Origin of the sequence: Burkholderia sp. Bp9142, from assembly GCF_003853415.1 — a bacterium.
In the GTDB taxonomy this organism is placed as follows: Bacteria; Pseudomonadota; Gammaproteobacteria; order Burkholderiales; family Burkholderiaceae; genus Burkholderia.
Genome location: NZ_QTPP01000012.1, coordinates 55,472 through 111,548 on the forward strand (window position 1 = coordinate 55,472; position 56,077 = coordinate 111,548).

Sequence of the window (56,077 nt, forward strand, 5' to 3'; positions counted from 1 at the left end):
CACGCTGGTGCGGCGGCGCCGCACGTCTGCGTGGCGCATATATTCAGCGCTTGCACGGAGCTTGCTTGATGCTTGCGTATCGTCCGGCACCGGCCGGGCAACCGAGGATTCGACCATGACATTGCACGCGCCATCCCGAACACCCGCCGCGTTCGGCCGCATCACCAGGAGGGAGCCATGACGATCGTGCAACAGGAGCGTCCGGCTTCCGCGTCGCCGTATCGTTTCGAGCGGGAGATGAGCTCCGGCCTCGAACGCCTGGCGACGCAGCATCGCGACCTGACGCTCACGACCGTGTTCCAGCCGATCTTCAGCCTGTCGCACCAGCGTGCGGTGGGCTACGAGGCGCTGTTGCGCGCGCATGACGCGCTCGACCGCGCGGTGTCGCCGCTCGACGTATTCGGCGAGGCCGCGCGCCAGGGCGAGCTGCTGCAGCTCGACCGGCTCGCGCAGGCGCTGCATCTCGAGAATTTCGCGCTGCTCGGCGCCGAGCGCGAGTGGCTGTTCCTCAACGTGCATCCGGGCGTGCTCACCGATCCGTTCCAGGCCGCCGCGCTGCTCGCGAACCTGAAGCGGATCGGCATGCCGCCGCGTCGCGTCGTGCTCGAAGTGCTCGAACAGCGCGCCGAGGACGTCGAGCGGCTCGCCGACGCCGTGCGCGAGTTCCGCGCGCAGGGTTTCCTGATCGCGCTCGACGATTTCGGCGCCGGTCACTCGAACCTCGAGCGGATCTGGCAGCTGAATCCGGACATCGTGAAGCTCGACCGGATCATGCTGTCCCACGCGGCGCACCGCACGGGGCTCACCGCGATCCTGCACGGGCTCGTCACGCTGCTGCACGAGGCCGGCAAGCTCGTGCTCGTCGAAGGGATCGAGACCGAGCACGACGCGCAGATCGCACTGTCGTGCGAGGCCGATTTCGTGCAGGGCTATTACTTCGGCCGCCCGGCGCCCGGGCTGCCCGACAGCGCGACGGCGACCGGCTGCATCGGCGAGCTGACCGAGCGCTTTCGTCAGCAAACCGAAGCGCGCGAGCGGCGCGACGCGCAGCGGCTCGCGCCGTACCTGCGCGCGTTCGAGCGTGCGGCCGAGCGGGTGGCGGCCGGCGAGCCGCTCGACGAGGTGTGCTGGAACTTCCTCGCGCTCGACGCTGCCGCGCGCTGCTTCCTGCTCGACGCGCGGGGCCGCCAGGCGGGCCGCAACGTCGTGCTGCGCGCGGACCGCGCGCTCGCCGAGGCGCGCTTCTCGCCGCTCGCGGATGCGCAGGGCGCGAACTGGCTGCGCCGGCCGTATTTCCGCACGGCGATCGCCGAGCCGGGACGCGTGCAGGTGACGCGCCCGTACCTGTCGATCAACGAGGCGCAGCCGTGCGTGACGCTGTCGGTGGCCGTGCGCATCGGCGATGCGCAGCACGTGCTGTGCGGCGATATCGACTGGATCGACGAGGAGGCCGACAGCGCATAGCGCGGGCGTCGTGCTGGCGCCCTTCACGCCGCTCGGCTAGGATGCGCGAATTGTCCTGACGATTCGCGAGCCGCCGATGAACCGAACCGCCGCCTCCTCCGTCCTCCTCGAAGTGATCGCCACGACCGTCGGCGACGCGAAGGCCGCCGCCCGCGCGGGCGCCGACCGCCTCGAGCTCGTGACCGCGATCACCGAAGGCGGGCTCACGCCGAGCGTCGGCCTGATCGAGGCCGTCGTGGCCGCCGTGCCGATTCCGGTCAACGTGATCGTGCGGCCGCACAGCCGGTCGTTCGTCTATGACGCCGATGACCTGCGCGTGATCGAACGCGACGTGCGCGCGGCCGTCGCGGCCGGTGCGAACGGCGTCGTGTTCGGTGCGCTCGACGCGCGCGGCGACGTCGATCTCGGCGCGCTGGCCCGCATCGCGTCTGCCGCGGACGGGCGCGCGCTCACGTTCCACCGCGCGTTCGACGTCGCGCGCGATCTGAACGCCGCATTCGACGCGCTGCTGCGCGTGCCGGCCGTCACGTCGGTGCTGACGTCGGGCGGCCATCCGTCGGTGCTCGACGCCGCCGCGACGATCACGCGGCTGGTGCGGCAGGCGGCGGGCTCGACCTGCACGGTGCTGGCCGGCTCGGGGCTCACGATCGACGCGGTCGGCGATTTCGTCCGCGCCACCGGCGTGCGCGCGGTGCATTTCGGCTCGGGCGTGCGGCCGCGCGGCGAGGTGCTGGCGCCGGTCGACGAACAGCGCGTCGAGCGCGTGCGCGCGGCGCTCGACGGTGCCGCGGCGCACGTGTGACGCGCACGCTGCAGCCGCGCGCCGGCGATCGGGTGAAAAAAAGCCGGGGCATGCCCCGGCTCCGGCTGTTTCGTTGGCGGGCGCGGCCCGCCGGTTGATCCCGCTTACGCGTTCTCCGCCAGCGCGTCAGCCTGGCTCGCGCGGATGCCGAGGCGCTCGAACAGCGCGCGGTCGCGCTGCGTCTGCGGGTTGCTCGTCGTCAGCAGCTGGTCGCCGTAGAACATCGAGTTCGCGCCTGCGAGGAAGCACATCGCCTGCATCGCGTCGTCGAGCTGCTCGCGGCCGGCCGACAGGCGCACGACCGCCTTCGGCATCGTGATGCGCGCGACCGCGATCGTGCGCACGAACTCGAACGGGTCGAGCGGCGCGGTGCCTTCGAGCGGCGTGCCTTCGATCGCGACGAGGTTGTTGATCGGCACCGATTCCGGGTACGGGTTCAGGTTCGCGAGCTGCGAGATCAGGCCCGCGCGTTCGCGGCGCGATTCGCCCATCCCGATGATGCCGCCGCAGCACACGTTGATGCCCGCATCGCGCACGCGGTCGAGCGTGTCGAGACGATCCTGGTACGTGCGCGTCGAGATCACCTGGCCGTAGAACTCCGGCGACGTGTCGAGGTTGTGGTTGTAGTAGTCGAGGCCCGCGTCGGCGAGCTGCTGCGCCTGCTCGTCCTCGAGCATGCCGAGCGTCATGCAGGTCTCGAGGCCCAGTTCCTTCACGCCGCGCACCATCTCGGTCAGCGCCGGCATGTGGCGCTCCTTCGGGTTGCGCCATGCGGCGCCCATGCAGAAGCGGCTCGCGCCGTTCGCCTTCGCCGCGCGCGCGGCGTCGAGCACCGTGTCGACGTCCATCAGCTTCTCGGCCTTCAGTCCCGTTTCATGGTGCGACGACTGCGAGCAGTAGCCGCAATCTTCCTCGCAGCCGCCCGTCTTGATCGACAGCAGCGTCGACAACTGCACCGCGTTCGCGTCGAAGTGCTCGCGATGCACCTGCTGTGCGCGGAACATCAGGTCGTTGAACGGCAGCTCGAACAGCGCGACGACGTCGGCGACGCGCCAGCGCTGCGGCGCCGGGGCGGCCACGGGGATCGCGTCGGGTTGCACGGCGGCGGTCTGGGCTTGGGTCATGGTGGTTTTCCTGTCGTGAATGCGGGGATCGGGGCGTCAATGCCGCGCGTGGCGCAGCGTGTCGACGAGCGCGGCGATGTCGAGCATCGCCGCGGCGGATTCGGGGGCGGCCGGGCGCAGGTGCGCGATGCGGCCGAGGAGCGGTGCGCGATGCTCGCGCGCGAGCCAGTCGCGGATCGTCGCGACGTTCTCGTCGGCGTACGACATGGCCGGGTCGACGTGGTTCGCGACCCAGCCGGCGAGCGTGAGGCCGCGCTGGCGAATCGCATCGGCCGTCAGCAGCGCGTGGCTGATGCAGCCGAGCCGCACGCCGACGACGAGCACGACGGGCAGGCCGAGCGCGACCGCAAGGTCGGCCGTGTCCTGCGTGTCGGTGAGCGGCACGCGGAAGCCGCCGACGCCTTCGACGACGACGACGTCCGCGCGCGTCAGCGCTTCGCGGTGGCTCGCGACGATCGTGTCGAGGTCGAGCGTCACGCCTTCCCGCGCGGCGGCGATGTGCGGTGCGGCGGGTGCCTTCAGCAGGAACGGCGTGCGCAGCTCGGGCGGCAGCACGACATTCGCGGCCGCGTCGAGCTGGTCGGCGTCCTCGTTGCGCCAGACGCCGTCGCGTTCATACGCGCCGGCGGCGACGGGCTTCAGCGCGGCCGCGCGCAGGCCGTGCCGCGCGAAGCCGTGCAGCATCGCGGCCGACACGAAGGTCTTGCCGATCTCGGTGTCGGTGCCGGTGACGAAGAGGGACAGGGGCGCATTCATGCTGCCTCCCGCCGGGCCGCCCCAAGGGGCGTAGCGGGGAATTCGCGGAGCATCGCTCCGCGCCCGTGCAGCCGGCCGTGGACGGCCGCCGCCCCCTCGGGGGGCAGCGAACGTGTCGATCCGGAGTAGCGCTTTAGCGCGTACTCCGGTCCCATGCAAAGCAAGTGAGCGTGTGGGGCGTTCATCTCGCGGCCTCGCTGGCTTCGAGCAGGGCAGCTTCGAGTCGCGCGAGATCGTCGAACGAATGCGCGGCCGACAGCGAGATGCGCAGCCGCGACGTGCCGGCCGGCACCGTCGGCGGCCGGATCGCGGGCACCCACAGGCCGTGCGCGTCGAGCGAACGCATGGCGGCGAGCGTCGCGTCGTTGCCGCCGATCACGAGCGGCTGCACGGCCGTGTGCGAGTCGACCGGCTGCCAGCGCGTCAGGCGCAACAGCGCGCGCGTGCGCCCGATCAGCGCGGCGAGGTGCGCGCGCCGCACGTCGCCTTCGTCGCCGCCGATCACCTTCAGGCTTGCCGATACCGCATGCGCGACGGCCGGCGGCGCGGCCGTCGTGAAGATGTAGCTGCGCGCGCGCTGGATCATCCATTCGATCACGGTCTCGTGCGCGATGACGAATGCACCCGCGACGCCGGCAGCCTTGCCGAGCGTGCCGACGTACACGAGGTTCGGCGAGCGCAGCGCGGCGGCCGCGAGCGCGCCGCGGCCCTGCGGGCCGAGCACGCCGAAGCCGTGCGCGTCGTCGACCACGAGCCACGCGCCGTGGCGCTCGGCCAGCGCGACGAGTTCGGCGAGCGGCGCGATGTCGCCGTCCATGCTGAACACGGTATCGCTGACGATCAGTTTCGTGCCGGCGTCGGACGCATCGAGCAGCGCGGCGAGTGCGGCCATGTCCGCATGCGGGTAGACCTGCACGTTCGCGCGCGACAGCCGGATCCCGTCGATCAGCGACGCGTGGTTCAGCGCGTCGGAGAAGATCGTCGCGTGCTTGGCCGTCAGCGCCGTCATCGCGGCGAGGTTCGCCATGTAGCCGGTGCTGAAGTACAGCGCGCGCGGCGCGTCGGAGAAGCCGCCCGCGAAGCCGGCGAGTTCGTCCTCGAGCGTCGCGTGCGCACGCGAATGGCCGCCGAGCAGGTGCGAGCCGCCGCTGCCGGAGCCGTAGCGCCGCGCGCCTTCCGCGAACGCGGCGACGAGCGCAGGATGGGCGGCGAGGCCGAGGTAGTCGTTGCTCGCGAAGCCGACGATGTCGCGGCCGTCGACGCGCATGTGTGCATCGCACGCGGTGTCGGCGGTGCGGCGCACGCGGCGCAGGCCTTGCGCATCGAGCTCGGCGAGGCCGCGCTGCAGCGTGTCGAGCAGCGGCGTGGTGGTTTCCCGCGAAGGTTGCTTCATCACGCCGCCTCCGCAAGCGTCGCGTCGAGCGTGTCGCGCGTGCGTTGCGCGAGCCACGCGATGTCGTCGTCGCTCATCACGTATGGCGGCATCAGGTACACGGTCGTGCCGATCGGGCGCAGCAGCAGTTCGCGTTCGAGCGCGCGCTCGAAGAAGCGCCGCGAGAAGCCGCGCGCCGCGTCGCCGTCGAGCGCGACGTCGAATGCGAACAGCGTGCCGCGCTCGCGCAGGTGACGCACCTGCGGGTGCGCGTCGAGCGGTGCGAGCGCGGCGCGCATCGCGGCCGATTTGCGCGCGTTGCCGGCGAGCACGTCGTCGCGCGCGAACAGGTCGAGCGTCGCGACCGCCGCGCGGCATGCGAGCGGGTTGCCGGTGTACGAATGCGAATGCAGGAAGCCGCGCGTCGTGTCGTCGTCGTAGAACGCCGCGAATACGTCGTCGCGCGTGAGCACGAGCGACAGCGGCAGGTAGCCGCCGCTGATGCCCTTCGACAGGCACAGGAAATCGGGCCAGACGCCGGCCTGCTCGCATGCGAAGAAGGTGCCGGTGCGGCCGCAGCCGACCGCGATCTCGTCGGCGATCAGGTGCACGCCGAATTCGTCGCACAGCGCGCGCAGCCCGCGCACGTACGACGGATCGTGCATCGCCATGCCGGCCGCGCATTGCACGAGCGGCTCGACGATCAGCGCGGCGATCCGGTCCGCGCGTTCGGCGAACAGGCGCCGCACGCCGTCGAGCGCGCGGCCCGCGACGTCGGCGGCCGTCTCGCCCGGCAGCGCGCCGCGCGCATCGGGCGATGCGACCACGTGCGCGTTGCGGATCAGCGGGTCGTACGCGTCCTTGAACAGCGCGACGTCGGTCACGCCGAGCGCGCCGATGGTCTCGCCGTGATAGCTGTTCGCGACGCACACGAATTCGCGCTTGTCCGCGCGGCCGCGGTTGCGCCACGCGTGGAAGCTCATCTTCAGCGCGATCTCGACCGCCGACGCGCCATCCGACGCGAAGAACGCATGGCCGAGCGTGCGCGCGGTGAGCGCATGCAGCCGCTCGGCGAGCTCGATCGCCGGCGCGTGCGTGCAGCCGGCGAGCATCGCGTGCTCGAGCGTGTCGAGCTGGTCCTTCAGCGCCGCGTTGATGTCCGGGTTCGCATGGCCGAACAGGTTCACCCACCACGAGCTGATCGCGTCGAAGTAGCGGCGGCCGTCGCGGTCGTACAGCCACACGCCCGCGCCGCGCGCGACGGGAATGAGCGGCAGGCGCTCGTGGTGCTTCATCTGGGTGCAGGGATGCCAGACCGCGCGCAGGCTGCGCGCGACCCAGTCGTCGGTGGCTGGCGTACTCAAGGCGGCTCCGGGGGGTAAAACGGCGGCGGGCATCGAACGGGATGCCGCGCGGCGACAGACGTAAAACGCGCTGAGATTAGCGTGTTCCGCCGCCCGTTGCACTACCGGTTACAAACGCCGCAAAGCCTTGCCGGACGGGAGTTCGCCGCAGATCCGGGGGGGCTCGGGACGGTACGCGCCAGATGCCCAGAAATGACCGCAGATGACGACGTTCGAGTGACACCCCCCGACAGAAAAAAATCGTCGGCCGAGTGGGCGCGTGCAGGGCAAAAATCGGGGCGGGAAGGAAAAAGGGGCGCGAGACGCGACGCACTGCATGCGGCGGCCGGCGAATGGTGTGCGGAATCGGGGGTGGCCTGGAATCGGGAAAGGCGGGGAAAGGATGGGAAAGGGTCTCGGAGGCGCCGTGGGCGGGGCGCGCTTCGACAGCTCACATGACCCGGTGAACGGGCATGCGAACGCCGCTGCGGGCCGCGCCAGCATCTTGAAAGGGGAGGAGCGAAAGGGGCGCGGCGCGGGAAGCGCCCGCTCGGGCGTCGCGACTCGCGCGTCAGCGCGAAGCCAGCGCGCGTGTATCGGCGTCGCCGTTGTCGGCCGTCTGCGTCGCGTTCGCGTTCCACACGACGCGGTCGTTGACCGCATACAGCCGGCATGCGCCCGCACCCTGCTTCGAGCAGTTGTCGAGCGCGAGCGCCATCGGATCGTCGCCGCCTTCGGCCCACGACCACGCGCCGTCGGCGGACACCGCGAACGCACGGCTCGGATGCTGGCTCAGGAAGCGGCGATAGCCTTCGCGGCCGGCCTCGTCGAGGAACGGCACCGCATCGACCGCATCGATCGACGCGTAGCCGGTCGCATTCGGTTCGTGCGGGTTCGCGACCGCATAGCGCACCGAGGTCGGCAGGTTCAGTTCCGCGAGGAACGCATGCACGGCCGGCCACCACACGGGCACGCCGTCGCGGTCGACGATCAGCCGGTGCGCGTCGTCCTTGTAGCGGCCGAAATCGATGAATTGCGCCTGCGTGCCGTGCGACACGTACGCGTCATGCATCCGCGCGACGAGCGCGGGCGTCCACACCGAATCGTTGTCGCCGTACAGCCACAGCGAGCGCACGGCCGTATGCGCGCCGTACTGGTCGAACGCGTCGACGAGATTGCGCTGCCAGCCGTCGCAGAGGTCCTGGCGCAGCCCGCCGGAGAAGTTGATGATGCCGCGCACGCCGGGCGTCGCTTCGGTGCCGTACGCGACCGACACGAGGCCGCCGTGCGACGTGCCGGCGACGACGATGCGCGACGCATCGATGTACGGCTGGCGCGACATGTAGCGGACCGTCGCGGCGACGTCGGCGGCCTGCGCGAGGCCGTTCTTGCCGACGTTGCAGCCTTCCTGCTGGTACGTGCCGCCCGACCCGGCGAAGCCCTGGCGGTTCGGCGCGATCACCGCATAGCCGCGGCGCACGAATTCGCGCGCGAACGCGAGCGGCCGGCTGCGCGGCTGCTGATGGAGATCGCCGGTGTTCTTGCCGTGGTTGAAGACGACGAGCGGGAACGGGCCGGGGCCGTTCGGCTTGAACAGCGTGGCCTCGAGCATCACGGCGCCCGACGCATCGGCCGGAATGCCGATGATTTGTTCGTTGAGGTTCGCGGCGACCTGCGGGAGGCGCGAATCGCCGTAATCGAAGCGCTCGGCATGGGCGAGCGAGCCGCTGGCCGCGGCTACGCCGGTATTTGCGCCCGGCAGCGTACCGGCCTGAGCGGCCGACAGCGCACAGGCCGCCATCCATCCCACCAATACCTTGCTGAACGCCATTCGTAAGCCCTGCCATGCATCATGACCAATCTGACGGCCATCGTAGCCCGACAAATTCGGGTTGTGCAATGCGGGAATTACCCGGCGTCTGACACAGCAACTATTTGTCAGTGCTCACTTACATCGCCGTCGACATAGCGCCAGAATCCGTGCTCGTCGCGGGCGAAGCGACTCGTCTCGTGAAGGCGGTATGCGCGCCCGCCGACCTTGTAGCGGGCCACGAATTCGACCTCCGCGCGCCGTTCGTCGAGCGGCGCATGGCGTTTGATGACGAGGCCGAGCCAGCGCGGCGCGTCGGGCGCATTCGGGTCGGCATCGAGATCGGCCGGGCAGGTGCGGGCGTCCCAGGTCGCGCGCAGGTAGTCGGTCGCCCCGAGCACGTACGCGCTGTACCGCGAGCGCATCAAGTCGAGCGCGGTCGGCGCGGCTTCGCCGCCGTCGATGAAGCGGCCGCAGCAGGCCGCATAGCGCGGGGCCGGGGCTTTGCCGGCAGGCGCGGGGGACGCGCCGCCGCACGGGCACGCGTCAGGTCGGGTCAAAATCATGCGAATCGTGAATTAACGACGTCCGGTTGTGATGTCGGCTTACCAGCTCAGCTCGACGCCGTCGTACTGGAAGAAACGGCCGTTGGCCTGCGTCATGTCCGCGCCGGCTTCGGCGATCACGCGGCGCATCCCGGTCACGCTGGTTTCCGGATCGATCGCGGCCTGCGCGCCGCCCATGTCGGTGCGCACCCAGCCGGGATGCAGCGAGATGCACGCGGCGTGGCGCGTCTGCAGCGACGCGATGCGCAGCACGTCGTTCAGCGCCGCCTTGCTCGCGCGGTACAGCCAGCCGGTCGTGCCGGTCGCTTCCGCGATGCTGCCCATGCGGCTCGAGACGACCGCCAGCACGCCGCGTGCGTCCTCGACGAGCGGCAGCAGGATCGGCAGCAGCTGCATCGGCCCGCGCACGTTCGTATGCATTACCGCGTCGAAATCCTCGGCGCCGATCGTTTCGACCCCTTCGGTGCGCGGCCCGTACACGCCCGACACGAGCACGGCCGCGTCGAGCCGTTCGCCATCGAGCTTCCAGCCGAGCGCCGCGATCTGCTCGGGCCGCGCGATGTCGAGGGCGTGCGCGTGCGCGCCGAGTTCGCGCAGCGCGGCAAGCGATGCGTCGTCGCGCGCGGTCGCGATCACGTTCCAGCCGTCGCGCCGGTATTGCCGGACGAATTCGCGTCCGAGGCCGCGCGATGCGCCGACGATCAGTACGGTTTTCATGTTCGCCGCTCCTTTGCGTTGCACCGCCGTCACGGCAGTGTCGGTGTCAGATCAGTTCGATGCCCGTCGCGGCAAGGTCCATGATGCGTCGTCAGCCGGATGACGCGCGGCGCGCGTGCGCGCCGCGCCGGCGTGGCTGCCGGTTACTTCGCGTCGCCGCACGGCTTCAGCGTGTCGGCGACTGCCTGCGCGACGCCGTCGAGCTGCGCGGCATCCGCCGCGACCATGTCGTTGTCGGGCGCATGCTGGCCGCGCGCGGTGAGTGCCGCGACGCAGCGCTTGTGGGTTTCGTCGAGCGCGTCGAAGCGCGACACGGCCATCCCGAGGTTGCGCATCCGCCCGTCGTGCACACCGTACACGAGCCCGTGCACGGTGAGCGGCTGGCCGCGCGCCCACGCGTCGTTGACGATCGTCGTGCGGCACACGTTGACGACCTGCTCGATCGCGTTCAGCTCGATCAGGCGGCGATAGCGCGCTTCGCCGACCGGCCATTCGTCGAGCAGCGCCGCGTGGCGTTCGCGCACGTCCTGCACGTGATGCAGCCAGTTGTCCGCGAGGCCGACGCGGCGGTTGTGCAGCGCCGCGTTCACGCCCGAGCAGCCGTAATGGCCGACGACCATGATGTGCTTGACGCGCAGGATGTCGACCGCGAACTGGATCACCGACAGGCAGTTGAGGTCGCTGTGCACGACGACGTTCGCGATGTTACGGTGCACGAACACTTCGCCCGGCGGCAGGCCGATGATCTGGTTCGCGGGCACGCGCGAATCCGAGCAGCCGATCCACAGATATTCCGGCGCCTGCTGGTCGGCGAGACGCGCGAAGAAATCGGGATCGTCGGCGAGCTGGCGCTTGACCCAGGCGTCGTTGTTGTCGAACAGGTGTGAAAGCGGATTGTCTGGGGTATTCATCGGTATGGATTCCGTTGGCGGAAAGCGGGTCGATAACGGGTTCGAGTCGATTGGATCCGGTCGTGCGTCAGGCGGCGCGCTGCGCGTCGCCCGCGCCGTCGCCGGCGTCCGGCGTCGCGTCGAAGCGCGCGGGGTAGCGCACGCTGAAACGCAGCGACACGTCGTACGGGAAAAAATCGGGCAACTCGCCCTGCAGCAGCTTGTCCTTGCTGGCCTGCCACAGCGCGGGTTCGAAAAAGTCCGCGTGATGCTTCATGAAGACCGTCCGCACGCGCGGATCGCCGAGCAGGAACGGTCCGTAGGTTTCCGGAAAGATGTCGTGCGGGCCGACGGTATACCACGGTTCGCCCGACAGCTCGTCTTCCTCGTTGCGCGGCGGCGGCACGCGCCGCACGTTGCAGTCGGTCAGGTACTCGATCTCGTCGTAGTCGTAGAACACGACGCGGCCGTGGCGCGTGACGCCGAAGTTCTTGTACAGCATGTCGCCCGGGAAGATGTTCGCCTTCATCAGCTCCTTCACCGCGTTGCCGTACTCCTTCACGCCGTGCTCGACGTCCGCGTCGGTGCCGTTCTGCAGGTACAGGTTGAGCGGCGTCATCCGGCGCTCGATGTACAGGTGCTTGATCACGAGGTTGCCGTCCTCGTATTCGAGCAGCGACGGCACTTCCTTCTCCAGCTCGCGCACGAGCGCATGGTCGAGCCGCGACAGCGGCAGCGCGACGCTCGAATACTCGAGCGTGTCGGCCATCCGCCCGAGACGGTCGTGGCGCTTCACGAGCTGGTACTTCTCCATGATCTGCGCGCGCGTCGTTTCCTTCGGCGGCGGGAACTGATCCTTGATGATCTTGAACACGTACGGGAACGACGGCAGCGTGAACACGAGCATCACGAGGCCCTTGATCCCGGGCGCGATGATGAAGCGGTCGCTCGAATGCGACAGATGATGCAGCAGGTCGCGGTAGAACAGGTTCTTGCCCTGCTTCTGCAGGCCGACCGACGTGTAGATCTCGGCCTTCGGCTTGCCCGGCATGATCGTGCAGAGGAAATCCACGTATGCGGACGGCACGCCCATGTCGACGAGGAAGTACGAGTGCGAGAAGCTGAAGATGATCTGCAGCAGGTCGCGGCGCAGCAGCACGGTGTCGAGCGCGAGCAGGCCCGGGCGCACGTGGCGGATCGGCACCGCGAACGGCAGCAGGCGATCGGCGTTGATGATGCGGCCGACGATGTACGCGCTCTTGTTGCGGAAGAACAGCGAGGACAGCACGTGGATCTGGAAATTCGGCGCCGCGTCGAACTGGCCGAATTCGTCGGTGATCGCCTGCATCACGCAGCCGATGTCGCGCGTGAGGTCCTCGAACGGCGGCTCGAGCTGGAAGTTCGTGACGATGCGCTCGAGCGTGGCCGCGAGCCCGTCGGTGCCCGGGTAGTACGCGCGATAGGTCGGCTTCGCGGCCGGCTCGTCGTTCTCGAGGTATTCGGTCGAGATCGCGGGCCGCACGAAGATGAAATCGTTGCTGAAGTACGAGCGGTGCAGGATCTTGCAGCACACCGAATTGAAGAACGTTTCCGCGCACTCGGGCTGGCGGTGCGACGTGAGCAGGCCGATGTAGTGCAGCTTGATCTGCTGCCACACCTCGTCGTCGATGTTCTCCGCGTCGTATTCGTCTTCCAGCACCTCGACGCATTCCTGTACACGATCGTCGTACGACGTGATCCGCTCGCGCGCCAGCCGCTGCAGGCCGTGCCAGTCGGTGCGCTCGTATAGCGTCTTCGCGTCGACGGCGGCTTCCCGGAAGATCCGGTAGTGGCGGTCGAAGTATTCGAGCATCGTCTGCGCGACGTCGAAACCGATCTGCGACGACAGCAGTTTGGGGAAGTGATTCATCGCGTGCAGGCTCGTTCGAGAGGGACGGTAAGCACTCGCCATTTTAGCGCCCAAGTCGGCATTTCAATGACTTTCGGGGGCCGGCGCCGGGCGCGGTCAATGCGCGGGTTGTTCGCCGTTGCATGCCGTTCGGTGCATCTTCGCGTAAAGATGCGGGTACGGAACGGATTCTGACACGAACTTTTTTTGCCCGGCTGGCGCCCGCCGGGCACGCGTTTCGCGCGACGGCGATAGAATCGACGCGATGCCCGCCGCGGCCTGCCGCCCGCGCGCGCCTGCACCTGCATTCGCACCTGCATTTGTGCCCGCATTTGCACCGATAACGACGAGACACCCCACCGATGAACGCACTGGAACACCAACTCGACTATCCCTTCGCCGACACGCTGCCCGCCGCGGGCGACACGTTCGAGGTCGCGCCCGGCGTGCGCTGGCTGCGCATGCCGCTGCCGTTTTCGCTCGATCACATCAACCTCTGGCTGCTGCGCGACGAGATCGACGGGCAGGCCGGCTGGACGATCGTCGACTGCGGGATCTCGTCGGACGCGATCCGTACGCACTGGGAACAGATCTTCGACCGGCATCTCGACGGGCTGCCGGTGCTGCGCGTGCTCGTCACGCACTGCCATCCCGATCACTTCGGCCTCGCGAACTGGCTGTGCGAAGGTGGCGACCAAGGCCGCTGGAACGTGCGGCTGTGGATGACGCTCGGCGAATACATGTTCGGCTGCCTGATGGCGGCCGGCAACGGCTCGAACGCCGGCGGCGCGGCCGCGGCCGATCACTTCGCGCGCCACGGCCTGACCGATCCGGCCGCGCTCGACAAGCTGCGCGGCCGCCGCAGCTACTACTCGGATCTCGTGCCGGCCGTGCCGCCGCGCTACCGGCGCCTGCGCGAAGGCGACGCGGTGAAGATCGGCGCACGCACGTGGCGCGTCGTCACCGGCTACGGCCATTCGCCTGAACATTGCGCGCTCCACAGCGAAGCGGACGGCGTGCTGATTTCCGGCGACATGGTGCTGCCGCGCATCTCGACGAATGTATCCGTGTTCGATCTCGAACCGGAAGCCAACCCGCTCGCGCTGTACCTGGAATCGCTCGGCCGCTACGAGACGATGGCGCCCGACACGCTCGTGCTGCCGTCGCACGGCAAACCGTTCCGCGGCGTGCGCACGCGCATCGCGCAACTGCGCGCGCACCACGATGCGCGGCTCGACGAAGTGCGCGTCGCGTGCGCGGAAAAGCCGGCCAGCGCGGCCGACATCGTGCCGATCATGTTCCGCCGCCGCGAACTCGACATCCACCAGATGACGTTCGCGCTTGGCGAGGCGCTCGCCCACCTGAACCTGCTGTGGCTGGCGGGCGAGCTCGTGCGCGAGCAGGGCGACGACGGCGTGATTCGCTACGCGCGCGCGTGATCGTGCCCATCGCGGTAGGCGCGCCGCAACGTCGCCGTCGCTTTCGTTTCAATCGCCATACGCTCCACGATCCATGCCACGCAACGTCAGCTTCGCCGACCTCATCACGCTTGCGGCCGTCCGCACGCTGGCCGACCCGAAATCCTTCGAGCGCGGTCGCACGTACTATCGCGACGGCGCGGTTTCGCGGCTGACCGAGCGCGACCGCGAACTGTCGGCGACCGTGCGAGGCACGTATCGCTATCACGTCGAATTCGCAATCGGCGGCGACGATACGCTGCACTATGCATGCAATTGCCCGGTCGGCGACGATGGCGCGTTCTGCAAGCACGCGGTGGCGGTCGCGCTGTCGTGGCTGGAGAACAGCGGCGACGAGGTTTTTCACGACGAAGAAAGCGAGCCGGTGCGGTCGCGGCGCAAGCGCAAGACGCACGCGGAGCTGATTCGCGACCATCTGGAGACGCTCGACGAACACGCGTTGCGCCGCTGGCTGCTGGACGCAGCCGAGCGCGACCGATCGTTGCGCGACAGGCTGCTGTTCGATGCACGCGCGGCGCGGGCCGACGACATCACGAACCTGCGCGCCGCCGTCCGGCAAATGGCCCGCGTGTCGCGGCCGCTCGGCTGGGACGAGGCGCACGTGTTCGGAGAACAGCTGTTCGAGCTTGCCGACACGCTGCGGCGGCGGCTGGCCGGTCCCCACGCCGCGCAGGTCGCCGAACTGGCCGAACTCGCGATTGCCGACGCCGAAGCGAGTCTCGAGCAGATCGACGACTCGGACGGTAGCGTTGCACCCGGAATCGGCGAATTGGCCGCTCTGCATCTCGATGCATGCCTCCGGACACGGCCGGATCCGGTGAAGCTGGCGGACCGACTGTTTCGCCTGCAAGCCGCCGGCCAGTGGGACACGTTCCGCGATGTCCTGCCGGCCTACGCGGCGGTGCTGGGCGACGCGGGATTGGGCCGCTATCGGGAACGCGTCGAGGAAAGTTGGGCCGTGCTGCCCGCGCGACCACTGAACGAGCGCGACGGATACGCGCATGACGTGGTGCGTCACAATCTCGAGCATGCGATGGAATCGCTCGCGAAACACGACGGCGACGTCGACGCGCTGATTCGCATCTGGTCGACGGATCTGTCGGCGTCGTACCGGTACGCGCAGATCGCGGAACTGTGCGCGGAGCACGGGCGCTTCGACGAAGGTTTGGCGTGGGCCGAACGCGGGATGCGTGACATGAACGATCGGCACGACGACCGTCTGTTGGGCTTCTGTATCGACGAGCATGTGCGCCGGCGCGATTACGATCGGGCGGACGAACTTGCGTGGCGGCGCTTTGCGTACCATCCGACGGTGGAAGCATTCCGTGCGTTGATGAAGGTCGCGAAGGCGACGAAGCGATACGATGCCGTGAGAGAGCGGGCGATCGGGCATCTGCTGTCTCTCGCGCGAAAGCGGGAAGGGCCGGCGCAGCCTGGCGGGGCCGCGCGGCATTGGGAACCGTCGCCGCGCACGGAGCTCGTGAAGCTGCTGCTCGCGGAGAAGAACGACGCCGCGGCGTGGGATGCGTTTCTCGGCGGACCGATCGAGGCGGGCGTCTGGCCCACGCTGGCGGCGGCGCGCGCGAAGACGCATCCGGAGGACGCGATCGCGCTCTATCGCCGGTATCTGCCGTTCGCGCTCGACCATGGCGCGGGCAACGCGCGGTACGATGAGGCATTCAACGTCGTGCGTGATATTCGCGCGCTGCGAGCCGCGCATCGTCAGCACGCGGCATTCGACGTGGAACTCGAAGAGATTCGCAAGACATACCGCGCGAAGCGCAACTTCATCAAGCTGCTCGCGAAGCTGGACGCGTAGCCCGGCCGCTGCGACGGGAGGAGATGGAAATGGATATCGATCTACCGGCCGTCGACGACGCCGTGCTCGCGCTCCTTTATCTGACGTTGCACGACGGTAATCGGGCGTGGAAAAGTTTCGATTGGGATACGCTGAATCGACTGCATGAGCGCGGGTTGATCGGCAATCCGATCAACAAGGCGAAAGCCGTCATCCTGACCGATGACGGCTTGCGGGAATCGGAGCGGCTCTTCGCGCGGCTTTTCGTCGATTCGGGCGGCACGCGGACGAGCGAGCGACCGTGACCTTCACTCACGCGACGGGTTCGTAACGCCACCCGTCGCGCTGCCATTGCATCGTGTGGGTCGGTTCGAGCGCCGCGAGAAACGCGGTGTCGTGCGATGCGGCCACGATCGCGCCGGGGAAGCCGGCCAGCGCGGCTTCGATCGCGCGCACCGATTCGAGATCGAGGTGATTGGTCGGCTCGTCGAGCAACAGCAGTTGCGCGGGCGTGCCGCGCCACAGCGCGCACGCGAGCGCCGCCTTCAGCCGCTCGCCGCCGCTCAGGCGCTGCACCGGCTGCGTCGCGCGTGCGGCATCGAGCTGCAGCAGCGCGAGCCGGCTGCGCAGCTCGCCTTCGGCGAGCGGCGTATCGAGAAGGCCCAACTGCTCGACGATCGAGCGCTCGGGGTCGAGCAGCGCGAGCCGCTGGTCGAGATACGCGGCGCTCACATGCGTCGTGCACGCACCCGAGCGCGGCGCGAGTTCGCCGGCGAGCAGGCGCAGCAGCGTCGATTTTCCGCAGCCGTTCGGGCCCGTCAGCGCGATGCGCACGGGGCCGCTGGCCGACCACGTGATCGCGTCCGCGTGCCCCGCGGTGCGCCACGGCAACTGCGCGCGCTCGAGCGTGAACAGCTGGCGGCGGGCGCTGACCTCGGTGCCCGGCAGCGACACGAGCACGGGCGCGTCGGCTTCGACGCGCGCGGCCGCTTCCTGCACGTACGCGTCGAGCGTCGCCTTGAATTCGCCCTGATGACGGCGGACCGTTCCCATGATGCCGCGCGCCGCTCCCTTGCGGCTCTGGCGCGCCATCGACGACAGGTTGACCGTCTTCGCATCGCGCAGCGAGCCGGCCGCGTGGCGCTGGATCGTGTCGTGCTCCTGTTCGAGCCGGCGCCGCACGCGCCCGCGCTCGGTGCGCGCATGCTCGAGCGCGGCCTGCGCGGCGTCCTGTTCCGCGTCGCGCTGCGCGCGGTACAGCGCGTAGTTGCCGCCATACGCGCGCACGCCATGCGGCGTCAGTTCGACGATGCGCTGCACGTGCGCGAGCAACGCGCGGTCATGGCTGACGATGACGACGCCGCCGCGCCAGCCGTCGAGCGCCGCGCGCAGCCAAGCGCGGCCCGGCGCATCGAGATGGTTGGTCGGTTCGTCGAGCACCAGCAGGCCGGCCTCCGACAGCAACGCACCGATCAGCGCGACGCGCGCCAGCTGGCCGCCGCTCAAAGCATGCGCCGGCGTGTCGGCGCGCACGTCGTGCAGGCCGGCGGTGTCGAGCGCCGCGCGCAGCCGCTCGGCCAGGTCCCAGCGATCGCCGATCAAGTCGAAATCGTGCGCGTGCGCACGGCCGTCCGCCAGGCGCGCCAGGGCCGCGAGCGGCGCATCGAGCGCGGCGATGTCCGCGACGGTCCGCGTGCCGGACGGTGCGCCGTCGTGCTGCTGCGCGACATAGACGACGGGCGTGTGCCGGTCGATCGTGCCCGCGCCTGGCGTACGCCGGCCCGCGATCAGTTGCGCGAGCAGGCTCTTGCCGACGCCGTTGCGGCCGACGATGCCGGTCGGCGTGCGATCGATGGACAGGTCGAGCGAATCGAACAGCGTGACGCCGTCGTCGAAGCGGAAGGAAACGTGATGAAGCGCGACGAGCGCGCCGGTCGGCGTGGCAGCAGCCATAAGCACCTCCAAAAATGCGTGAATCACTTCGCGCGCGGCGTGCGTCGCACGGCGGCGAAAACATTTCGGGAAGGCTTAGTTGTTCACTTTGGCTGGCGTCCGGTATGAGGAATGAGCGCGCAGTGTAGCAAGCGTGGCGCGCGGGCCGCAAGCGACGGTCGGACGTACCGTCGCTTGCGCGCCACGCGCGCGAGTCGCGTTACTGCACGGACACCGCCGTGAAGCTCTGGCGGCCGAACGGGCTGACGCGATAGCCGCTCACGTTCGCGCGCGTGAGCGCGGCCGCGGTCGGGTAGCCGAGCGGAATCCACAGCGCCTGGTCGTGGATGATCTTCTGCGCCGATTCGTACAGCTTCGCGCGCTTGCCCTGGTCGGCGGTCGACTTGCCGTCGGCGATCAGCTTGTCGAGCTGCGCGTCGCAGAAGCGCGCGAAGTTGATGCCCGACTTCACCGCGTTGCAGCTGAACAGCGGCGACAGGTAGTTGTCCGGATCGCCGTTGTCGCCGGCCCAGCCCATGAACAGCATGTCATGCTGGCCGAGCTTCGCCTGCTTGATCAGCTCGCCCCATTCGATCACCTTCACCTCGGCCTTCACGCCGATCTTCGCGAGGTCGGCCTGCAGCAGTTCCGCGCCGGCCTTCGGGTTCGGGTTCAGCACGCTGCCGGTCGGGCGCGTCCAGATCGTCGTCGAGAAGCCGTTCGGGAAGCCGGCCTGCGCGAGCAGCTGCTTCGCCTTCGCAGGATCGTACGCATACGGCGCGACGTCCTTCGCGTAGCTCCACGTGTTCGGCGGATACGGGTTGTTCGCGGCCGTCGCGGTGTTGTCGAACACGACCTTCAGGTAGGTCGCGCGGTCGAACGCGAGGTTCAGCGCCTCGCGCACCTTGTCGTTGTCGAGCGGCTTCTTCTGCGTGTTCAGCGCGACGAACGCGGTCATGAACGCGGGCGTCTGCACGACCTTCAGCGCGCCTTCGCCCTTCGCGGCAAGCACGTCCTGCGGCTTCGGCGACAGCGCGATCTGGCATTCGCCGGCCTTCACCTTCTGCATGCGCACCGACGGGTCGGGCGTGATCGCGTAGATCAGCCGGTCGACCTTCGGCTTCGTGCCCCAGTAGGTCGGGTTCACGTCGTAGCGGATCAGCGCGTCCTTCGTGTAGCTCTTCAGCACGAACGGGCCGGTGCCGATCGGCTTCGCGTTCAGGTCGGCCTGCTTGCCGGCCTTCAGCAGCTGGTCCGCGTATTCGGCCGAATAGATCGATGCGAAGCCCATCGTCAGGATCGGCACGAACGTCGCGTTCGGCTCGTTCAGCACGAACTTCACCGTGTTGTCGTCGACCTTCGTGACCGATTTCACGAGCTTCACGAGGCCCATCGACTGCGCGTGCGGAAAGCCGCTCGCGCCGGCCACCTTGTGCCACGGGTTCGCATCGTCGAGCATCCGCGTGAACGTGAACACGACGTCGTCCGCGTTCAGCGGGCGGCCCGGCTTGAAGGTGTCGGTAGTCTGGAACGCGATGTTCGGGCGCAGGTGGAACGTGTACGTGAGGCCGTCGGCGCTTGCCTCCCATTTGTCGGCGAGCGCGGGCACGACCTTCTTCGCGGCTTCGTCGTACGACACCAGCGTGTTGAAGATCACGTCGGCCGATGCGTTGGTCGTGACGAGCGAGTTGTACTGCACGACGTCGAAGCCGTCCGGGCTCGATTCCGTGCAGACGGTGAGCGGCTTGGCGGCGACGAGGCCGGGAGCGGCGAGGGCAGCGGCGAGCGCAGCCGCGGCGAACAGCTTGACGTGCATAGGTTCTCCCACGTGACTTGTGATTTTTGCCGGGTGTCGGAATGCGGGCACGGCCCGGTAGCGGGCGGGCCGGCGCGGCTGGCGAACAGCATACCGTCAAAGCGTGCGGCGCGTGAAAAAAGGCGCCGGAACGCGGTGAATTGAGCGACAAACGGCTGCGTTTGCGACGGAATGCGTGTTGGGGCGGCGGTGCGCGGGGGCGGGGGGCGGGAGGCGACGGGGGGGCGGACGGTCGCGAAGGCGGCGGGCGGCGACGAAGATCGGCGGGCGCGGCGGACCCGGCAGGGCAGCCGCAGCAGCGGCGCGCGGCGAGCGGTGCGGCTTGAACGCGGAAAACCGCGCGGCTGCGACGCCGATGAAGCGCCGACCCGGCGCGCATGGCGCGCCGGATACGCGATGAGCTCAGTGCGCGCCGGCCTTCGGCTTGCGCGGCGCCTTCTCGAACAGGCGGTCGTAGAGCCAGCGCGGCAGCACGTGCAGCACCTTCGCGACGACGCCCATCTGCCACGGAATCACGCGGAACGCGTGCTGACGCGCGATCGCACGCGCGGCGTGGGCCGCGAAGCGATCGGCGTCCATCAGGAACGGCATCCGGTACGGGTTGTGCGCGGTCATCGGCGTGCGGATATAGCCGGGCGCGATCGTCACGACGCCGACGCCGGCCGGGCGCAGCTCGACGCGCAGTGCCTCGAGATACTTGATCGCGGCCGATTTCGACGCGCTGTACGCGCCGGAGCCGGGCAGCCCGCGCACGCCGGCGACGCTCGCGACGCCGACCAGCGTGCCGTGACGCGCGGCCGTCATCGGGCCGACGAACGGCTCGAACGTCGCGACCATCCCGTAGTAATTGATGTCCATCACGTTGCGGAACGTGGCGAGGTCGCCCTGGCCCGTGACGGCGCCCTGGCTGATGCCTGCGTTCGCGATCACGACGTCGGGGCAGCCGTGCGCGGCGATGAACGACGCGGCGGCCGTCGCGAGCGCATCGGCGTCGCGCACGTCGGCGCAATAGACGGAAACGGACAGCTTGGGAAAGCGCCGCGCGAACGCATCGAGGGCATCGGTGCGGCGCGCGACGAGGGCGAGCGTGGCGCCCTGGCGGGCGTATTCCTCGGCCATCGCGAGGCCGAGGCCGCTCGACGCGCCGGTGATGAAGACCTTCAACGGAGTAGTCATGCCGGCGCGCGGGCGGGGATCAGAGCTTCTTCTCCTGAACCTGCTTCACGAGATAGTCGAGCACCTGCGCAGTGCCCGGAATGCTGTTCGTGTAAGCCGGGCCCGTCTTGTACTTGCCCTGGACGACGACCGTCGGCACGCCGTCGATCGCGTAGTTCTTCAGCAACTCGGCCGACTGCTTGACCTGGCCCTGCACGCTGAACGAGTTGTACGCGTCCGTGAACTGCTTCTTGTCGACGCCTTGCGTCGCCAGGAAGTCGGCCTGCGCCTGCGGCGTCAGCAGGTAGTTTTTCTGCTTGTGGATCGCGTTGAAGATCGCCGGCGTGACCTTCTCCGAGATGCCGAGCGCCGACACCGCGTAGAACAGCCGCGAGTGCGGGATGAAATCGTCGCGGAACGCGACCGGCACGCGCTTGAAGTCGATGTTGTTGCCCTGCTTCTTCACCCAGGCCTCGACGGTCGGCTCGAATTCGTAGCAGTGCGGGCAGCCGTACCAGAAGAACTCGATGACCTCGACCTTGCCGGCCGGTGCGGACACCGGCTGCGGCGACTTCATCACCTCGAAGTCCTTGCCGGACACCGGTGCGGCAGGCGACGCCTGGGCGAAGCCGGCGGCGGCCAGGCCCAGGGACAGAAGGAGCGTGCTAAGCAGTTTTTTCATGTTGTAGACGTCGAATCAGTTGCTCGGGTTACGAAACGTAACGGGTTCTGCGTGGGCGCGGCCGGTTGCTTACTGCTTCGTGAAACGGATCACCGCCGTGTCGACACCTGCATCGGACAGGCGCTGACGGGCCGAGTTCATATCCTCGAATTTCGAGAACGGGCCGACGCGCACGCGGAAATAGGTCACGCCGCTGACATCGCGCTTCGACACCTTCGACTCGAAGCCCTGGAAGCCCAGCCGCGCGCGCTGCTGCTCGGCGTCGCCTTCCGTCTTGTACGCGCCGACCTGCAGGAAGTAGCCGGTGTTCGCGTCGTTCGCGGTCGGCGGCTTCGCAGCCGCGGCGGACGTCGCGGACGGTGTCGGCTTCGGCGTGTTCGCGGCCAGTTGCTGCTGCTGTTTCTGCGCGGCAGCCTGCTGCGCCTGCTTCTGCGCGGCGAAGCGCGCGAGGTCGTCCTCGCCGCCTTGTTGCCGCTGTTGCTGCGCCTGTTGCGTCTTCTTCGGCGGCGGCGTGTTGTCGGCCGGCTTCGGCGCGACGGCGACGCCGTTGCCCGAGGACGCATTGTTCGATGCGGTGGTGTTGCTCGAGCCGCTGGCGCTGCTGGAGCCGTTCGAATTGCCTGACGGCGGCACCTCGACGATCTGCGGTTCGGGCAGCAGGCCGCCCTGGGTCTGGTTCGCGGCCTGGCCGGGCGCGGTGTTGGGCGGCGCGGGCTGCGCGGCCTGCGGCACCGGCTGGCCGGGCGTCTTGCCCTGCAGCGCGCGGTTCGGGTCGAACTGCTGCGGCTGGCTCGCGCCGTTGTCGGCCGGCGGCGGCGTGACCTTCGACACGAACGGCGACGGCGAACGCGTGATGTAGAGCGCCACCACCACCGCGATCGCGAGGCCGACGATCAGGCCCAGCACGATTCCAAGAAATGTCCCTCCGGCTTGTTTCGATTGCTTCGAAGTTCGGCGTGGTTGTGCCATTGCTTGAGTCACCTGCAAAAAGAATCGTGAAAAGGCTGCGGCGGGCACCCGAAGGCAGGCGCTCCTGCCGTGGCCATTCGCTGCCCGGTTCGGGCCGCTTACATCTTGGCGGGCGCGGACACGCCGAGCACCGCCAGACCATTCTCGAGCACCTGCCGGGTCGCGGCGAGGAGCGCGGCGCGCGCGTTGCGCGGCGCTTCGTCGTCGACCAGCACGCGCTCCGCATTGTAGAACGAGTGGAATTCACCAGCGAGATCGCGCAGGTAGAACGCAACCGCGTGCGGCGCCAGTTCGTTCGCGGCGTGCGTGAGCATGTCCGGATACTCGGCGAGCTTCTGCATCAACGACACGGCCTGCGGGCTCGTGAGCTGCGACAGGTCGGCACCCGGCAGCTGCGCGGCCTCGACGTTGTAGCGCGACTTCAGTTCGTTGAGCACCGAGCAGATCCGCGCATGCGCGTACTGGACGTAATAGACCGGGTTCTCGTCGTTCTGTTTCAGCGCGAGGTCGATGTCGAACACGAATTCGGTGTCGGCCTTGCGGGAGATCAGGAAGAAGCGGACCGCGTCGCGGCCGCGCGTGATGGTCGCCTCGTCGATCAGGTCGGGGGCCGCTTCCTGGCCCGGCACCGCGCCGCCCGACCATTCGATCAGGTCGCGCACGGTCACGTAGCTGCCCGCGCGCTTCGACAGCTTCACTTCCTGGCCGTCGCGCATCACGGTGACCATCTTGTGCAGCACGTAGTCGGGATAGCCCTTCGGGATGCCGATGTGCAGGCCCTGCAGGCCCGCGCGCACGCGCGCGATCGTGCCGTGGTGGTCCGAGCCCTGGATGTTGATCACCTGCGTGAAGCCGCGCTCCCATTTCGTCACGTGGTACGCGACGTCCGGCACGAAGTACGTGTACGTGCCGTCCGACTTGCGCATCACGCGATCCTTGTCGTCGCCTTCGTCGGTCGTGCGCAGCCACAGCGCGCCGTCCTGCTCGTAGGTCATGCCGGCCTTGATCAGCGCGTCGACCGTCTTCTCGACCCGGCCTTCGCTGTACAGCGACGACTCGAGGTAGTACTGGTCGAACTTCACGCCGAACGCCTGCAGGTCCATGTCCTGCTCATGACGCAGGTACGCGACCGCGAACTTGCGGATCGCGTCGAGATCCTCGATGTCGCCCGCGCCGGTGACCGGCTCGCCGTCTTTTGCAGCGACCGTCTCGCGGTTCAGGTAGTCGCGTGCGATGTCGGCGATGTATTCGCCGTTGTAGGCGGCTTCCGGCCAGCCCGCGTCGCCCGGCTTCAGGCCGCGCGCGCGCGCCTGCGTCGAGATCGCGAGGTTGCCGATCTGCACGCCGGCGTCGTTGTAGTAGAACTCGCGGTGCACCGCGTAGCCCTGGCTCGCGATCACGTTCGCGAGCACGTCGCCGAGCGCCGCCTGGCGGCCGTGGCCGACGTGCAGCGGGCCGGTCGGGTTGGCCGACACGAATTCGAGCAGCACCTGCTTGCCCTTTTCGCGATCCGACGTGCCGAACGCGCGGCCCTGGTCGAACACGGCGGCGATCACCGCCTGCTTCGCGGCGGCCGTCAGGCGCAGGTTGATGAAGCCGGGGCCGGCGATTTCGGCCGCGTCGACGAGCCCTTGCGCGGCCGGCTGGGCCGTGAGCGCGGCGACGATCTTCTCGGCGAGCTGGCGCGGGTTCGTGCCGAGCGGCTTGGCGAGCTGCATCGCGACGTTGCACGCGACGTCGCCGTGCGCGGCGACCTTCGGGCGCTCCAGCGTGATGGCCGGGGCGACGAATGCCGCGTCGGCGCCTTTCAGCGCGTGTGCGACCTGCGTGACGCTATCCGCGAGCAGGGCTTCGAGGGTCTGTTTGTGTGCTGGCAGCATGCTGGTAGAAGGCTTCGTTGGTGGCGACCGGAAACGCCGGCCGGCCGGCGCGCTTTTTAAGCGCGCGTTTCAGGGATCGCAGAATTTTAACAGGTGCTAATATGCCGCTCAGGCGCCCCGCGTCCGCGAGGCCGGACGCCGGTCTGCCGGCGTCCCCCCAACCGCGCCGCGCAGGCACAACAAGATGAAAAGGGAATTGTCATGATTACGTTCAAGAGCAAGGCGGCACAGGATCTCGACGTGCTGAAGGATTTCGCCGTGTACGTGCTGGGCCTCGTCGGCAAGCAGCTGGGCGAGCGCGGCGTCATTACGCACGACGAACTGGACCACGCGATCGCGAAGCTGGAAGGCGCCGTCGCGCAGGCGAAGCAGGAGCGCGCCGAGCACGCCGGCCATTTCCACGAGGACGAAACCGACCACGCGCACCACGAAGTGCCGCCGAGCCTGGCGCAGCGCGTCGCACCGTTCCTCACGATGCTGCGCGAAGCGAAGGCCGGCGAGGCCGACGTGCACTGGGGCTTCTGAGCTTCGTTGCCCGGCTGACGCAGATCCTAAGGTTGCGACGGCAAATGAAAAAGCCCGCTCGATGCGGGCTTTTTCATTTTGTCTGACCAGAAAGGCGGCGAGCCGCCCCGGTCGTGCGCGGCTCAGAGCTGCGGCGCAAGCGCGCGGCGCGCGTCGTCGAGCGACAGCGCCATCCGTTGCGCGTAGTCCCCGAGCTGATCCTGACCGATTTTCCCGACCGAGAAGTACGTGCTGTCCGGGTGCGCGAGGTAGAAGCCCGACACGCTCGCGGCCGGCAGCATCGCCAGCGAATCGGTCACGCTCATCCCGATTTCCTCCGCATGCAGCGCGGCGAACATGTCGCGCTTCACGAGGTGGTCGGGGCAGGCCGGGTAGCCGGGCGCCGGGCGGATGCCCGCGTACTTTTCGGCGATCAGCGCATCGTTGTCGAGCGTCTCGCCGCTCGCGTAGCCCCACAGCTCGCGGCGCACGCGCGCGTGCATCGCCTCGGCGAACGCTTCCGCGAAGCGGTCGGCGAGCGCCTTCAGCATGATCGCGCTGTAATCGTCGTGGTCGGCTTCGAACTGCTTTTCCTTCACGTCGACGCCGAGGCCGGCCGTCACCGCGAACATCCCAATGTAGTCGGCCACGCCCGATTCCTTCGGCGCGATGAAGTCGGCGAGCGAGCGGTTCGGGCGCATCACGCCGTCGACCACCGGACGCACGCTCTGCTGGCGCAGGTTGCGCCACGTGAGCAGCACTTCCGAGCGCGAGTCGTCGGTGTAGATCTCGATGTCGTCGTCGTTGACCGTGTTCGCGGGCAGCAGCGAGATCACGCCGTTCGCGGTCAGCCAGCGGCCCTGGATCAGGCGCGCGAGCATCGACTTCGCGTCGGAGAACACGCGCCGCGCCGATTCGCCGACGATCTCGTCGTTCAGGATCGCCGGGTACGGGCCCGCGAGATCCCAGGTCTGGAAGAACGGACCCCAGTCGATGTAGTTCGCGAGCTCGTTCAGGTCGTAGTTCCTGAACACGCGCCGGCCGATGAACTTCGGCTTCACCGGCCGGTAACCCGCCCAGTCGACCTTCGTCTTGTTCGCGCGCGCCTCGGCGAGCGTGACCATCGGCTGCGCCTTGCGGTTCGCGTGCTGGTCGCGGATCCGTTCGTAGTCGGACTTCAGTTCGTCGAGGTACTTCGCCGCGCCTTCGTCCGACAGCAGGTTCGACGCGACCGACACCGAGCGCGAGGCGTCCGGCACGTAGACGACCGGGCCTTCGTAGTGCGGCGCGATCTTCACGGCCGTGTGCACGCGCGAGGTCGTCGCGCCGCCGATCAGGAGCGGGATCTTCTTCACGCGGAAGTAGTCGTCGCGCTGCATTTCGGACGCGACGTACGCCATTTCCTCGAGGCTCGGCGTGATGAGGCCCGACAGCCCGATGATGTCCGCGCCCTCGACCTTCGCCTTCGCGAGGATCTCGTTGCACGGGACCATCACGCCCATGTTGACCACTTCGAAGTTGTTGCACTGGAGCACGACCGACACGATGTTCTTGCCGATGTCGTGCACGTCGCCCTTCACGGTCGCGATGACGATCTTGCCCTTCGCGCGCACGTCGCCGCCCGCTTCCGCGAGCAGCCGCTTTTCTTCCTCGATGAACGGGATCAGGTGCGCGACGGCCTGCTTCATCACGCGCGCCGACTTCACGACCTGCGGCAGGAACATCTTGCCCTGGCCGAACAGGTCGCCGACGATGTTCATCCCGTCCATCAGCGGGCCTTCGATCACGTTGATCGGGCGGCCGCCGGCCGCGGCGATCTTCGCGCGCACCTCTTCCGTATCCTCGACGATGAAGTTCGTGATCCCGTGCACGAGCGCGTGCGAGAGCCGCTTCTCGACCGGTTGGTTGCGCCACTCGAGGTTCTCTTCCTTCTTCGCGCCACCTGCCTTGAACTTGTCGGCGATTTCGAGGAGCCGGTCGGTGGAATCGTCGCGGCGGTTCAGGATCACGTCCTCGACGCGCTCGCGCAGTTCCGCGTCGAGATCGGCGTACACGCCGAGCTGGCCCGCGTTCACGATGCCCATGTCCATCCCCGCCTGGATCGCGTGGTACAGGAACACGGTGTGGATCGCCTCGCGCACCGGGTCGTTGCCGCGGAACGAGAACGACACGTTCGACACGCCGCCGCTCACCTTCGCGTACGGCAGGTTCTGCTTGATCCAGCGGGTCGCCTCGATGAAGTCGACCGCGTAGTTGTTGTGCTCCTCGATGCCGGTCGCGACCGCGAAGATGTTCGGGTCGAAGATGATGTCTTCCGGCGGGAAGCCGACTTCGTTCACGAGAAAGTCGTACGAGCGCTTGCAGATCTCGGTCTTGCGCGCGTAGGTATCGGCCTGGCCCGTCTCGTCGAACGCCATCACGACCGCGGCCGCGCCGTAGCGGCGGATCAGGTTCGCGTGGTGGCGGAACGCTTCCTCGCCTTCCTTCAGCGAGATCGAGTTCACGATCGCCTTGCCCTGCACGCACTTGAGGCCGGCCTCGATCACGTCCCACTTCGACGAGTCGATCATGATCGGCACGCGCGCGATGTCCGGCTCGGATGCGATCAGGTTCAGGAAGCGCACCATCGCCGCCTTCGAATCGAGCATCGCCTCGTCCATGTTGATGTCGATCACCTGCGCGCCGTTCTCGACCTGCTGGCGCGCGACGGCGAGCGCCTCGTCGAACTGGCCGTTGAGGATCATTCGCGCGAACGCCTTCGAGCCGGTGACGTTGGTGCGTTCACCGACGTTGATGAAGAGCGTCCCGGACGTGACGTTGAACGGCTCGAGGCCGGCAAGGCGCATCATGTGATCGGTCATGGCGGTGCGAATTCGTGTGATGTGGGGCGGGCGTTGGGGCGGTCGGTCAGGCGGCGTCGCTGTACTGGCTCGGCCAGCGGCGCGGTTTCACGTCGGCGAGCGCCTTCGCGATCTCGGCGATGTGCTCGGGCGTCGTGCCGCAGCAGCCACCCGCGAGGTTCACGAGCCCGGCCTGTGCGAATTCCTTCAAGAGGCCCGACGTGACGTCCGGCGTCTCGTCGAAGCCGGTGTCGCTCATCGGGTTCGGCAGGCCCGCGTTCGGGTAGCACGACACGTAGGTGTCGCACAGCTTCGCGAGCTCGGCGATGTACGGGCGCATCAGCGCCGCGCCGAGCGCGCAGTTCAGGCCGAACGTGAGCGGCTTCGCGTGGCGCAGCGAATTCCAGAACGCCTCGACCGTCTGGCCCGACAGGATGCGGCCCGAGGCGTCGGTCACGGTGCCCGAGATCATGATCGGCAGGCGCTCGCCGGTGTCCTCGAACAATTCGTCGAGCGCGAACAGGGCGGCCTTCGCGTTCAGCGTGTCGAAGATCGTCTCGACGAGGAACAGGTCGACGCCGCCGTCGAGCAGCGCCTTCGCCTGCTGGTAATACGCGTCGCGCAGCTCGTCGAACGTGACATTGCGCGCGCCCGGGTCGTTGACGTCCGGCGAGATGCTCGCCGTCTTCGGCGTCGGCCCGATCGCGCCCGCGACGAAGCGTGGCTTGTCAGGCGTGGCGTAGCGGGCGGCCGATTCGCGCGCGAGCCGCGCCGATTCGACGTTCATCTCGACGACGAGGTCTTCCATCCCGTAGTCGGCCTGCGCGACCGTCGTCGCGCCGAACGTGTTGGTTTCGACGATGTCGGCGCCGGCCGCGAAGTACTGGTCGTGGATCTCGCTGATGATCTGCGGTTGCGTGAGCGACAGCAGCTCGTTATTGCCCTTGATGTCGCGCGGGAAGTCCTTGAAGCGCTCGCCGCGATAGGCCGCCTCGTCGAGCTTGTAGCGCTGGATCATCGTGCCCATCGCGCCGTCGAGGATCAGGATGCGCGATTTCAGCAGCGCGGGCAGTTCGGCGCCGCGCGTGTAGGGCGCGTCGGGCGGGGCGGAAGCAGCGAGAGGGGTCGCGGACATGGCGGAAGAGCGGCGAAGACGGGAAAACCGTCATTGTAGCCGGTGCGCCGGGGCGTCGCCCGGCCTCGCGCGGTGCGGGCAGCGGTGCCGGCGCGATGCGCGCGGCGAGCATGGTCCGCGCGACGCAGGCGCGCCTGCCGCGCAGGGCCTCCCAAAAGGAAAACCCCCGCCCGGCGAACCGGACGGGGGCTTGGATCGGAGTGCTCGCGGCGCCGCGCCAGCGCGCGGCGAATGACCCGGCGATGCGCCGGGCCGGGAGTGGTCAGTGCAGGACGACGGGCATCATCATCAGGCTGTCGAACTGTCCGAGGAATTCGTCCACTTCGTCGAGCGACGGTTCATCCTCGATCAGCTGTTTCACGTGCGCGCGGAATCGCTCGGCAAGCTCGCCGTCGATGAAGATCTCGCGCTGCGCGTTCTTGTCGACGATTTCGTATCCGCCGGCATTCATCAGATGGTGACCGGCCTGCGGCGCAAATTCGACGACGCAGTAGTTGGGGCTGTTGTAGATCATTTGCATGGCGGCACTCCTCTTCGCAGTGGCATCTGGCCTTGTTGTCCCGTAGGTGGGGCAGGCCTTGCCGGTTTCAAGGGGCTTGCGCTGCACACCCCGTTCTCCCGTTTGCGTGGGGTGTATCGGGTTAGAAGCCGATGTCTATCAAACGTTTCTTATTGTGATCCGGTGCACTGAAATAGTTGTTAAAGAGTGTCATCGGCCATTTCGGCGAGACCTTTAGTCGGTCGAAATTGCCGATTGGTCGATCGTCACGGCGCGGACGGCGTCGATGCTGGCGGTGCAGCCGCGGGCGCGGACGGTTGCACGTCGGCCGGCGGCGCAGGTTGTGCCGGTTGTGCCGGTTGTGCCGGCTCCGCGGCCGGTGCGGCGGCCGCCGGCGCGCTGGCGGGCGTGTTTGTTGCGCGTTCTGTCGCGCCGTCGGCCGGGGCGCCCGGCGGGGCGAGCCGGCCGTGCCACAGCAACTCGATCTGCGCGCCGTTCGGTTCCGTCTGCACGAGCCGCGCGGGCAGCCAGCCGAGCGACGGCGCGAGCCACATGTCGATGCGGCGCGTGTCGCCGTCGCGGCGCGGCAGCCGCATGAAGTGGCGTGCGCGGACGATGCCGGCCTGCGTCTGCACGTCCTCGTCGCCGATCACGGTGATCGGCCAGGTCTCGCCGCTGTTGTTGTCGATCACGAAGAACTGTTGCGTGACGCCCCGCTCGTACGCGGACGGATTGCCGCTCACCAGCCCCGACAGCTGCATCAGCATGCTGAAGCGATCCTGCACGCCGTCGGGCAGCGGCGCGTTGTTCGGCGTGCGCGTGAAGACGACCTGGCGGATCTCGCGGTTGAAGATCGCGATGTCCTCGGGCCGTTTGCCGCGCTTCTCGACATAACGGGCGGGCGCGACGCCGAATGCGTCGATGCGGCCTTCGCTGCGGTAGGCGAACGGACCGACGAACGGCACGGGCATCGACACCGACAGGTCGTAGGTGTGTCCGTCGGTGCGCCAGTGGATCGTGCCGATCATGTTCTGCATCCCGTTGTAGAACGTATCGTACTGCAGGTCGCCGGACGGCGGCGCCGTGAACTTCACGCCGCTCGTCGCAGGGCCCGGCGTCGCGGCACTGCCGGCGCCGCCGGCCGATGCCGCGTGCGCGCCCGATGCGCCTGCCGTGCCGCTCGCGGCGGCGGCCGCGGCCGGCGGCGGCTCACCGTGCTCGGCCGTCTGTGTCGACGTGAGGACGGGCTCGGGCGACGGCGCGGGCTTCGGTGCGGCGGGGGCCGGCTTTGCCGGCGCAGGCTCGGCCGGATGTTCGGCCGGATGTTCGGCCGGCTTTGGCGCGGGCTGGCGCTCGATCGGCCGTGGCTTCAGCAGCTCGATCTGCACCGGTATCTCGGCGGGCGCGGGCGGCGTGAACGATTCGCGGTTGCGCGTCAGCCACAACGCCGCGAGCGCGTGCAGCGCCAGCACGACGACGAGCGCGATGCCCGCGCGCAGCCAGTGGCGGGGCAGGGCATGACGAGGACGGGTGTCGGCAGGCGGCATCGGCGAAACGGAACAGGGTTGGGGCGGTCGTGGGGGCGTGCGCAGCGCACGTCACATCCGTCGGACCGCCGGCTGCGCCGCGCGTTCGCGGTGCAGGGTTTCGCACGGGTGGCGCGCGCCTCGCGTGTCAGGCGTCGCGCGCGTCCGGACTATAGCCGAGTTCGTAAGACAGTTTTTGCGCGCACGCACGCAGCGCGGTGTCGATCTCGCCGCCCCACGCGATGTCGAACGAGCCTTCCTGGCCGAGCGCGACGATCGCGAGCGCGAGTTCGCCGACCGCGTCGAACACCGGCATGCAGAACGCGTGAATGGTGGGCAGCAGCATCCCCTCGACACGCGCGGCCTGGTGCGCGCGCACCTCGGCGAGCACCGCGTCGACCTCGTCGAGCGTGCGCGGGCCGCCGTGATGCGGCGAGCGGCGCGTATCGGCGAGTTCGCGTTCGAGCATCGCCGCGGTCTTGCTGCGCGGCAGGTACGCGGCGAACAGCAGGCCCGTCGCGGAGCCGAGCAGCGGCATCACGTCGCCGAGCTTCAGCGACGCCTTCGCCGGATGGCTCGATTCCATCCAGTGCACGATCGTCGGCCCCTGGTTGCCCCACACGGCGATGCCGACCGTCTGGTCGAGCCGGTCGCGGAATTCGGTCAGCGCGATCCGCGCGAGCTTCACGCCGTCGACGCGCGCGAGCCGCGCGAGCCCCATCTGCAGCGCGAAGCCGCCGAGCTCGTAGCGGCCCGACACGGGATCCTGCGACACGACGCCGAGCCGCGAGAAGCTGACCAGGTAGCGGTGCGCCTTCGCCGGGCTCATGCCCGCGCGCTGCGCGAGGTCGCGCAGCATCATCGCGCGCGGCTCGCTCGTCAGCACGTCGAGCAGGCGGAAGCCGACCTCGATCGACTGGATGCCGGAGCGCAGCTTCTCGCCGCCTTCGCCGTGCTCGCCGGCGCCGGCGTCGTCGGTGTCGGAATCAGCGGGATCGTCGTCGGGAAGCGGGCTGGCAGGCATGGGTAACGGGGGCGCGACAAGGCGGCAAGGGTCGGACGAAAGCGGCACGCACGATCGTGGCACGCCGCACGGATTCACCATCGTAAAATAGATTCCCTCCATCGTCACTACAACGGCAGATACCCCATGAAACTTGCATCGCTGAAGGACGGCACGCGCGACGGCCAGCTGATCGTCGTGTCGCGCGACCTGCACACCGCGGCGATCGCCGATGCGATCGCGCCGACGCTGCAGCGCGTCCTCGACGACTGGGCGTTCTATGCGCCGCAACTGCGTGACCTGTACGACGCGCTGAATCACGGCCGCGCGCGCAACGCGTTCGCGTTCGATCCGGCGAACTGCATGGCGCCGCTGCCGCGCGCGTTCCAGTGGGCCGACGGCTCCGCGTACGTGAACCATGTCGAGCTCGTGCGCCGCGCGCGCGGCGCCGAGATGCCGCCGGAGTTCTGGACCGATCCGCTGATGTACCAGGGCGGCAGCGACGACTTCCTCGGCGCGCGCGACGACATCGTGTGCCCGTCGGAGGAATGGGGCATCGACTTCGAGGCCGAGGTCGCGGTGATCACCGGCGACGTGCCGATGAGCGCAACGCCCGACGACGCGCTGAAGGCCGTGCGGCTCGTCGCGCTCGTGAACGACGTGTCGCTGCGCAACCTGATTCCGGCCGAGCTCGCGAAGGGCTTCGGCTTCTTCCAGAGCAAGCCGGCCACCGCGTTTGCACCGGTCGCGGTGACGCTCGACGAGCTCGGCGACGAATGGCGCGAGGGCCGCGTGCACCGGCCGATGATCGTTCACTGGAACGGCAGGAAGGTCGGCCAGCCCGACGCGGGCACCGACATGGTGTTCCACTTCGGCCAGCTGATCGCGCATGCGGCGAAGACGCGCAACCTGCGTGCCGGCTCGATCGTCGGCTCGGGCACCGTGTCGAACAAGGACGCGAAGCGCGGCTACTGCTGCATCGCCGAGAAGCGCTGCCTCGAGACGATCGAGCACGGCGCGCCGCAGACCGAATTCATGCGCTACGGCGACACCGTGCGCATCGAGATGTTCGACGCGGCCGGCAAGTCGATCTTCGGCGCGATCGAGCAGGCGGTCGCGCCGCCCGACGGCGCGGCCTGACGCAGCCGCGAAGCCCGGCCCCGGCCCGCGCGCCGGGTTTCGCCTGATGTTTGCCCGCGCGGGCTTGGCTACACTCGATTCAAGCGTTTCAGGAACCCGGGAGCTGCGCATGGCCGATCTCGCCGCATACGGCGGTTACGAAGCACTGAAGGTGACGCGCCGCGAGCATGGCGTGCTCGACATCGTGATGAGCGGCGAGGGCGCGAACCGCAGCGGCCTCGCGACCGCGAACGAGCGCATGCATCGCGAGCTCGCCGACATCTGGCGCGACGTCGACCGCGATCCCGACACGCGCGTCGCGGTGATCCGCGGCGAGGGCAAGGGTTTTTCGGCGGGCGGCGATCTCGCGCTCGTCGAGGCGATGGCGAACGATTTCGACGTGCGCGCCCGCGTATGGCGCGAGGCGCGCGACCTCGTCTACAACGTGATCAACTGCAGCAAGCCGATCGTGTCCGCGATGCACGGGCCGGCCGTCGGCGCGGGGCTCGTCGCCGGGCTGCTCGCCGACATCTCGATCGCCGCGAAGGATGCGCGCATCATCGACGGCCATACGCGGCTCGGCGTCGCGGCCGGCGATCATGCGGCGATCGTGTGGCCGCTGCTGTGCGGGATGGCGAAGGCGAAGTACTACCTGCTGCTGTGCGAGCCGGTGAGCGGCGAGGAGGCCGAGCGGATCGGCCTCGTGTCGCTCGCGGTCGAGCCGGCCGACCTGCTGCCGAAGGCGTACGAAGTGGCCGAGCGGCTCGCGCACGGGTCGCAGTCGGCGATCCGCTGGACCAAGTACGCGCTGAACAACTGGCTGCGCAGCGCCGGGCCGACGTTCGATACGTCGCTCGCGCTCGAATTCATGGGCTTCTCGGGGCCCGACGTGCAGGAAGGCATCCGCTCGCTGCGCGAGCGGCGCCCGCCCGACTTCCCCGGCGACGCACCGTTCTGACGCGCGCTATGATCGAACCCAGGGCGGCCGCGCGACCCGTGCCGGCCGCTTCGCCCACCCAGTCAACCAGGATGCCCGTATGACGACCGATGCCCCCGGCTCCAATCCTTTCGCCGGCTTTGCCGGTTTCAAGCCTGCCGACATGCTCGACCGGATGTGGGACATGATGCGGATGTCGCCGTTCGGCGGGATGGCGTCGTTTCCCGGCGCCGCCTCGGGGCTGCCGCCGTCGCTGTCGAGCATGTCCGACATGATGGCGCCGCTCACGAGCGTCGAGGAGCTCGACAAGCGGATCACCGATCTGCGCGCGGTCGAGCAGTGGCTCAAGCTCAATCTCGGGATGCTGCAGTCCGCGATCCAGGCGCTCGAGGTGCAGCGCGCGACGCTCGCGACGCTGCGCGCGTTCGGCGCGTTCGCACAAAGCTCGATGTCGGCCGCCGAGGAAGCCGCGGTCGCGGCCGCGCAGGCGGCTTCCGCGCCGCGCGCCGACACGCGGCAAGCGCCGGACGCCGCCGCCGCAGCAGCAGCAGCCGCAGCCGCTGCCGCGGCGGACGCATCGCCGTCAGGCGACGCCGCGCCACAGGCGTTCGACCCGGCCGGCTGGTGGAACCTGCTGCAGGCGCAGTTCAACCAGCTCGCGAGCCTCGCGATGACGCAGCCGGGCGCGCAGTCCGCGGCGCCGGGCGAGGCGCCGCCCGGACAGGCCGCACCGACGGCGCGGGCGGAACCGCCCGCACCGGCCGCGGCGGCCGCCGCCGCGCCGCGCAAGCCGGCCGCGAAGCGTGCGAAGCCGGCCGGTTCGGCGGGTTCGGCCGCGGCGCGCGCGGCAGCCGCTTCGTCGCCCGAAACGCGTCCGCCGAAGCGCTCGACGTGACGCGAGCCGGATAGCAGGTCGATCATGCGGCTCGCGCTCGTTCTGATGGGCGGCGGCGCACGCGCCGCCTACCAGGTCGGCGTGCTGAAGGCGCTGGCCGAGATCTCGCGCGAGGCCGATCCGTACCGGCACACGGTGCCGTTCACGGTCGTATGTGGATCGTCGGCCGGCGCGATCAATGCGACGTCGATCGCGAGCCACGCGGACGACTTTTCGCACGGCGTGCGGCGTCTGCTCGAATTCTGGGAGCCGCTGCGCGCGGACTACGTGTATCGCACCGACTGGCTCGGCATCGCGGCCGCGGGCGCACGCTGGCTCGCGACGATGAGCTTCGGCTGGGCGGCGCGCCGTTCGCCGCGCGGACTGCTCGACAACGCGCCGCTCGCGCACCTGCTGCAGCGCGAGCTGAGTTTTCACCGGATCGAGCAGATGCTCGAGGCCCGCCTGCTGCACGCGCTCTCGATCACGGCGCTCAGCTATTCGAGCGGCCGGCACCTGACCTTCTACCAGGCCGCCGAACCGATCCAGGCATGGCGGCGCGCGCAGCGCACCGCGCGGCTCGTCGACCTGTCGGCGTCGCACCTGCTCGCGTCGTCGGCCATTCCGTTCGTGTTTCCTGCCGTGCCGCTCGTGCTCGACGGGCAGATCGAGTACTTCGGCGACGGGTCGATCCGGCAGGTCGCGCCGCTGTCGCCGGCGATCCACTTCGGCGCGGACCGGATCGTCGTGATCGGCGCGGCCGATCCGCGCCCCGAGATTCCCGCCGCGAACGGATCGGGACGGGCACGCGGTTATCCGACGCTCGCCCAGATCGGCCAGCAGGTGCTCGCGAGCGTGTTTCTCGACTCGATCGGTTCCGACATCGAGCGCATCGAGCACATCAACCGGATGATCGAGCACCTGCCGCACCAGGTCGAAGTGGACAGCGGCTGGCGGCACGTCGACGTGCTCGCGATCGCGCCGTCCGAGCGCATCGAGCTGATCGCCGCGAAACACCTGAAGCAGATGCCGGCGACGATGCGCGGGCTGCTCGGCGCCATCGGCGGCAGCCAGCCGGCCGGCGCGTCGTTCGCGAGCTACCTGCTGTTCGAGGAAGCGTTCACGCGCGAGCTGATCGAGCTCGGCTACCGCGACGGGCGCGCGCAGCGCGACACGCTGGCGGAATGGATCGCACGGGCCGACGGCGGCAGCGCGCCGGCGGCCGGCACGCCGCCGGAAGGCGGTATCGCGACGGGCGAAATACGGGTCTGACGCGCGTGCGGCTCGCCCGAAACGGGCTCGAGACAGGCCTGGAATGGATCCGGCTTACAATCCAGCTTACATATCGGTTGCGTTTTCGCCACGCCGGCCCGCGACCGATCGCCGCACCCGCCGTTGGCGGCGCGCGACCCGGTCCGCGTCTCGGAACCGTCATGGGCGCGTGCTATCATGGCCGCCGCCGTATACACCATATCGAGCAGCCCGCCGGTCCGGCGGCCGCACGGGGTCCATCCGGGAACCGCGTGGCGCCGGGGTGGGCTCGCCACCGAGCCGGCCTGCGCCGGCCCCCACATCAGGCACGCGCGGCCGGTTCCGTTCGAGCGGAGCGGGGCTGCGGCGTGCCTCGAGGCGGCGGCGCGGCCGCCCGGCTGCCGGACGCGGAAACTGCGTCCGGGGGCTGGATTCACGCGTAAAATTAGAGTCTTGGCTGCAAAAAGCGCGCTCGCGCGCCTACGCGGCAACAGTCACGTTTAGAGAAGTCGCATTGCGCAGAACAGGGGTGGGACCATCATGAACACCATGCTTTATCCGGAACTTTACAGGTCGCTCGAAGCTGTCCGCTGGGACATGGAGAAGGACATTCCGTGGGACAAGTTCGACGCTTCGCTGCTCACCGACGAGCAGGCGAAGACGATCAAGATGAACGCGATCACCGAATGGTCGGCGCTGCCCGCGACGGAGATGTTCCTGCGCGACAACCAGCACGACAGCGACTTTTCCGCGTTCATGAGCGTGTGGTTCTTCGAGGAGCAGAAGCATTCGCTCGTGCTGATGGAATACCTGCGCCGCTTCCGGCCGGAAATGGTGCCGACCGAGGAAGAACTGCACGCGGTGCGCTTCGAGTTCGATCCGGCGCCGCCGCTCGAGACGCTGATGCTGCACTTCTGCGGCGAGATCCGCCTGAACCACTGGTATCGCTGCGCGGCAGACTGGCACACCGAGCCGGTCATCAAGCACATCTACGAAACGATCTCGCGCGATGAAGCGCGCCATGGCGGCGCGTACCTGCGCTACATGAAGAAGGCGCTGAACAACTGCGGCGACGTCGCGCGCGCGGCGTTCGCGAAGATCGGCGTGCTGATGGCGTCGGCGCGCCGCACCGAGAAGCCGCTGCACCCGACCAACCTGCACGTGAACCAAGCGCTGTTTCCGCGCGACACCGTGCAGTCGCGCCTGCCCGATCCGGAATGGCTCGAGCGCTGGCTCGACGAGCAGATCCGCTTCGACGGCGAGTGGGAAAAGAAGGTCGTCGAACGGATCCTGCACAACCTGTCGATCCTGTTCGAGCGCACGTTCGCGACCGCGCAGGAGCTGAACCGCTACCGCAAGGAAGTCACCGGCCGCCTGCAGTCCGAAAGCGGCCCGTCGTCGGCCGCGCAACCGGCCTGAGGCCGCGCGGCCGCGCAACCGGCGTGACGCTCCGCCGGTTGCGATCGTCGCGGTGAATTCCTGCATGAAGCCCGCCCGGCCATCCGGCGGGCTTTTTATCTGGCGCCGCCGTGTTCCGTCGCGACGTGCACCGCGCGCCGCATACGCCATCCGATACCCATCATGTCCGCTACCTTCGAACGCAAGCTGATCACCCGCGACGCCCTGGTTGCCCTGCGCGCTTCGCTGCCCTCGCCCGTCGTGTTCACGAACGGCGTGTTCGACATCCTGCACCGTGGCCACGTCACCTATCTCGCCGATGCGAAGGCGCTCGGCGCATGCCTGATCGTCGGCGTGAACAGCGATGCGTCGGTGCGCATGCTCGGCAAGGGCGACGACCGTCCGATCAACCGCGAGGACGACCGGATGGCGCTGCTCGCGGCGCTGGAGAGCGTCGACTGGGTCGTGAAGTTCGAGGAAAAGACGCCGGTGTCGCTGATCGAGGCCGCCCGTCCGGACATTCTCGTGAAAGGCGGCGACTACGACATGGACGTGCTGCCGGAATCGGCCCTCGTGCGCGGCTGGGGCGGTCGCGCGCTCGCGATTCCGTTCGAGCACGACCGCTCGACCACCGCGCTGCTGAAGAAGGTGCGCGCGCAGCAGTCCTGAGGCGGGTGCCGCGCCGTCAGGGCGCGGATGCCGCGGACGCCGCGAGCGGCTCGGTCGTGACGGCCGGCGCGGCGATCGGACCGCCGATCACGGGCTGATCGGCCGCTTGCGCGAGCGGCATCGCATGCAGCGCATCGGGCCGCACCTGCCGGGACAGCACGCCCGGTTCGCGCGGGCCGGCCGCCGGCAGCGGCCCGAACACGCCGCGCACTGCCACGAACGCGAGCAGGTTCGCGAGAAAGAGAACAGCGATCAGCCAGCGCAGCATCGTCGACACTCCTCGTCGTGCTTCAGTCGTTCAACCGTTCAGTCGGGCCGGCCGCATGGCAGGTGTTGTCGTTGCAGCCGGCGATCGTTCGCGACGGCCGGGCCGCGTGAACGGCCGGCTGCCTGCACGGGCGCAAACACCGGCGCCCGATTTTCCATCCTCGACGTGACGAGGCCCGCGGCCGGGCATCCGTCGACGCGGCCGGCGCGATGCCGGCCGGTTTTTCGTCAATCCTGCGCCGCCGCTTCCGCGGCGATCAGCGCAAGTCCGGACAGGATCAGCGCGTCGTGCCTCGTATGCGGCAGCGTCAGCGCGCGCGCGACGTCGTCCGCCGCACCGCCTGCCAGCACGAGCCGCACGGGCGCCTGCCACGCATCGGCGAGATCGCGCCATGCGCGTTCGATCAGCCCTGCCTGCGCGTACAGGCAGCCCGCCGACAGCGAGCGCGGCGTATCGACCTGGAACGGCTCGGCCTGCGCGCCCGCGAGCAGCCCGCTCGCGATGTCGGTGGTCAGCGTCGGCAGCTGCGCGGTGTGCGTGCCGAGTGCGCGCATCATCAGCGCCCAGCCCGGCGCGATCAGCCCGCCGGTGAATCGACCGTCCGCGCGCAGCGCTTCGAGCGTCGTCGCCGTGCCGAACGTCGCGATCAGCAGATGCTCGCCCGGAAACGCCGCACGTGCGCCGATCAAGCCGGCCCAGCGATCGCTGCCAAGCTGTTCGGGCGTCGTGTAGCCGTTCGTCACGCCGCATTGCGCGGGCCGCGAGCGGATCGTCGTGCGCGGCAGGCCGGGCCAGCGGGCGTCGAGCAGCGCGTCGAGCCGTGCGGCCACGTCGGCGCCCGCGACGTTCGAGATCCATGCGCCATGTGGACGCGGCAGGGCCGACCAGTCGGGATCGGCGCCGCCGTCGCGCGCATGGCCGAACGCGCCGGTCTCGACGAGCGTGCGCTGCGCGTCGGCGAGCGCCCACTTGATCCGGCTGTTGCCGGCGTCGATCAGCAGATGCGGTTCGCTCATTGCGCTTCGCGCAGCGACACGTCGCCGGCCGCGATCGCCTGTACGCCATCGGGTGTATCGAGCAGCAGCTGGCCGGTCGCGTCGATGCCCGTCGCGATGCCGCGCACGCGTTCGACGCCCTGTTCGAGCAGCACGACTTCGCGTCCCGCGTACGCGTGCAGCGCATGCCAGCGCGGCAGGAACGGCGCGAGCCCGTCAGTGCCGAACTGCGTGAGTGCGGGCGTGAGCGCGTTCAGCGCCGCGGCGAGCGTATCGGTGAGGTTGGCCGATGCGCACGCGGCCGACAGCGCGGCCGGCGGCAGCCCGCTCGCGAGCGACGCTTCGCGCGCGCGCAGCGCGTCGACCTGCGCGGCGACCGCTTCCGCGCCGCGCACGTTGATGCCGAAGCCGATCACGACGGCGGTCGCGTCGGCGGTGGTCCAGACGGTTTCGATCAGGATCCCGGCGAGCTTGCCGACGATGCGCGACGTGCCGTCGTCGGTGGCCGTCAGCAGCAGGTCGTTCGGCCATTTGAGCGCGACGCGCGTGCGGGCGTCGAGCGGCAGCGCGGCGAGCCCTTCCGCGAGCGCGACGCCGATCGCGATGCTGAGGCCGCCGAGCGCGTCGACCGGGCGCGGCACGATGCAGCCGACCGAGCACAGCAGCGCGTTGCCGGGCTGCGCGAACCACGGACGGCCCTGCCGTCCGCGACCGGCCGTCTGCTCGAACGCGACGCGCACGAGCGGCGCGGGCAGCGCGTTCGCGGTGCGCGGCAGCGCCTTCAGGCGCGTCGCGACGTCGGCGTTGGTCGAGCCGGTGGCGGCGACGATGTCGAGCGGCCACGCGCGCGGCGCGGCGTCCAGGTGCGCCTCGAGCCGGTTGCGCGCGATGTGCGCGTCGCCGGAGTCGGGCGTGTCGGAGGAGGTGGGGGCGTTCATGGCGCCTATTGTAGCGACAGGGTGACGGGATCGTACCGGGAACGGAGCCGGGCAGCGGCGTCGCGGCGTGTCGCCAAACCGCGAGCCGGCGTCCTGCCAGACCACGGCCTCGTTGCTGTTTCGTCTGCTTGATTCGGCATCGTCGAGCGCCGGCGCGCCGGTGTCTTGATATTCCCGATCGGCGAGACTAGGTTCGATATATCCGCACCGGCGCCGTGTTTCGACGGGTTTGCCCGCAGCGACGCAGGTGAGCCGGAGGGCGTCAGGCCGTTCTCGTTGCTGTTGCATCGAGGGAAAAGACGATGACGCGCGCATGTCGGCGATTGTCGGAGTCGGTCGCGTCGGCGCGCTCGGCGGTTCGTTCCGGAACTTCGCATACGCAACCGGTATTGACGCGGCGGCAGACCGCTTTCAAGGAGGTCGCCATGCAACTTCACATGCATTCGCATCATTACGTGCACCGCATGCCGGATTGGCGCGCAGCCGTGATCGGCGGGGGCGTCGCGGGTGCCGCGATCCTCGTCGCCGAGATCGTCGAGGCGGTTATCGTCGGACAAGGCGCATGGGCGCCGCTGCGCATGATCGCGGCAATCTACTTCGGCGAGGACGCGCTTGCGCCGTCGGCCACGTTCGAAGTGGGGATCCTGCTCGCGGCGCTGGGCGTGCACGCCGCGTTGACGATCGTGTTCGGGCTGATCCTGGCGGTGATCGCCGCGCCGTTCAGCCTGGATTCGAGCATCGGGATGGCGACGCTGGCGGGCGCCTCGTTCGGCCTGCTGCTGTACGTCGTCAACTTCTACGCAATGACGCAATTTTTCCCGTGGTTCGCCGACGCACGAGGCTGGGTGAGTGCGCTCGATCACGTCGCGTTCGGGCTGATTGCATCCCACGTCTACCGGAGCGTGGAGCGACGCGCGCAGGATCTCGCCGCCTGAGGGGCGCGGGCGGCGGCGACTGGCCGGACGACGCGTCGTCCGGCCAGTCGACCGTCGTCACGGCGCCACGACCGGATGCTTCAGTGCATGCGCGGTCTCGATCCACTGTGCGTGGAATTCGTCCGCGTCGGGCCGCAGCCCCAGCTCGCCGTTGCGATACGCCATCGCGAGCGTCTGCACGGCTTCCGGCAGCTCATGCCCGGCGGCGCGCCGGTACAGCGCCAGCGCGCGCGCCTCGTCGCGCGGCACGCCGCTGCCGTCGCGGTACGCGTTCGCGAGCATGAAATCCGCGGCCGGGATGTCTGCGCGCGACGCGATCTCGAACCAGTGCGCGGCCTGCACGGGATCGGCGGCCGTGCCGTAGCCGCTGCGATAGATCAGCCCGAGGTAATACGCGGCCGCCGGATCGCCTTGGCCTGCCGCTGCGCCGAGCAGCGCGCGGGCGCGTACATAGTCCTTCGGGATGTCGCCGCTGCCGAGCAGCAGCGCCTTGCCGAGCGCGAGCCGCGCGCGCCGCGCGGCCGGCGCATCCGCTTGGCCGGCCGCCTGCGCGGCGGTTTCCAGCCAGCCGCGGCCCTCGTCGCGCAGCCCGGGCTCGTGCGCCTCGACGAGCGCGATGCCGAGCGCCGCCTGCGCGTCGCCCGAACCGCGGCGTGCGAGGGTGCGCAACTGCGCGAGCGCGTGCGGCTCGACAGCCTGCGCGACCATCGCCTGCCACTCGTCGAGCTGCGCGGCGCTCGGCGCGGGGCCGGCGGCGCGCCAGCCGGTCGCCGCGACGAGGGCCGCGACGGTCACGGCCGCCGCCGCGAGCAAGGCGGCCGGCGGGAGCTTCGTGCGCAGTAGGCGCCGCGCGGCGGCGGTGAGGCCGGCCTCGGCCGGCCGCATCGTCCTGATCGGTTGCATTGCGGGTCTCATGGTCATTGCGTGAGGTCGATCTCGTAGATGGCGAGGTTCTTGCCCGAGCCGTCGTCGGCCGCGACCTGCGTGAGGCCGCTCAGGCCGGCCGCCGCCGCGTCGCCGAGTCGATTCGGCGCGGACGTGAACTGCACGTGCGCGACCGAGCTCGCGAGCTTCGTGAAGCGCCAGCTGCGCTGCGCGCCGTCCGCCGCGCGCGTGATCGCGCCGCGCTTCTTGATGAACGCGATCAGCACGTCGCGGTTCGCATCGGGCGACGCGAAGATCGTCTTGCTGCCGTCGAGGCCCGGGAAGTTGCCGCCGCCGCTCGCACGGTAGTTGTTGGTCGCGACGATGAACTGCGCGTTCGGGTCGAGCGGCGCGCCCTTGTACGTCAGGTTCCTGATCCGGCTGCCGACCGGCTGCGTGACGTCGATCTCGTACGCAAGGTCGGCCGACGTGAACATGTCGAAGTTGTAGCCGGGGAAGCTGCTGACGAGCGGCTGCACGGTCGCCTTGGCCGGGTCGATCGTGTTGAAGCGCTTCGCGGCCGTCTCGAGCCAGTTCTTCACGTCGGCGCCGCTCACCTTCACCGCGTAGACGGTATTCGGATACAGGTACAGGTCGGCCGCGTTGTTGATCGCGAGCGCGCCCGGCGCGACGTCGGTGTAGTCGCTGCCGCCGCCGAAGCCGCTCTTGAACGGCGCGCTGACCGACAGCACCGGCAGCGACGCGTATTGCGGCAGGTTCGCCTGCACGTAGGTCTTCACGTAGTCGGCCTGCGCCTCGTTGACGATCTGGATCGCGCCCGGATCGCCGACGTCCGCGAAGTACGAGTTCATCCGGTAGTCGGTCGAGCCGATCGGCGTCTTCACGTAGTCGATCGTCGCCTGGTGCTCGGCCGCGATCGCGGCGGACACCGACGGGTCGGCGGCCACGTAGGTCTTGTCGGCGTTCTGGATCGGCCGCGCCTCGACGGTCGTCTGCGACTTGTCGACGCTCCATGCCTTGCCGTCGAACTTCAGGCCGAGCTTGATCACGCCGAGATGCTTGCCCCAGTAGTTGGCCATCACGGTCGGCACGCCGTTGACGGTGCCCTTGACCTTGTCGACGCCCGGCAGGTTGAACTGCGGCACGGTGCTCTTCGCGTCCGGGAACACCTGGTGCGAGTGGCCGATCAGCATCGCGTCGATGCCGGGCACGGTCGACAGCCACCAGCTGCCGTTTTCCATCGTCGGCGAGTACGCGGAATTGTCGAGGCCGCCGTGCGAGATCGCGACGACGAGATCGGCGCCCTTCGCGCGCATCTCCGGAATGTACTTCTCGGCCGCTTCCTTCAGGCCGGTCGTGTAGACCTTGCCGTCGAGCCAGCGCTTGTCCCAGTTCATGATCGCGGGCGGCGTGAAGCCGATGATGCCGACCTTCACCGGCGCGCTGACCGTCTTGCCGTCGGGGGTGACGGCCGTCACCGTGCGGGTCAGGATCGTGTACGGCGTGAACAGCGGCGCGTTGGTCTTCGCGCTGATCACGTTCGCGAGCACCTGCGGGAAGTTCGGGCCGGCGCACTTCTTCTGCTGCGCGGGGGCGGGCAGCCCGTCGACGTCGAACGTGTTGCCGGTCACCTGCGACAGGTACGGCAGCCCGTAGTTGAATTCGTGATTGCCGATCCCGCCGCCGTCGAACTTCGCGGCGTTCATCACCTTGTAGATCGCGAGCGTCTGGTCGCAGCCGAGCGGGTTCACGAGTGCCTGGTAGTCGGACAGCGCGGTGCCCTGGATCGTGTCGCCGTTGTCGAGCAGCAGCGTGTTCGGGTACTGCGCGCGCGCCTGCGCGATCAGCGTCGACACGCGCTCGAAACCGAGCGAGTTGTCGGCGGCGAGCTTGAAATAGTCGTACGAGAGTACGTTGGTGTGCAGGTCGGTCGTTTCGAGCAGCGCGAGCGTGGCGGCAGTGCCGGCGGGCGCCTGGGCCTGCGTCTGCGACGACGGAGCGGTGACGTCGTCGCCGCCGCAGCCGGCGAGGGCGAAGGCGAGGCTGGCGAGCGCGGCGGCGGTCGCCTCGCGACGGCGGAAAGGCGGGGGGAGACGCATCGGTTGTCCTGTTCGGTGTTCTGTTTTGTGAAATTCGCGGTGCGCGACGAAATGGCGGCGCGGGCGCCGACGGCCTGACGTGCGGCGCGTGAGAGTATCGAAAGGAAACGTGACGGAAGAATGAAAGGTCGCGCGCCGGACCATCGGCCGGGCCGATGGCGAGCGCCGCGCCGCCCCGGCACGGAGCACGCGCCGACAGTCCGGTGCCATCGCCCGGGCACCCCCGGTCACGCGCCCCGGGCCAGGCGTCCCCACGGAAATCCTCACGTCGCGGCGCCGGGTGGTTCGCTACAATGGCCGCTGTCATCCTTTTGCAAACAATCCGCCCTTGGACTTCGAGACTCCTCCCGGCCTGTCGGTCGACGCCGGCGGCCAGGGTCAGACGGTGCGCCTGTACGGCCAATGGACCGCACTCGCGCTCGCGCGCAACCGCGGCGCGGTCGCGCGCCGCGTCGCGGGCATCGCGTCCGGGCGCGTGAGCGAATGGGACCTGTCCGGCATCGAACGGCTCGACCACGTCGGCGGCCAGGCGCTGTGGCGCGTGTGGGGCCGCAAGCTGCCGGCCGGCGTCGCGCTGACCGCCACGCAGCGCACCATCTTCGAGCGGATCGAACGCCTCGACAGCCAGCGCGAGGCGCCCGAGCGCGTCGTGCGGTTCGATCCCGTCACGCGCCTCGGCCAGGCGATCTTCTCATTCGGCGAACACCTGCAGGGCGGCATCGCAATGTTCGGCCTCGTGATCCTCGACGCGCTGTCGGTGCTGCGCCGTCCGCAGACGATGCCGTGGAAGGAAACCTCGGCGAACATCTACAGCGCCGGCGCGCAGGCGCTGCCGATCACCGCGCTGGTCGCGTTCCTGATCGGCATCGTGCTCAGCTACCTGTCCGCGCAGCAGCTGCAGATGTTCGGCGCGAACCGCTACATCGTGAACATCCTCGGGCTGTCGGTGATCCGCGAGCTTGGGCCCGTGCTGTCGGCGATTCTCGTCGCGGGCCGCTCGGGCTCGGCGATCACCGCGCAGATCGGCGTGATGCGCGTGACCGAGGAGCTCGACGCGATGCGCGTGATGGGCATCCCGCACGGGCTGCGGCTGATCCTGCCGCGCGTGCTCGCGCTCGGCGTCGCGATGCCGCTGCTCGTGATGTGGACCAACATCATCGCGCTGACGGGCGGCGCGCTGGCCGCGAAGCTGGTGCTCGGGATCGACGTCAATTATTTCGTGCGCTCGCTGCCGGGCGTCGTGCCGATCGCGAACCTGTACATCGGCGTCGGCAAGGGGGTCGTGTTCGGCATGCTGATCGCGCTGGTCGCATGTCATTTCGGTTTCCGGATCAAGGCGAATTCGCAGAGCCTCGGCGAAGGCACGACCACCTCGGTCGTCTCGTCGATCACGGTCGTGATCCTCGCCGACGCGGTGTTCGCGATCCTGTTCCAGAACGTGGGGCTAGGATGAGCGCGTCAAACGAAACCGCCGCGCATGCCGCGGCAGTCGGCGCAGGCTCGGCCGGCACGCCGCCGGACGCCGCCGCGCACGGCGACGAATTCGTGATCGAGGTGCGTAACCTGACGAAGCGCTACGGGCGCAACATCATTCACCAGAAGCTCGATTTCGACGTGCGGCGCGGCGAGATCGTGTCGATCGTCGGCGGCTCCGGCTCGGGCAAGACGACGCTCGTGCGGCAGATCCTCGGCCTCGAGCGGCCGACTTCGGGCACGATCAAGGTGTTCGGCGAAGACACGTCGAAGATCGACGCCGCGAGCGCACGGATGATGCGCACGCGCTCCGGGATGCTGTTCCAGCAGGGCGCGCTGTTTTCGTCGATGACCGTGTTCGACAACGTCGCGCAGCCGCTGCGCGAGCTCGGCCGCGTGCCGCCCGACCTGCTGCACGATATCGTGATGCTGAAGCTCGAGATGGTCGGGCTGCCGTGCAAGCACGCATCGAAGATGCCGGCCGCGCTGTCGGGCGGGATGGTGAAGCGGGTCGGCATCGCGCGTGCGATCGCGCTCGAGCCCGAGCTGCTGTTCCTCGACGAGCCGACCGCCGGCCTCGACCCGCAGGCGTCCGACGAATTCGTCGAGCTGATCGCGACGCTGCACCGCACGCTCGGGCTGACGGTCGTGATGGTGACGCACGACCTCGACACGATGGTCGCGCTGTCGACGCGCGTCGCGGTGTTGGCCGACCGCAAGGTGCTGGTCGCGGCACCCGTCGAGGACGTCGCGAACGTCGACCATCCATTCATCCACGAATATTTCCTGGGGCTGCGCGGGCGCCGCGCGCTGCAGGCGCTGCCGCCCGAGCGGCGCGCGAAGCTGCCGAAGGCGGCCCTCGAACCGGCGTCGTCGAGCGTCGAGCTGTAACAGGCAAGGACAAGGAACCCTCTGATGGAAAACAAATCACATGCGTTCTGGGCCGGCCTGTTCACGATCGCGCTGACGCTGGCGATCGCGGGCACCGTGTTCTGGTTCAACGTCGACCGCACCGTGCGCGTGCCGTACGACCTCCTCGCGCGCACCAACGTGACGGGCCTGTTCCCCGATGCGGCCGTGCGCTTTCGCGGCCTCGACGTCGGCAAGGTGCAGTCGATCGGCTTCGACCGCACGCATCCGGGCCAGATCCGGATCCGGATTCTGGTCGACCACGACGCGCCGATCACGCAGTCGACCTACGGCAGCCTCGGCTTCCAGGGCGTGACGGGCATCGCGTTCGTGCAGCTCGAGGACACGGGCCAGGACCTGGCGCCGCTGCCGTCGTCGCCGAAGGCGATCGCGCAGATCCCGATGCGGCCGAGCCTGTTCGACCAGATCCAGGAGCGCGGCGACGTGCTGCTGCGGCAGCTCGAGCAGGCGGCGAAAAGCGCGAACGCGCTGATGTCGCCGGAGATGCGCGAGCAGTTGCGCGCGACGGCCGAAAGCCTGCAGCACGCGGCGGACGGCGCGGCGACGCTGTCGAAGCAGCTCGCGCCGGCGGTGGCCGCGCTGCCGGAGACGATGCACGCGGTCAATCGCACGATGGCGTCGGCGAACACGCTACTGCAGCCGAACGGGCCGCTCGTGTCGAACCTGGACAAGGCCGGCTCGGCCGCGGAGCAGGTCGGCGTCGCGCTGAACGACCTGAACGCGCGGGTCCAGTACGACACGCTGCCGCGTTTCAACGCGCTGGCCGGCAGCGTTGGCGACGCGTCGCGGCAACTGAAGGACGTCGCCGGTGAACTCGGCCGCAACCCGCGCAGTCTGTTGTTCGGTTCGCCCGGCTCCGAGCCCGGACCCGGCGAAGCGGGCTTCGTCTGGCCGGGGGCGGGTGCGGCGGCCGGGAAGTGAAGCGGATCGCCAGCCCGTCGATCGACCGGCCCGGCGCGAAACCGGGCAATGACGCCATCGAAACCGGAAACATCATGCAGGAACATGCCATGCCACGAATTCTTGATCGCGCGCTGCGTCCGGCCGCGACCGCCCTCGCGATGCTGACGCTCGTGCTCGCCGCCGGCTGCGCCGGCAACGGCGCGGCGCTGTCGAACGTCCGCTACGACCTCGGGCCGGCCGCGTCGGTCGTGACGGCCGGCGCGGGCCCCGCGCTGAAGGTGCTCGACGTCGCCGCGCCCGACGCGCTCGACACGGACAAGTTCGTCTACCGTCTCGCGTATGCGGATGCGCAGCGCATGGCCGTCTATCGCGACAGCCGCTGGACCGCGCCACCCGCGCAACTGCTCACGCAGCGGCTGCGCGGCGCGCTGTCGTTGCGCGGCGCGGTGCTCGAAGGCTCCGACGGCGTGCGCGCACCGACGCTGAAGGTCGATCTGAACGAATTCGAGCAGGTGTTCGACGGACAGTCGCAGAGTCACGGCGCGGTCACCGCGCGCGCGACGCTGACGCGGGACGGCAAGGTGCTCGGCCAGCGCACGTTCGTCGCGCGCGCGCCGTCGAGCACGCCCGATGCGGCCGGCGGCGCGCGTGCACTCGCGGCCGCGAGCGACGAGCTCGTGTCGCAGATCGCCGCGTGGGTCGGCGTGCAGGCGTACGCGGGCAACCCGTGACGCGCGACGCACAGCCGCGATGAGCACGCCAGGCACGCCGCGCGCGTCGGCGCTGGCGCGGCAGGCGTTCGCCGCGTACGCGGCGCTCATCGTCTATGCATCGCTGTATCCGTTCGCCGGCTGGGTGTCGCTCGGCATCGGGCCGTTCGACTACCTGTTCGCGCCGATGCAGCGCTATGTGACCGCGTTCGACGTGGTCACCAATGTGCTCGGCTACATGCCGTTCGGCGCACTCGGCGTGCTCGCGCTGCATCCGCGCTGGCGCGGCGTGGCCGCGACGCTGATCATGGGGGGCCTGGGCGTGCTGCTGTCGGGATCGATGGAGGCGCTGCAGACCTACCTGCCGGCGCGCATCGCGTCGAATCTCGATCTCGCGGCCAACGCGCTCGGCGCGCTGCTCGGCGCGGCGCTCGCGGCACCGGCCACCGGCGCGCTGCTCGACCGCGGCGCGCTGCGGCGGCTGCGCTTCGCGTGGTTCGAGGCCGACGGCGCGACGCCGCTGCTGCTCGCCGTGCTGTGGCCGTTCGCGATCCTGTTTCCGTCGCCGTTCCTGTTCGGCATCGGCGATTGGCCGGCCGCGCTGTGGGAACGCGCCGACGGCTCGATGCAGGGCGCGCTGCTCGCGTGGCTGCCGGCCGCGTGGCGCGTAAGCGAATGGCCCGAGCGCGTCGATGGCTGGCTGTCCGACTCCGCGTGGGAAGCCACGCTCGGCGGACTGATGCTGTTCGCCGCGCTGGCGATCGCGTCGCTCGCGATGCGCGCCCGCGCGCCGCGCGTGCGGCTCCTGATCGCGTTCGTCGCGGCGACGCTCGCGCTGAAGGCGGCCGCGACCTTCATGCAGTCGAGCACCGGCCTCGTCGTCGTGTGGGCGACGCCCGGCGCGCGGCTCGGCATCGAGCTCGGCTTCGCGGCGGCACTGCTCGCATTGCGCATGCCGGCCGCGTGGCGCGCGTTGCTCGCGGCGCTCGCGCTGCTGGCCGGCGTGGCGCTCGTCAACCTGCTGCCCGTCAACCCGTTCTTCGACTTCACGCTGTCGGGCTGGCGGCAGGGCCGCTACGTGCACTTCAACAGCATCGCGCGCTGGCTCGCGTGGATCTGGCCCTACGCGGCGCTGATCTGGCTCGGCCAGCGGGTCGAGCACGCGTGGCTGCCGGCCGCGCTGCGGCGCTGACGCGGCAGGCGGGGCAGGGCGGCAGGGCGGCCACGGCCCGGTCGCGGGCAGCGGTGCGCGCCGGTCGTTATAATCGTCCGCATCCTCCATTGCCCCGCGCAACGGCAACCGCTTCTCTTTCCGCCCGGCCCCGCGCCGGGCCGCTCGTCACCACCATGGATTCCTACTACCAGCACCACGTCTTCTTCTGCCTGAACCAGCGCGAACCGGGCGCCGAGCGTCCGAGCTGCGCGCAATGCGATGCGCAGACCATGCAGGAATACGCGAAAAAGCGCGTGAAGGAACTCGGCCTCGCGGGGCCCGGCAAGGTGCGCATCAACAAGGCCGGCTGTCTCGACCGCTGCGAGGAAGGGCCCGTGATGGTCGTGTATCCGGAAGGCACGTGGTACACGTACGTCGACCAGGCCGACATCGACGAGATCGTCGAATCGCACCTGCGCGACGGCAAGGTCGTCGACCGCCTGAAGATCTGAGCGGGACGGCCGAATGAACGTTCATACGCAGAAGTCGCTGATCGCGGGCCCGGTCGGGCAGATCGAAATCGCGGTCGACCTGCCGGACGCCGTGCGCGAAGGCAGCGCCGCGCCGCGCGGGATCGCGCTCGTCGCGCACCCGCATCCGCTGTTCGGCGGCACGATGGACAACAAGGTCGCGCAAACACTCGCGCGCACGCTGGTCCAGCTCGACTACGTGGTGTACCGGTCCAACTTCCGCGGCGTCGGTGCGACCGAGGGCGTGCACGACAACGGCATCGGCGAGGCCGACGACCTGCTCGCGGTGCTCGCGCACATGCGCGCGCAGCCCGCGTATGCGGACCTGCCGCTCGTGCTCGCGGGTTTCTCGTTCGGCACCTTCGTGCTGTCGCACGTCGCGAAGCGGCTGCGCGACGCGGGCGAGACGATCGAGCGGATGGTGTTCGTCGGCACGGCCGCGAGCCGCTGGCAGGTCGCCGACGTGCCCGAGAACACGCTCGTGATCCACGGCGAAACCGACGACACGGTGCCGATCGGATCGGTCTACGACTGGGCGCGGCCGCAGGAGCTGCCGGTCGTCGTGATCCCCGGCGCCGAGCACTTCTTCCATCGCAAGCTGCACGTGCTGAAGCGCATCGTCGTCGACGCGTGGCGTTGATGCGTTGAGCGCGGCGCGCATCGTTGCTGCCGCGCCATCGCGATGTCGCCGCTCGCGCGACATCGCGCCGCACCGTGCCGGACACGGTCGCACCTGCCCGCCGCCGCGCGGCGCAACCCGGCTTGCACGGCGCCTGCGCACACCTTTCGCGCGGCTTCGAACGCGATTCTCCGCGGCGAAGCCGCGCTATCCTCTCGAAGCCCGCGTGCGGCCACCGGCGCACGGTTCGCGAAAACGCCGTTCGCGGCCACGTATAATGGCCGCATTTCGCGTCGCCCGCGGCCCGGCTGGGCCCATGCGGCGCTCGTTTCGCCGCCTGTCCGCCCGCTCGCGACGGCCGCGAACCGAACGCGTCCGCACGAGTCCAACCGGCGCGTTTCGCGCCGTCCGACGCAGTCGGACGAACGCCGGAACGCCCGCCGCCTTGCCGTTCAACCCCTGCGCGTTTCGCGCCCGCACTTTCTGCCACCAGCCTGAATCGATCATGCGTCTGTCTCCCCAAGGCCTCAAGTCCCTCGCTTCTTCCATCGCCTTCGGCACCGCCGCGCGCAACGTCGCGCTGGGCGTGATGCTGCCCGTCGCGCTCGCGTCGACGATCGTCGTCGCCGAGGCGAAGCCGGCCGCCAAGGCCAAGGCCGCGCATGCGGCGCCGGCCGCCGCCGCCGAGCAGTTCACCGGCGCGCCCGCGACCTTCATGCCGGGCGCGGTGCCGCCGCCGGGCGTGAACGCACGCTCGTGGGTGCTCGTCGATGCGACGAGCAACACGGTGCTCGCCTCGGGCAACGCCGACGAACGCGTCGAGCCTGCCTCGCTGACGAAGCTGATGACGGCCTACCTGGTGTTCGAGGCGCTCGACAAGAAGAAGATCTCGATGGAGCAGATCGTCACGCCGAGCGCCGCCGTGCGCCGCGTCGGCACCGACGAGTCGCGCATGTTCATCGAGGCGGACAAGCCGGTGTCGGTACACGACCTCGTGTACGGGATGATCATCCAGTCGGGCAACGACGCCGCGATCGCGCTGGCCGAACTCGTCGGCGGCAGCGAAGGGCAGTTCGTCACGCTGATGAACGACGAGGCGCAGCGTCTCGGCATGAAGGGCACGCACTTCGCCGACGTGAACGGCATGCCCGACCCGAACCACTACACGACGGCCGGCGACCTCGCGAAGCTGTCCGCACACCTGATCCGCGATTTTCCGCAGTACTACGGCATCTTCTCGGAGAAGGAATTCAAGTACAACAACATCCGCCAGGGCAACCGCAACCGGCTGCTGTGGCTGGATCCGACGGTCGACGGCCTGAAGACGGGCCATACGCAGGCGGCCGGCTACTGCCTGATCGCATCGGCCAAGCGCGCGATCCCGGGCGTCGACGGCCAGCGCCGTCTCGTGTCGGTGATGATGGGCGAGCAGAAGGAAGGCGACCGCACGCAGGACAGCATGAAGATGCTGAACTACGGCTATAGCGCGTTCGACGCGGTGCGCCTGTTCAAGGGCGGCCAGGCGATGTCGACGCCGCGCATCTACAAGGGCAAGGAAAACACCGTGCCGGTCGGCGTGAAGGGCGACCAGTGGGCGACCGTGCCGCGCGGCCTCGGCGACAAGGTCAAGACGGAAGTCGACGTCAACGCGCCGCTGATCGCGCCGCTCGCGCAAGGCCAGCAGGTCGGCACCGTGAAGATCGTCGCCGACGGCAAGACGCTGTCCGAATTCCCGGTCGTCGCCCTGCAGGCCGTGCCGGAAGCGGGTATCTTCGGACGTATCTGGGACTCGATCCTGCTGATGTTCAGCAAGAAGAAGTAAGCGCGACGGGCCTTTGTTTTCACGACTTCATCCCCATCTGTCATAGCCATGAGCCAAGCCGAATTCGAACCGATCGTCTACCTCAGCGTGTCGTCGCAGGAGGAACTGGTGCCGCTGTCGCAAGCCCGAGTCCCGGTGCTCGACCGCGGGTTCATTTTCGGCGATGGCGTGTATGAAGTTGTCCCCGTTTATGCGCACGACGGCGCGCACGTGCCGTTCCGGATCGAACAGCATCTGGACCGGCTCGCGCGCAGCCTGAAGAAGATCGGCATCGACAACCCGCACGACGCGGCCGGCTGGCGCGCGTTGATCGAGCGCGTGGTCGCCGCGAATGCGGAAGGCCTCGCTGACACCAACGCGCTCGTCTACCTGCAGGTGACGCGCGGCGTCGCGAAGCGCGGCCACGCGTTCCCGGCGAACGCGGTGCCGACGGTGTTCGTGATGACGAGCCCGCTGCGCCTGCCGTCGGAAGACGAGCGCGCGCAGGGCGTGCGCTGCGTGACGGCCGAGGATCGTCGCTGGCTGCATTGCGACATCAAGTCGATTTCGCTGCTCGGCAACGTGCTGATGGCGCAGCATGCGGCCGAACGCGACGCGTTCGAGACGATCCAGCTGCGCGACGACAACGTGACCGAAGGGTCGTCTTCGAACGTGTGGATCGTGAAGAACGGCGAGCTGTTCGCGCCGCCGCGCAGCAACAAGATCCTCGAAGGGATTCGCTACGCGCTCGTCGAGCAGCTGGCCGAGGAATGCGGAATCCGGTTCGTCGCGCGCGAGATCAGCGAGGTCGAGCTGCGCTCGGCGGACGAGATCATGATCACGTCGGCCACGAAGGAAATTTTGCCCGTCACGTCGCTCGACGACCTGCCCGTGCAGGGCGGCAAGCCGGGCCCCGTGTTCGCGGCGTTGTACGACGCGTACCAGCGTGCGAAGGCACGCGAGTTTGAACAGTTTGACCTAACCCGGAGAAAGTGATGAGCGAACCGACCAAAACCATCGAGGTCACCGGCGCGATCGATACCCGGAAGGAGTCGCTGCTGGAGTTTCCGTGCGATTTCCCGATCAAGATCATGGGCAAGGCGCACCCGGAATTCAAGGACACGATCTTCAAGGTCGTGGCCGTCCACGACAACGAGATCGACGTCGAGAAGATCGAGGAGCGTGCATCGAGCGGCGGTAACTACACCGGCCTCACGATCACCGTGCGCGCGACGAGCCAGGAACAGCTCGACAACATCTACCGCGCACTGACCGGCCATCCGATGGTCAAGGTCGTGCTCTAAGTTCTTTCCATCCGCCTTCCCGCGCGCACTCGGCGGGGGTCTTCCCCGCCGCGCGCCGCGCGTCCAGCTCGTCGCACAGCAGCTGGTACTCGGCGACTTCCTGAAGCAGCCAGGTCCTGAACGCCTGCACGCGCGGCGTGTTCAGGAGCGGCGGCGGACACACGAAAAAATAGTGCCACGGGCTCGGCCCGTCGATGTCGAACAGGCGCACGAGGCGCCCGTCCAGCAGGTCGTGCACCGCGAGCGAGCGGCGCACCAGCGCTATGCCCTGGCCATCGATCGCGGCCAGCAGCAGGTTTGACGAATCCTGGTACAGAATCCCCCGTTTCGGCTCGGTCAGCGTAGCGAGCCCGGCCGCGTCGAACCACGGCCGCCACAGCTCGTCGTCCGAGCGCAGCAGGTTGTAGTGCACGAGATCGGCGGGCGTCTGCGGTAGCTTGCCGCCGTTCAGCGTCGGCGAGCACGCCGGAAAGAACACCTCCTCGAACAGCGGCTCGACATGCAGCCCCGGATAGCTGCCGGAGCCGAAGCGGATCGCCAGGTCGACGTCGTCGCGCGCGAAATCGGTGAGCGAGTTGGTCGACTGCAGCTCGACGTCGATTTCCGGATGCCGCTCGATGAACGTGCCGATGCGCGGCGTGATGAAGCGCGCGGCGAACGACGACAGCATCGACACCACCAGCCGCCGTCCGCGGTCGCTTGCGCGCACGTCGCGCGTCGCATCGGCGATCACCATCAGCGCGGTGCGGACCTGCTGCGCGTAGCGCATGCCGGCGTCGGTCAGGCACAGCCGCTTGCCGTTGCGCGTGAACAGCTGCACGCCGAGCTCCTCCTCGAGCGCGCGCACCTGGTGGCTGACCGCGCCGTGCGTGACGTACAGCTCGTCGGCGGCGCGGGAGAAATTCTCGTGACGGGCGGCGGCTTCGAATGCACGAATCGCATTCAGCGCAGGCAGCTGGCGGAGGTCCATTTGCTAATTTTCCTCACATCGACGTGAAAATTGGTCGTTTGGTCGGACGCCTTTGAATGACTACGATTGTAGCCATCGAAGCATTTATTGGCGGAGTCGATCATGCAAGAAATCTCTTCAAGCGTCACGTTCGAAATCCCCGCGGGCGAGACCGTGCCGATGAAGGTGCAACGCAGCACGCGTCTGACGGTGCAGTGCGGACCGGTGTGGGCGACGCGCAGCAACGACGTCGAAGACTACTTCCTGGTCGACGGCGAGACGCTGAAGCTGCGCCGCGGCGAGCGGCTGTGGCTCAGCGCGGAAAGCGGGCAGGGCGCACATGTCGCGTTCTCGGTGTCGCGGCCGGCCGGGGAAGTCGCGCGCGGCGCGCTCGCGCGGCTGCGCAATCGCGTGAATGCGGTGCTCCACGACGGCTGGCGCACCGTCTGACGGGACTTTCCTCTGACGGATACCCTTGATCCGTCCCTTTCCAAGGCCGGCGAGACCCATGGGTTTTCGGTAAACTACCGCCCATGTCCGTCTCGCCGGTTGCCATCGTGTCCACGCCTGTCGCTGTTTCCGAATCGCCCGCCGGGTCTCCGGTTCAGCCTGTCGCGCCGGTCACCGTGCGCTGGCGGGGCAGCGAGGCCTACGAGACGAGCTTCGACGCGATGCGCGCGTTCACTGACACGCGCACGGCCGACACCGGCGACGAAATCTGGGTCGTCGAGCATCCGCCCGTCTACACGCTCGGCCAGGCCGGTGACCCGGCCCACCTGCTGGTGGCCGACAGCGGCGTGCCGCTCGTGAAGGTCGACCGCGGCGGACAGATCACCTACCACGGCCCCGGCCAGATCGTCGTCTACCTGCTGCTGGACCTGCGCCGGCGCAAGCTGATGGTGCGCACGCTCGTGACGAAGATCGAGGAGGCCGTGATCGAAACCCTCGCGGCGTATAATCTCGCTTCGGTCCGCAAGGCGGGCGCGCCGGGAATCTACGTGGCTTCCGGCGTGCACGAAGGCGCGAAGATCGCGGCCCTCGGCCTGAAGATCCGCAACGGCTGCAGCTATCACGGGCTGAGCCTGAACGTGAAGATGGATCTGCGCCCGTTTCTTGCGATCAACCCGTGCGGCTATGCCGGACTGGAAACCGTCGACATGGCGAGCCTCGAGGTTGCCGCCGACTGGAACGACGTCGCCCACACGCTGGTGGGTCGTCTGATTGCCAACCTCGATGGCGAACCCGCGGCCGCCGACAAGCCGCAGGCACTGGAACATTCGAATGACTGACGTTACCGCTTCCCCCGCACCGGCCGATTCGGCCGCGACCGCTGCCTACGATCCGACCGCCAAGCAGAAGGCGCAGGCGAAGACGGCGCGCATTCCGAT

The 56,077-nt window shown here is 69.0% G+C and carries 52 protein-coding genes (1 of these 52 only partly in view); 26 read left to right on the forward strand and 26 right to left on the reverse strand.

Going from position 1 to position 56,077, the window contains the following annotated elements:
• The first annotated feature begins 177 nt into the window (after positions 1–177).
• Together DIE22_RS15780 and DIE22_RS15785 are read left to right on the forward strand one after the other, a co-directional pair.
• The gene (locus DIE22_RS15780) at positions 178–1,464 is read left to right on the forward strand and encodes an EAL domain-containing protein (protein WP_124496552.1); all 1,287 of its coding nucleotides are present in this window, start codon (positions 178–180) and stop codon (positions 1,462–1,464) included.
• 76 nt (positions 1,465–1,540) lie between these two features.
• Positions 1,541–2,266 (forward strand): copper homeostasis protein CutC, encoded by a 726-nt coding sequence (locus DIE22_RS15785; protein WP_124496554.1) that lies wholly within the window; start codon positions 1,541–1,543, stop codon positions 2,264–2,266.
• A gap of 104 nt (positions 2,267–2,370) precedes the next feature.
• On the opposite strand, the gene bioB is transcribed toward DIE22_RS15785, so the two are convergent.
• From bioB to aceK, 9 genes are all read right to left on the reverse strand, one after another.
• A complete protein-coding gene (bioB, locus tag DIE22_RS15790) occupies positions 2,371–3,390 on the reverse strand; it encodes a biotin synthase BioB (RefSeq protein ID WP_124496556.1) in 1,020 nt (339 codons plus the stop codon).
• Positions 3,391–3,426: 36 nt separating this feature from the next.
• The gene (bioD, locus tag DIE22_RS15795) at positions 3,427–4,146 is read right to left on the reverse strand and encodes a dethiobiotin synthase (RefSeq protein WP_124496558.1); all 720 of its coding nucleotides are present in this window, start codon (positions 4,144–4,146) and stop codon (positions 3,427–3,429) included.
• A 181-nt stretch (positions 4,147–4,327) separates the two neighbouring features.
• The gene (gene bioF / locus DIE22_RS15800; RefSeq protein WP_124496560.1) at positions 4,328–5,539 is read right to left on the reverse strand and encodes an 8-amino-7-oxononanoate synthase; all 1,212 of its coding nucleotides are present in this window, start codon (positions 5,537–5,539) and stop codon (positions 4,328–4,330) included.
• Positions 5,539–6,882, reverse strand: a complete 1,344-nt coding sequence (gene bioA / locus DIE22_RS15805; protein WP_124496562.1) for an adenosylmethionine--8-amino-7-oxononanoate transaminase — start codon at positions 6,880–6,882, stop codon at positions 5,539–5,541. The genes bioF and bioA overlap by 1 nt, the downstream gene beginning before the upstream one ends.
• A 550-nt stretch (positions 6,883–7,432) precedes the next feature.
• The gene (locus DIE22_RS15815; protein WP_124605472.1) at positions 7,433–8,692 is read right to left on the reverse strand and encodes a dienelactone hydrolase family protein; all 1,260 of its coding nucleotides are present in this window, start codon (positions 8,690–8,692) and stop codon (positions 7,433–7,435) included.
• Positions 8,693–8,799: 107 nt separating this feature from the next.
• Positions 8,800–9,237 (reverse strand): YchJ family protein, encoded by a 438-nt coding sequence (locus tag DIE22_RS15820; protein WP_124496566.1) that lies wholly within the window; start codon positions 9,235–9,237, stop codon positions 8,800–8,802.
• Between the two features lie 39 nt (positions 9,238–9,276).
• The gene (locus tag DIE22_RS15825) at positions 9,277–9,954 is read right to left on the reverse strand and encodes an SDR family oxidoreductase (protein WP_124496568.1); all 678 of its coding nucleotides are present in this window, start codon (positions 9,952–9,954) and stop codon (positions 9,277–9,279) included.
• Positions 9,955–10,097: 143 nt separating this feature from the next.
• Entirely contained in the window at positions 10,098–10,865 is a 768-nt protein-coding gene (can, locus tag DIE22_RS15830; protein WP_124496570.1) for a carbonate dehydratase, read from the reverse strand.
• A 67-nt stretch (positions 10,866–10,932) separates the two neighbouring features.
• Positions 10,933–12,753 (reverse strand): bifunctional isocitrate dehydrogenase kinase/phosphatase, encoded by a 1,821-nt coding sequence (gene aceK, locus DIE22_RS15835; RefSeq protein ID WP_124496572.1) that lies wholly within the window; start codon positions 12,751–12,753, stop codon positions 10,933–10,935.
• Positions 12,754–13,094: 341 nt separating this feature from the next.
• Between aceK and DIE22_RS15845 the strand changes: the two genes are divergently transcribed.
• From DIE22_RS15845 to DIE22_RS15855, 3 genes are all read left to right on the forward strand, one after another.
• Positions 13,095–14,171 carry an MBL fold metallo-hydrolase gene (locus DIE22_RS15845; protein ID WP_124605473.1) on the forward strand — a complete coding sequence of 359 codons (1,077 nt, stop codon included), beginning with the start codon at positions 13,095–13,097 and terminating at the stop codon, positions 14,169–14,171.
• A 73-nt stretch (positions 14,172–14,244) separates the two neighbouring features.
• Positions 14,245–16,029, forward strand: a complete 1,785-nt coding sequence (locus tag DIE22_RS15850; protein WP_124605474.1) for an SWIM zinc finger domain-containing protein — start codon at positions 14,245–14,247, stop codon at positions 16,027–16,029.
• Between the two features lie 29 nt (positions 16,030–16,058).
• Positions 16,059–16,313 (forward strand): DUF6429 family protein, encoded by a 255-nt coding sequence (locus tag DIE22_RS15855; RefSeq protein WP_185640627.1) that lies wholly within the window; start codon positions 16,059–16,061, stop codon positions 16,311–16,313.
• 7 nt (positions 16,314–16,320) lie between these two features.
• Here the strand turns inward: DIE22_RS15855 and DIE22_RS15860 are convergent, their stop codons facing one another.
• The 6 genes from DIE22_RS15860 to argS form a co-directional block, all read right to left on the reverse strand.
• Positions 16,321–17,961 (reverse strand): ABC-F family ATP-binding cassette domain-containing protein, encoded by a 1,641-nt coding sequence (locus DIE22_RS15860; RefSeq protein WP_124496578.1) that lies wholly within the window; start codon positions 17,959–17,961, stop codon positions 16,321–16,323.
• A gap of 199 nt (positions 17,962–18,160) precedes the next feature.
• Positions 18,161–19,756 carry an ABC transporter substrate-binding protein gene (locus DIE22_RS15865; RefSeq protein ID WP_124496580.1) on the reverse strand — a complete coding sequence of 532 codons (1,596 nt, stop codon included), beginning with the start codon at positions 19,754–19,756 and terminating at the stop codon, positions 18,161–18,163.
• 402 nt (positions 19,757–20,158) lie between these two features.
• Positions 20,159–20,932 carry an SDR family oxidoreductase gene (locus DIE22_RS15870; protein WP_124496582.1) on the reverse strand — a complete coding sequence of 258 codons (774 nt, stop codon included), beginning with the start codon at positions 20,930–20,932 and terminating at the stop codon, positions 20,159–20,161.
• A gap of 19 nt (positions 20,933–20,951) precedes the next feature.
• Positions 20,952–21,593 carry a thiol:disulfide interchange protein DsbA/DsbL gene (locus DIE22_RS15875; protein ID WP_124496584.1) on the reverse strand — a complete coding sequence of 214 codons (642 nt, stop codon included), beginning with the start codon at positions 21,591–21,593 and terminating at the stop codon, positions 20,952–20,954.
• 69 nt (positions 21,594–21,662) lie between these two features.
• Positions 21,663–22,562, reverse strand: coding sequence for an SPOR domain-containing protein (locus DIE22_RS15880; RefSeq protein WP_124605475.1), 900 nt, complete (start codon positions 22,560–22,562; stop codon positions 21,663–21,665).
• Positions 22,563–22,660: 98 nt separating this feature from the next.
• Positions 22,661–24,442: an arginine--tRNA ligase gene (gene argS, locus DIE22_RS15885; RefSeq protein WP_124496589.1), complete on the reverse strand. Its 1,782-nt coding sequence runs from the start codon at positions 24,440–24,442 to the stop codon at positions 22,661–22,663.
• A 201-nt stretch (positions 24,443–24,643) separates the two neighbouring features.
• On the opposite strand from argS, the gene DIE22_RS15890 reads away from it, so the two are divergent.
• On the forward strand, positions 24,644–24,967 hold the full coding sequence (locus DIE22_RS15890) for a DUF1840 domain-containing protein (RefSeq protein ID WP_124496591.1): 324 nt from the start codon (positions 24,644–24,646) through the stop codon (positions 24,965–24,967).
• A 122-nt stretch (positions 24,968–25,089) separates the two neighbouring features.
• Here the strand turns inward: DIE22_RS15890 and metH are convergent, their stop codons facing one another.
• From metH to DIE22_RS15920, 5 genes are all read right to left on the reverse strand, one after another.
• Complete coding sequence (metH, locus tag DIE22_RS15895; protein ID WP_124496593.1) at positions 25,090–27,807, reverse strand: methionine synthase; 2,718 nt, start codon at positions 27,805–27,807, stop codon at positions 25,090–25,092.
• A 46-nt stretch (positions 27,808–27,853) separates the two neighbouring features.
• The gene (locus tag DIE22_RS15900) at positions 27,854–28,921 is read right to left on the reverse strand and encodes a homocysteine S-methyltransferase family protein (RefSeq protein WP_124496595.1); all 1,068 of its coding nucleotides are present in this window, start codon (positions 28,919–28,921) and stop codon (positions 27,854–27,856) included.
• A 262-nt stretch (positions 28,922–29,183) separates the two neighbouring features.
• Entirely contained in the window at positions 29,184–29,441 is a 258-nt protein-coding gene (locus DIE22_RS15905) for a DUF3567 domain-containing protein (protein ID WP_006477667.1), read from the reverse strand.
• 245 nt (positions 29,442–29,686) lie between these two features.
• On the reverse strand, positions 29,687–30,967 hold the full coding sequence (locus DIE22_RS15915; RefSeq protein WP_124605476.1) for a DUF3108 domain-containing protein: 1,281 nt from the start codon (positions 30,965–30,967) through the stop codon (positions 29,687–29,689).
• A gap of 127 nt (positions 30,968–31,094) precedes the next feature.
• Complete coding sequence (locus DIE22_RS15920; protein ID WP_185640621.1) at positions 31,095–31,970, reverse strand: IclR family transcriptional regulator; 876 nt, start codon at positions 31,968–31,970, stop codon at positions 31,095–31,097.
• A 126-nt stretch (positions 31,971–32,096) separates the two neighbouring features.
• On the opposite strand from DIE22_RS15920, the gene DIE22_RS15925 reads away from it, so the two are divergent.
• The 6 genes from DIE22_RS15925 (at position 32,097) to rfaE2 (ending at position 38,197) form a co-directional block, all read left to right on the forward strand.
• Positions 32,097–33,089 (forward strand): fumarylacetoacetate hydrolase family protein, encoded by a 993-nt coding sequence (locus DIE22_RS15925; protein WP_124496601.1) that lies wholly within the window; start codon positions 32,097–32,099, stop codon positions 33,087–33,089.
• Between the two features lie 109 nt (positions 33,090–33,198).
• Positions 33,199–34,026 (forward strand): enoyl-CoA hydratase/isomerase family protein, encoded by an 828-nt coding sequence (locus DIE22_RS15930; RefSeq protein ID WP_006755702.1) that lies wholly within the window; start codon positions 33,199–33,201, stop codon positions 34,024–34,026.
• A gap of 79 nt (positions 34,027–34,105) precedes the next feature.
• A complete protein-coding gene (locus DIE22_RS15935) occupies positions 34,106–34,900 on the forward strand; it encodes a PhaM family polyhydroxyalkanoate granule multifunctional regulatory protein (RefSeq protein ID WP_124605477.1) in 795 nt (264 codons plus the stop codon).
• Between the two features lie 24 nt (positions 34,901–34,924).
• Complete coding sequence (locus tag DIE22_RS15940; protein WP_124496605.1) at positions 34,925–36,151, forward strand: patatin-like phospholipase family protein; 1,227 nt, start codon at positions 34,925–34,927, stop codon at positions 36,149–36,151.
• Positions 36,152–36,670: 519 nt separating this feature from the next.
• Positions 36,671–37,549, forward strand: a complete 879-nt coding sequence (locus DIE22_RS15950; protein WP_059451551.1) for a ferritin — start codon at positions 36,671–36,673, stop codon at positions 37,547–37,549.
• 162 nt (positions 37,550–37,711) lie between these two features.
• Positions 37,712–38,197, forward strand: a complete 486-nt coding sequence (gene rfaE2, locus DIE22_RS15955; protein WP_124496607.1) for a D-glycero-beta-D-manno-heptose 1-phosphate adenylyltransferase — start codon at positions 37,712–37,714, stop codon at positions 38,195–38,197.
• Between the two features lie 16 nt (positions 38,198–38,213).
• On the opposite strand, the gene DIE22_RS15960 is transcribed toward rfaE2, so the two are convergent.
• The 3 genes from DIE22_RS15960 to DIE22_RS15970 form a co-directional block, all read right to left on the reverse strand.
• A complete protein-coding gene (locus tag DIE22_RS15960) occupies positions 38,214–38,465 on the reverse strand; it encodes a hypothetical protein (RefSeq protein ID WP_124496609.1) in 252 nt (83 codons plus the stop codon).
• Positions 38,466–38,692: 227 nt separating this feature from the next.
• Complete coding sequence (locus tag DIE22_RS15965; RefSeq protein WP_124496611.1) at positions 38,693–39,481, reverse strand: type III pantothenate kinase; 789 nt, start codon at positions 39,479–39,481, stop codon at positions 38,693–38,695.
• Complete coding sequence (locus tag DIE22_RS15970; RefSeq protein ID WP_124496613.1) at positions 39,478–40,398, reverse strand: biotin--[acetyl-CoA-carboxylase] ligase; 921 nt, start codon at positions 40,396–40,398, stop codon at positions 39,478–39,480. The genes DIE22_RS15965 and DIE22_RS15970 overlap by 4 nt, the downstream gene beginning before the upstream one ends.
• 425 nt (positions 40,399–40,823) lie before the next feature.
• Between DIE22_RS15970 and DIE22_RS15975 the strand changes: the two genes are divergently transcribed.
• Complete coding sequence (locus DIE22_RS15975; protein ID WP_124605478.1) at positions 40,824–41,333, forward strand: hypothetical protein; 510 nt, start codon at positions 40,824–40,826, stop codon at positions 41,331–41,333.
• Between the two features lie 57 nt (positions 41,334–41,390).
• Here the strand turns inward: DIE22_RS15975 and DIE22_RS15980 are convergent, their stop codons facing one another.
• Both DIE22_RS15980 and DIE22_RS15985 read right to left on the reverse strand, forming a co-directional pair.
• Complete coding sequence (locus DIE22_RS15980) at positions 41,391–42,236, reverse strand: tetratricopeptide repeat protein (protein ID WP_124605479.1); 846 nt, start codon at positions 42,234–42,236, stop codon at positions 41,391–41,393.
• A gap of 14 nt (positions 42,237–42,250) precedes the next feature.
• Positions 42,251–44,317 carry a bifunctional 2',3'-cyclic-nucleotide 2'-phosphodiesterase/3'-nucleotidase gene (locus DIE22_RS15985; protein WP_124605480.1) on the reverse strand — a complete coding sequence of 689 codons (2,067 nt, stop codon included), beginning with the start codon at positions 44,315–44,317 and terminating at the stop codon, positions 42,251–42,253.
• Positions 44,318–44,645: 328 nt separating this feature from the next.
• Here DIE22_RS15985 and DIE22_RS15990 point away from each other — a divergent pair, with 328 nt between their 5' ends.
• The 10 genes from DIE22_RS15990 to DIE22_RS16035 all read left to right on the forward strand — a co-directional run bounded on the left by DIE22_RS15990 (position 44,646) and on the right by DIE22_RS16035 (position 53,740).
• The gene (locus DIE22_RS15990; protein WP_124496620.1) at positions 44,646–45,770 is read left to right on the forward strand and encodes an MlaE family ABC transporter permease; all 1,125 of its coding nucleotides are present in this window, start codon (positions 44,646–44,648) and stop codon (positions 45,768–45,770) included.
• On the forward strand, positions 45,767–46,681 hold the full coding sequence (locus DIE22_RS15995) for an ABC transporter ATP-binding protein (protein WP_124496622.1): 915 nt from the start codon (positions 45,767–45,769) through the stop codon (positions 46,679–46,681). Before DIE22_RS15990 ends, DIE22_RS15995 begins: the two co-directional genes overlap by 4 nt.
• 24 nt (positions 46,682–46,705) lie before the next feature.
• Positions 46,706–47,641: an MlaD family protein gene (locus DIE22_RS16000; RefSeq protein ID WP_124496624.1), complete on the forward strand. Its 936-nt coding sequence runs from the start codon at positions 46,706–46,708 to the stop codon at positions 47,639–47,641.
• Between the two features lie 89 nt (positions 47,642–47,730).
• Positions 47,731–48,354 (forward strand): ABC-type transport auxiliary lipoprotein family protein, encoded by a 624-nt coding sequence (locus DIE22_RS16005; RefSeq protein WP_124605481.1) that lies wholly within the window; start codon positions 47,731–47,733, stop codon positions 48,352–48,354.
• Positions 48,355–48,373: 19 nt separating this feature from the next.
• Positions 48,374–49,525, forward strand: coding sequence for a VanZ family protein (locus tag DIE22_RS16010; protein ID WP_124496628.1), 1,152 nt, complete (start codon positions 48,374–48,376; stop codon positions 49,523–49,525).
• 155 nt (positions 49,526–49,680) lie between these two features.
• Entirely contained in the window at positions 49,681–49,998 is a 318-nt protein-coding gene (locus DIE22_RS16015; RefSeq protein WP_011694422.1) for a (2Fe-2S) ferredoxin domain-containing protein, read from the forward strand.
• A 13-nt stretch (positions 49,999–50,011) separates the two neighbouring features.
• Positions 50,012–50,656, forward strand: coding sequence for an alpha/beta hydrolase (locus DIE22_RS16020; protein ID WP_124605482.1), 645 nt, complete (start codon positions 50,012–50,014; stop codon positions 50,654–50,656).
• 484 nt (positions 50,657–51,140) lie between these two features.
• A complete protein-coding gene (locus DIE22_RS16025) occupies positions 51,141–52,457 on the forward strand; it encodes a D-alanyl-D-alanine carboxypeptidase family protein (RefSeq protein WP_124496636.1) in 1,317 nt (438 codons plus the stop codon).
• A gap of 48 nt (positions 52,458–52,505) precedes the next feature.
• Positions 52,506–53,432: a D-amino acid aminotransferase gene (locus DIE22_RS16030; RefSeq protein WP_124496638.1), complete on the forward strand. Its 927-nt coding sequence runs from the start codon at positions 52,506–52,508 to the stop codon at positions 53,430–53,432.
• Complete coding sequence (locus DIE22_RS16035) at positions 53,432–53,740, forward strand: YbeD family protein (RefSeq protein WP_011353335.1); 309 nt, start codon at positions 53,432–53,434, stop codon at positions 53,738–53,740. The genes DIE22_RS16030 and DIE22_RS16035 overlap by 1 nt, the downstream gene beginning before the upstream one ends.
• On the opposite strand, the gene DIE22_RS16040 is transcribed toward DIE22_RS16035, so the two are convergent.
• Positions 53,724–54,710, reverse strand: a complete 987-nt coding sequence (locus DIE22_RS16040; protein ID WP_124605483.1) for a transcriptional regulator GcvA — start codon at positions 54,708–54,710, stop codon at positions 53,724–53,726. The two genes, DIE22_RS16035 and DIE22_RS16040, sit on opposite strands and share 17 nt — an antisense overlap.
• Before the next feature lie 102 nt (positions 54,711–54,812).
• On the opposite strand from DIE22_RS16040, the gene DIE22_RS16045 reads away from it, so the two are divergent.
• From DIE22_RS16045 to lipA, 3 genes are all read left to right on the forward strand, one after another.
• Entirely contained in the window at positions 54,813–55,139 is a 327-nt protein-coding gene (locus tag DIE22_RS16045) for a DUF2917 domain-containing protein (protein ID WP_124496642.1), read from the forward strand.
• Between the two features lie 83 nt (positions 55,140–55,222).
• The gene (lipB, locus tag DIE22_RS16050) at positions 55,223–55,978 is read left to right on the forward strand and encodes a lipoyl(octanoyl) transferase LipB (RefSeq protein ID WP_124496644.1); all 756 of its coding nucleotides are present in this window, start codon (positions 55,223–55,225) and stop codon (positions 55,976–55,978) included.
• A protein-coding gene (lipA, locus tag DIE22_RS16055; protein ID WP_124496646.1) for a lipoyl synthase crosses the window boundary here: on the forward strand, positions 55,971–56,077 show its 5' end (the start). Its footprint extends 886 nt past the window's final position; only the first 107 of its 993 coding nucleotides appear in the window; the start codon lies at positions 55,971–55,973; the stop codon falls past the right edge of the window. Before lipB ends, lipA begins: the two co-directional genes overlap by 8 nt.

Coding starts and splice junctions, on each gene's coding strand:
- DIE22_RS15780 (WP_124496552.1), top strand. CDS start 178: ATGACGATCGTGCAACAGGAGCGTCCGGCTTCCGCGTCGCCGTATCGT.
- DIE22_RS15785 (WP_124496554.1), top strand. CDS start 1,541: ATGAACCGAACCGCCGCCTCCTCCGTCCTCCTCGAAGTGATCGCCACG.
- bioB (WP_124496556.1), bottom strand. CDS start 3,390: ATGACCCAAGCCCAGACCGCCGCCGTGCAACCCGACGCGATCCCCGTG.
- bioD (WP_124496558.1), bottom strand. CDS start 4,146: ATGAATGCGCCCCTGTCCCTCTTCGTCACCGGCACCGACACCGAGATC.
- bioF (WP_124496560.1), bottom strand. CDS start 5,539: ATGAAGCAACCTTCGCGGGAAACCACCACGCCGCTGCTCGACACGCTG.
- DIE22_RS15815 (WP_124605472.1), bottom strand. CDS start 8,692: ATGGCGTTCAGCAAGGTATTGGTGGGATGGATGGCGGCCTGTGCGCTG.
- DIE22_RS15820 (WP_124496566.1), bottom strand. CDS start 9,237: ATGATTTTGACCCGACCTGACGCGTGCCCGTGCGGCGGCGCGTCCCCC.
- DIE22_RS15825 (WP_124496568.1), bottom strand. CDS start 9,954: ATGAAAACCGTACTGATCGTCGGCGCATCGCGCGGCCTCGGACGCGAA.
- can (WP_124496570.1), bottom strand. CDS start 10,865: ATGAATACCCCAGACAATCCGCTTTCACACCTGTTCGACAACAACGAC.
- aceK (WP_124496572.1), bottom strand. CDS start 12,753: ATGAATCACTTCCCCAAACTGCTGTCGTCGCAGATCGGTTTCGACGTC.
- DIE22_RS15845 (WP_124605473.1), top strand. CDS start 13,095: ATGAACGCACTGGAACACCAACTCGACTATCCCTTCGCCGACACGCTG.
- DIE22_RS15850 (WP_124605474.1), top strand. CDS start 14,245: ATGCCACGCAACGTCAGCTTCGCCGACCTCATCACGCTTGCGGCCGTC.
- DIE22_RS15855 (WP_185640627.1), top strand. CDS start 16,059: ATGGATATCGATCTACCGGCCGTCGACGACGCCGTGCTCGCGCTCCTT.
- DIE22_RS15860 (WP_124496578.1), bottom strand. CDS start 17,961: ATGGCTGCTGCCACGCCGACCGGCGCGCTCGTCGCGCTTCATCACGTT.
- DIE22_RS15865 (WP_124496580.1), bottom strand. CDS start 19,756: ATGCACGTCAAGCTGTTCGCCGCGGCTGCGCTCGCCGCTGCCCTCGCC.
- DIE22_RS15870 (WP_124496582.1), bottom strand. CDS start 20,932: ATGACTACTCCGTTGAAGGTCTTCATCACCGGCGCGTCGAGCGGCCTC.
- DIE22_RS15875 (WP_124496584.1), bottom strand. CDS start 21,593: ATGAAAAAACTGCTTAGCACGCTCCTTCTGTCCCTGGGCCTGGCCGCC.
- DIE22_RS15880 (WP_124605475.1), bottom strand. CDS start 22,562: ATGGCACAACCACGCCGAACTTCGAAGCAATCGAAACAAGCCGGAGGG.
- argS (WP_124496589.1), bottom strand. CDS start 24,442: ATGCTGCCAGCACACAAACAGACCCTCGAAGCCCTGCTCGCGGATAGC.
- DIE22_RS15890 (WP_124496591.1), top strand. CDS start 24,644: ATGATTACGTTCAAGAGCAAGGCGGCACAGGATCTCGACGTGCTGAAG.
- metH (WP_124496593.1), bottom strand. CDS start 27,807: ATGACCGATCACATGATGCGCCTTGCCGGCCTCGAGCCGTTCAACGTC.
- DIE22_RS15900 (WP_124496595.1), bottom strand. CDS start 28,921: ATGTCCGCGACCCCTCTCGCTGCTTCCGCCCCGCCCGACGCGCCCTAC.
- DIE22_RS15905 (WP_006477667.1), bottom strand. CDS start 29,441: ATGCAAATGATCTACAACAGCCCCAACTACTGCGTCGTCGAATTTGCG.
- DIE22_RS15915 (WP_124605476.1), bottom strand. CDS start 30,967: ATGCCGCCTGCCGACACCCGTCCTCGTCATGCCCTGCCCCGCCACTGG.
- DIE22_RS15920 (WP_185640621.1), bottom strand. CDS start 31,970: ATGCCTGCCAGCCCGCTTCCCGACGACGATCCCGCTGATTCCGACACC.
- DIE22_RS15925 (WP_124496601.1), top strand. CDS start 32,097: ATGAAACTTGCATCGCTGAAGGACGGCACGCGCGACGGCCAGCTGATC.
- DIE22_RS15930 (WP_006755702.1), top strand. CDS start 33,199: ATGGCCGATCTCGCCGCATACGGCGGTTACGAAGCACTGAAGGTGACG.
- DIE22_RS15935 (WP_124605477.1), top strand. CDS start 34,106: ATGACGACCGATGCCCCCGGCTCCAATCCTTTCGCCGGCTTTGCCGGT.
- DIE22_RS15940 (WP_124496605.1), top strand. CDS start 34,925: ATGCGGCTCGCGCTCGTTCTGATGGGCGGCGGCGCACGCGCCGCCTAC.
- DIE22_RS15950 (WP_059451551.1), top strand. CDS start 36,671: ATGAACACCATGCTTTATCCGGAACTTTACAGGTCGCTCGAAGCTGTC.
- rfaE2 (WP_124496607.1), top strand. CDS start 37,712: ATGTCCGCTACCTTCGAACGCAAGCTGATCACCCGCGACGCCCTGGTT.
- DIE22_RS15960 (WP_124496609.1), bottom strand. CDS start 38,465: ATGCTGCGCTGGCTGATCGCTGTTCTCTTTCTCGCGAACCTGCTCGCG.
- DIE22_RS15965 (WP_124496611.1), bottom strand. CDS start 39,481: ATGAGCGAACCGCATCTGCTGATCGACGCCGGCAACAGCCGGATCAAG.
- DIE22_RS15970 (WP_124496613.1), bottom strand. CDS start 40,398: ATGAACGCCCCCACCTCCTCCGACACGCCCGACTCCGGCGACGCGCAC.
- DIE22_RS15975 (WP_124605478.1), top strand. CDS start 40,824: ATGCAACTTCACATGCATTCGCATCATTACGTGCACCGCATGCCGGAT.
- DIE22_RS15980 (WP_124605479.1), bottom strand. CDS start 42,236: ATGCAACCGATCAGGACGATGCGGCCGGCCGAGGCCGGCCTCACCGCC.
- DIE22_RS15985 (WP_124605480.1), bottom strand. CDS start 44,317: ATGCGTCTCCCCCCGCCTTTCCGCCGTCGCGAGGCGACCGCCGCCGCG.
- DIE22_RS15995 (WP_124496622.1), top strand. CDS start 45,767: ATGAGCGCGTCAAACGAAACCGCCGCGCATGCCGCGGCAGTCGGCGCA.
- DIE22_RS16000 (WP_124496624.1), top strand. CDS start 46,706: ATGGAAAACAAATCACATGCGTTCTGGGCCGGCCTGTTCACGATCGCG.
- DIE22_RS16005 (WP_124605481.1), top strand. CDS start 47,731: ATGCCACGAATTCTTGATCGCGCGCTGCGTCCGGCCGCGACCGCCCTC.
- DIE22_RS16010 (WP_124496628.1), top strand. CDS start 48,374: ATGAGCACGCCAGGCACGCCGCGCGCGTCGGCGCTGGCGCGGCAGGCG.
- DIE22_RS16015 (WP_011694422.1), top strand. CDS start 49,681: ATGGATTCCTACTACCAGCACCACGTCTTCTTCTGCCTGAACCAGCGC.
- DIE22_RS16020 (WP_124605482.1), top strand. CDS start 50,012: ATGAACGTTCATACGCAGAAGTCGCTGATCGCGGGCCCGGTCGGGCAG.
- DIE22_RS16025 (WP_124496636.1), top strand. CDS start 51,141: ATGCGTCTGTCTCCCCAAGGCCTCAAGTCCCTCGCTTCTTCCATCGCC.
- DIE22_RS16030 (WP_124496638.1), top strand. CDS start 52,506: ATGAGCCAAGCCGAATTCGAACCGATCGTCTACCTCAGCGTGTCGTCG.
- DIE22_RS16035 (WP_011353335.1), top strand. CDS start 53,432: ATGAGCGAACCGACCAAAACCATCGAGGTCACCGGCGCGATCGATACC.
- DIE22_RS16040 (WP_124605483.1), bottom strand. CDS start 54,710: ATGGACCTCCGCCAGCTGCCTGCGCTGAATGCGATTCGTGCATTCGAA.
- DIE22_RS16045 (WP_124496642.1), top strand. CDS start 54,813: ATGCAAGAAATCTCTTCAAGCGTCACGTTCGAAATCCCCGCGGGCGAG.
- lipB (WP_124496644.1), top strand. CDS start 55,223: ATGTCCGTCTCGCCGGTTGCCATCGTGTCCACGCCTGTCGCTGTTTCC.